General features: G+C 75.0%; 49 protein-coding genes (1 of these 49 cut by a window edge). 16 read left to right on the forward strand and 33 right to left on the reverse strand.

The window, feature by feature from the left end; all coding sequences use genetic code 11:
• Positions 1-90: 90 nt before the first annotated feature.
• The 3 genes from ACFVVX_RS31590 to ACFVVX_RS31600 form a co-directional block, all read right to left on the reverse strand.
• Positions 91-885, reverse strand: a complete 795-nt coding sequence (locus ACFVVX_RS31590; RefSeq protein WP_387950639.1) for a hypothetical protein — start codon at positions 883-885, stop codon at positions 91-93.
• 192 nt (positions 886-1,077) lie between these two features.
• Complete coding sequence (locus ACFVVX_RS31595; RefSeq protein WP_387950640.1) at positions 1,078-1,620, reverse strand: PadR family transcriptional regulator; 543 nt, start codon at positions 1,618-1,620, stop codon at positions 1,078-1,080.
• A gap of 41 nt (positions 1,621-1,661) precedes the next feature.
• Complete coding sequence (locus ACFVVX_RS31600) at positions 1,662-3,764, reverse strand: FAD-dependent oxidoreductase (protein ID WP_387950641.1); 2,103 nt, start codon at positions 3,762-3,764, stop codon at positions 1,662-1,664.
• 197 nt (positions 3,765-3,961) lie between these two features.
• Here ACFVVX_RS31600 and ACFVVX_RS31605 point away from each other — a divergent pair, with 197 nt between their 5' ends.
• Entirely contained in the window at positions 3,962-5,242 is a 1,281-nt protein-coding gene (locus ACFVVX_RS31605) for an FAD-dependent monooxygenase (RefSeq protein ID WP_387950642.1), read from the forward strand.
• A 137-nt stretch (positions 5,243-5,379) separates the two neighbouring features.
• Here ACFVVX_RS31605 and ACFVVX_RS31610 read toward each other — a convergent pair whose 3' ends face one another.
• Together ACFVVX_RS31610 and ACFVVX_RS31615 are read right to left on the reverse strand one after the other, a co-directional pair.
• On the reverse strand, positions 5,380-6,273 hold the full coding sequence (locus ACFVVX_RS31610) for an ABC transporter permease (RefSeq protein WP_387950643.1): 894 nt from the start codon (positions 6,271-6,273) through the stop codon (positions 5,380-5,382).
• Positions 6,270-7,193, reverse strand: coding sequence for an ABC transporter ATP-binding protein (locus ACFVVX_RS31615; protein WP_387950645.1), 924 nt, complete (start codon positions 7,191-7,193; stop codon positions 6,270-6,272). Before ACFVVX_RS31615 ends, ACFVVX_RS31610 begins: the two co-directional genes overlap by 4 nt.
• Before the next feature lie 132 nt (positions 7,194-7,325).
• On the opposite strand from ACFVVX_RS31615, the gene ACFVVX_RS31620 reads away from it, so the two are divergent.
• Both ACFVVX_RS31620 and ACFVVX_RS31625 read left to right on the forward strand, forming a co-directional pair.
• On the forward strand, positions 7,326-8,546 hold the full coding sequence (locus tag ACFVVX_RS31620; RefSeq protein WP_387950647.1) for a sensor histidine kinase: 1,221 nt from the start codon (positions 7,326-7,328) through the stop codon (positions 8,544-8,546).
• Entirely contained in the window at positions 8,543-9,205 is a 663-nt protein-coding gene (locus ACFVVX_RS31625; protein ID WP_387950648.1) for a response regulator, read from the forward strand. The genes ACFVVX_RS31620 and ACFVVX_RS31625 overlap by 4 nt, the downstream gene beginning before the upstream one ends.
• 55 nt (positions 9,206-9,260) lie before the next feature.
• On the opposite strand, the gene ACFVVX_RS31630 is transcribed toward ACFVVX_RS31625, so the two are convergent.
• Together ACFVVX_RS31630 and ACFVVX_RS31635 are read right to left on the reverse strand one after the other, a co-directional pair.
• Positions 9,261-9,836, reverse strand: a complete 576-nt coding sequence (locus tag ACFVVX_RS31630) for a TerD family protein (protein ID WP_387950649.1) — start codon at positions 9,834-9,836, stop codon at positions 9,261-9,263.
• Positions 9,837-10,006: 170 nt separating this feature from the next.
• Positions 10,007-10,912 (reverse strand): LysR substrate-binding domain-containing protein, encoded by a 906-nt coding sequence (locus tag ACFVVX_RS31635; protein WP_387950651.1) that lies wholly within the window; start codon positions 10,910-10,912, stop codon positions 10,007-10,009.
• A gap of 98 nt (positions 10,913-11,010) precedes the next feature.
• On the opposite strand from ACFVVX_RS31635, the gene ACFVVX_RS31640 reads away from it, so the two are divergent.
• Entirely contained in the window at positions 11,011-11,772 is a 762-nt protein-coding gene (locus ACFVVX_RS31640; protein ID WP_387950653.1) for an SDR family oxidoreductase, read from the forward strand.
• Positions 11,773-11,917: 145 nt separating this feature from the next.
• Complete coding sequence (locus ACFVVX_RS31645; RefSeq protein ID WP_387950655.1) at positions 11,918-12,211, forward strand: hypothetical protein; 294 nt, start codon at positions 11,918-11,920, stop codon at positions 12,209-12,211.
• Positions 12,212-12,325: 114 nt separating this feature from the next.
• Here the strand turns inward: ACFVVX_RS31645 and ACFVVX_RS31650 are convergent, their stop codons facing one another.
• Together ACFVVX_RS31650 and ACFVVX_RS31655 are read right to left on the reverse strand one after the other, a co-directional pair.
• Positions 12,326-13,942 carry a glycerol-3-phosphate dehydrogenase/oxidase gene (locus ACFVVX_RS31650; protein WP_387950656.1) on the reverse strand — a complete coding sequence of 539 codons (1,617 nt, stop codon included), beginning with the start codon at positions 13,940-13,942 and terminating at the stop codon, positions 12,326-12,328.
• On the reverse strand, positions 13,939-14,538 hold the full coding sequence (locus tag ACFVVX_RS31655; protein ID WP_387950658.1) for a TetR/AcrR family transcriptional regulator: 600 nt from the start codon (positions 14,536-14,538) through the stop codon (positions 13,939-13,941). Before ACFVVX_RS31655 ends, ACFVVX_RS31650 begins: the two co-directional genes overlap by 4 nt.
• A gap of 20 nt (positions 14,539-14,558) precedes the next feature.
• Between ACFVVX_RS31655 and ACFVVX_RS31660 the strand changes: the two genes are divergently transcribed.
• Together ACFVVX_RS31660 and ACFVVX_RS31665 are read left to right on the forward strand one after the other, a co-directional pair.
• Positions 14,559-16,181, forward strand: coding sequence for an FAD-binding oxidoreductase (locus tag ACFVVX_RS31660; RefSeq protein WP_387950659.1), 1,623 nt, complete (start codon positions 14,559-14,561; stop codon positions 16,179-16,181).
• Positions 16,178-17,146, forward strand: coding sequence for a diacylglycerol kinase (locus ACFVVX_RS31665; RefSeq protein WP_387950661.1), 969 nt, complete (start codon positions 16,178-16,180; stop codon positions 17,144-17,146). Before ACFVVX_RS31660 ends, ACFVVX_RS31665 begins: the two co-directional genes overlap by 4 nt.
• 89 nt (positions 17,147-17,235) lie before the next feature.
• On the opposite strand, the gene ACFVVX_RS31670 is transcribed toward ACFVVX_RS31665, so the two are convergent.
• The 7 genes from ACFVVX_RS31670 to ACFVVX_RS31700 all read right to left on the reverse strand — a co-directional run bounded on the left by ACFVVX_RS31670 (position 17,236) and on the right by ACFVVX_RS31700 (position 26,478).
• Complete coding sequence (locus tag ACFVVX_RS31670; protein WP_387950662.1) at positions 17,236-18,594, reverse strand: DUF2252 domain-containing protein; 1,359 nt, start codon at positions 18,592-18,594, stop codon at positions 17,236-17,238.
• 211 nt (positions 18,595-18,805) lie between these two features.
• Positions 18,806-20,380, reverse strand: a complete 1,575-nt coding sequence (locus tag ACFVVX_RS31675) for a multicopper oxidase family protein (protein ID WP_387950664.1) — start codon at positions 20,378-20,380, stop codon at positions 18,806-18,808.
• Positions 20,377-20,850: a hypothetical protein gene (locus tag ACFVVX_RS31680; protein WP_387950665.1), complete on the reverse strand. Its 474-nt coding sequence runs from the start codon at positions 20,848-20,850 to the stop codon at positions 20,377-20,379. The genes ACFVVX_RS31675 and ACFVVX_RS31680 overlap by 4 nt, the downstream gene beginning before the upstream one ends.
• 398 nt (positions 20,851-21,248) lie before the next feature.
• Entirely contained in the window at positions 21,249-23,777 is a 2,529-nt protein-coding gene (locus ACFVVX_RS31685) for an FtsX-like permease family protein (RefSeq protein ID WP_387950666.1), read from the reverse strand.
• Complete coding sequence (locus tag ACFVVX_RS31690; protein WP_387950668.1) at positions 23,774-24,568, reverse strand: ABC transporter ATP-binding protein; 795 nt, start codon at positions 24,566-24,568, stop codon at positions 23,774-23,776. The genes ACFVVX_RS31685 and ACFVVX_RS31690 overlap by 4 nt, the downstream gene beginning before the upstream one ends.
• 154 nt (positions 24,569-24,722) lie before the next feature.
• Positions 24,723-25,511 (reverse strand): aminotransferase class IV family protein, encoded by a 789-nt coding sequence (locus ACFVVX_RS31695; protein WP_387950670.1) that lies wholly within the window; start codon positions 25,509-25,511, stop codon positions 24,723-24,725.
• Positions 25,504-26,478 carry a GNAT family N-acetyltransferase gene (locus ACFVVX_RS31700; protein ID WP_387950672.1) on the reverse strand — a complete coding sequence of 325 codons (975 nt, stop codon included), beginning with the start codon at positions 26,476-26,478 and terminating at the stop codon, positions 25,504-25,506. The genes ACFVVX_RS31695 and ACFVVX_RS31700 overlap by 8 nt, the downstream gene beginning before the upstream one ends.
• Before the next feature lie 261 nt (positions 26,479-26,739).
• On the opposite strand from ACFVVX_RS31700, the gene ACFVVX_RS31705 reads away from it, so the two are divergent.
• Both ACFVVX_RS31705 and ACFVVX_RS31710 read left to right on the forward strand, forming a co-directional pair.
• Positions 26,740-28,128 carry a hypothetical protein gene (locus ACFVVX_RS31705; protein ID WP_387950674.1) on the forward strand — a complete coding sequence of 463 codons (1,389 nt, stop codon included), beginning with the start codon at positions 26,740-26,742 and terminating at the stop codon, positions 28,126-28,128.
• Entirely contained in the window at positions 28,074-29,219 is a 1,146-nt protein-coding gene (locus ACFVVX_RS31710) for a glycosyltransferase family 4 protein (RefSeq protein ID WP_387950675.1), read from the forward strand. Before ACFVVX_RS31705 ends, ACFVVX_RS31710 begins: the two co-directional genes overlap by 55 nt.
• A gap of 64 nt (positions 29,220-29,283) precedes the next feature.
• On the opposite strand, the gene ACFVVX_RS31715 is transcribed toward ACFVVX_RS31710, so the two are convergent.
• The 8 genes from ACFVVX_RS31715 to ACFVVX_RS31750 form a co-directional block, all read right to left on the reverse strand.
• Positions 29,284-29,940 carry a response regulator gene (locus ACFVVX_RS31715; protein ID WP_387950677.1) on the reverse strand — a complete coding sequence of 219 codons (657 nt, stop codon included), beginning with the start codon at positions 29,938-29,940 and terminating at the stop codon, positions 29,284-29,286.
• A complete protein-coding gene (locus ACFVVX_RS31720; RefSeq protein WP_387950678.1) occupies positions 29,925-31,226 on the reverse strand; it encodes a sensor histidine kinase in 1,302 nt (433 codons plus the stop codon). The genes ACFVVX_RS31715 and ACFVVX_RS31720 overlap by 16 nt, the downstream gene beginning before the upstream one ends.
• An 89-nt stretch (positions 31,227-31,315) precedes the next feature.
• Positions 31,316-31,807 (reverse strand): S26 family signal peptidase, encoded by a 492-nt coding sequence (locus tag ACFVVX_RS31725; RefSeq protein WP_387950680.1) that lies wholly within the window; start codon positions 31,805-31,807, stop codon positions 31,316-31,318.
• A 16-nt stretch (positions 31,808-31,823) separates the two neighbouring features.
• On the reverse strand, positions 31,824-33,854 hold the full coding sequence (locus ACFVVX_RS31730) for an ABC transporter ATP-binding protein (RefSeq protein WP_387950681.1): 2,031 nt from the start codon (positions 33,852-33,854) through the stop codon (positions 31,824-31,826).
• Between the two features lie 8 nt (positions 33,855-33,862).
• Positions 33,863-34,453, reverse strand: a complete 591-nt coding sequence (locus ACFVVX_RS31735) for a TlpA disulfide reductase family protein (RefSeq protein ID WP_387950683.1) — start codon at positions 34,451-34,453, stop codon at positions 33,863-33,865.
• Positions 34,454-34,530: 77 nt separating this feature from the next.
• Positions 34,531-35,055 carry a MauE/DoxX family redox-associated membrane protein gene (locus ACFVVX_RS31740; protein ID WP_387950684.1) on the reverse strand — a complete coding sequence of 175 codons (525 nt, stop codon included), beginning with the start codon at positions 35,053-35,055 and terminating at the stop codon, positions 34,531-34,533.
• A gap of 106 nt (positions 35,056-35,161) precedes the next feature.
• Entirely contained in the window at positions 35,162-35,362 is a 201-nt protein-coding gene (locus tag ACFVVX_RS31745) for a hypothetical protein (protein WP_387950686.1), read from the reverse strand.
• 228 nt (positions 35,363-35,590) lie between these two features.
• Positions 35,591-36,601, reverse strand: coding sequence for an Lrp/AsnC family transcriptional regulator (locus ACFVVX_RS31750; RefSeq protein WP_387950688.1), 1,011 nt, complete (start codon positions 36,599-36,601; stop codon positions 35,591-35,593).
• Between the two features lie 181 nt (positions 36,602-36,782).
• Between ACFVVX_RS31750 and ACFVVX_RS31755 the strand changes: the two genes are divergently transcribed.
• Together ACFVVX_RS31755 and ACFVVX_RS31760 are read left to right on the forward strand one after the other, a co-directional pair.
• Positions 36,783-38,279 (forward strand): MFS transporter, encoded by a 1,497-nt coding sequence (locus ACFVVX_RS31755; protein ID WP_387950690.1) that lies wholly within the window; start codon positions 36,783-36,785, stop codon positions 38,277-38,279.
• 207 nt (positions 38,280-38,486) lie between these two features.
• On the forward strand, positions 38,487-39,767 hold the full coding sequence (locus tag ACFVVX_RS31760; RefSeq protein ID WP_387950692.1) for a carbohydrate-binding protein: 1,281 nt from the start codon (positions 38,487-38,489) through the stop codon (positions 39,765-39,767).
• 65 nt (positions 39,768-39,832) lie between these two features.
• Here the strand turns inward: ACFVVX_RS31760 and ACFVVX_RS31765 are convergent, their stop codons facing one another.
• From ACFVVX_RS31765 to ACFVVX_RS31775, 3 genes are read right to left on the reverse strand one after another with little or no spacing between them, the layout of a single operon-like run.
• Positions 39,833-42,736: a hypothetical protein gene (locus tag ACFVVX_RS31765; RefSeq protein ID WP_387950694.1), complete on the reverse strand. Its 2,904-nt coding sequence runs from the start codon at positions 42,734-42,736 to the stop codon at positions 39,833-39,835.
• A 3-nt stretch (positions 42,737-42,739) separates the two neighbouring features.
• Positions 42,740-44,659, reverse strand: a complete 1,920-nt coding sequence (locus ACFVVX_RS31770; protein WP_387950696.1) for an HSP90 family protein — start codon at positions 44,657-44,659, stop codon at positions 42,740-42,742.
• Between the two features lie 50 nt (positions 44,660-44,709).
• Positions 44,710-45,738: a hypothetical protein gene (locus ACFVVX_RS31775; protein ID WP_387950697.1), complete on the reverse strand. Its 1,029-nt coding sequence runs from the start codon at positions 45,736-45,738 to the stop codon at positions 44,710-44,712.
• A 450-nt stretch (positions 45,739-46,188) separates the two neighbouring features.
• Here ACFVVX_RS31775 and ACFVVX_RS31780 point away from each other — a divergent pair, with 450 nt between their 5' ends.
• Complete coding sequence (locus tag ACFVVX_RS31780) at positions 46,189-46,515, forward strand: hypothetical protein (protein ID WP_387950698.1); 327 nt, start codon at positions 46,189-46,191, stop codon at positions 46,513-46,515.
• A 152-nt stretch (positions 46,516-46,667) separates the two neighbouring features.
• Here ACFVVX_RS31780 and ACFVVX_RS31785 read toward each other — a convergent pair whose 3' ends face one another.
• The 6 genes from ACFVVX_RS31785 to ACFVVX_RS31810 all read right to left on the reverse strand — a co-directional run bounded on the left by ACFVVX_RS31785 (position 46,668) and on the right by ACFVVX_RS31810 (position 52,728).
• On the reverse strand, positions 46,668-47,336 hold the full coding sequence (locus ACFVVX_RS31785; protein ID WP_387950700.1) for an enoyl-CoA hydratase/isomerase family protein: 669 nt from the start codon (positions 47,334-47,336) through the stop codon (positions 46,668-46,670).
• A gap of 163 nt (positions 47,337-47,499) precedes the next feature.
• On the reverse strand, positions 47,500-49,095 hold the full coding sequence (locus ACFVVX_RS31790; protein ID WP_387950702.1) for an AMP-binding protein: 1,596 nt from the start codon (positions 49,093-49,095) through the stop codon (positions 47,500-47,502).
• 10 nt (positions 49,096-49,105) lie between these two features.
• Positions 49,106-49,642, reverse strand: a complete 537-nt coding sequence (locus ACFVVX_RS31795) for an acyl-CoA thioesterase (protein ID WP_387950703.1) — start codon at positions 49,640-49,642, stop codon at positions 49,106-49,108.
• Positions 49,643-49,824: 182 nt separating this feature from the next.
• On the reverse strand, positions 49,825-50,772 hold the full coding sequence (locus ACFVVX_RS31800; RefSeq protein WP_387950704.1) for an acyl-ACP desaturase: 948 nt from the start codon (positions 50,770-50,772) through the stop codon (positions 49,825-49,827).
• Positions 50,769-51,068 (reverse strand): hypothetical protein, encoded by a 300-nt coding sequence (locus ACFVVX_RS31805; protein ID WP_387950706.1) that lies wholly within the window; start codon positions 51,066-51,068, stop codon positions 50,769-50,771. The genes ACFVVX_RS31800 and ACFVVX_RS31805 overlap by 4 nt, the downstream gene beginning before the upstream one ends.
• Positions 51,069-51,234: 166 nt before the next feature.
• Positions 51,235-52,728, reverse strand: coding sequence for an MFS transporter (locus ACFVVX_RS31810; protein ID WP_387950708.1), 1,494 nt, complete (start codon positions 52,726-52,728; stop codon positions 51,235-51,237).
• Between the two features lie 449 nt (positions 52,729-53,177).
• Here ACFVVX_RS31810 and ACFVVX_RS31815 point away from each other — a divergent pair, with 449 nt between their 5' ends.
• The 4 genes in view from ACFVVX_RS31815 to ACFVVX_RS31830 are tightly spaced (at most 25 nt apart) and all read left to right on the forward strand, a layout consistent with a single transcriptional unit that may run on beyond the window.
• On the forward strand, positions 53,178-54,947 hold the full coding sequence (locus ACFVVX_RS31815; RefSeq protein WP_387950710.1) for a fatty acyl-AMP ligase: 1,770 nt from the start codon (positions 53,178-53,180) through the stop codon (positions 54,945-54,947).
• A gap of 25 nt (positions 54,948-54,972) precedes the next feature.
• Positions 54,973-55,239, forward strand: a complete 267-nt coding sequence (locus ACFVVX_RS31820; protein ID WP_387950711.1) for a MoaD/ThiS family protein — start codon at positions 54,973-54,975, stop codon at positions 55,237-55,239.
• A gap of 7 nt (positions 55,240-55,246) precedes the next feature.
• Entirely contained in the window at positions 55,247-56,077 is an 831-nt protein-coding gene (locus ACFVVX_RS31825; protein ID WP_387950712.1) for an acyl-CoA thioesterase, read from the forward strand.
• Positions 56,077-56,488, forward strand: partial view of an acyl-CoA dehydrogenase family protein gene (locus ACFVVX_RS31830; protein ID WP_387950714.1) — the 5' portion only. The gene runs 1,403 nt beyond the window's last position; the window shows 412 of its 1,815 coding nt (coding positions 1-412); its start codon is at positions 56,077-56,079; the stop codon falls past the right edge of the window. The genes ACFVVX_RS31825 and ACFVVX_RS31830 overlap by 1 nt, the downstream gene beginning before the upstream one ends.

A 56,488-nucleotide genomic window follows, 5' to 3' on the forward strand; every position in this document is an offset into this window, starting at 1 on the left:
CCCTCGTACTGGACGTACTTGGGCTTTCGGCCGGTGCGGCGAGAGTGCGTGCCGGGCGTCGCGACGGGGCGAAGGTTGCCTGACGCGGCACTAGTAGAAGGGGCCGGTGGCAGCGGCGGAGGGGAAGGTGACCGTCATGCCGGCCGGGGCTGTGGGGGCGGTGGTGCTGCCGGCGGTGCTGCCGAGGGTGCGTTCGGCTTTGGCGAGGGCCGCGCGGTAGTAGAGGGAGGCGAGTTGGGAGGAGCCGCTGTCGCGTTGGAAGAAGCCGTAGGCGAGGGCGACGTTGCCGAGGCGTTCCAGGGCGAGGTAGCCGTTGAGTTGGACGCCGGCGAGGGTGCCGTCGAGGCGGACGGCGGGGGCGTCGGGGCGGTCGCCGAGGGCGAGGGGGGTGACGGTGAAGCTGACCTCGGCGTCGGTGCCGTTGTTGAACGTCAGGGTGTGGCAGGTGTTGAACGCGTCGGTGGCGGCGGCGAAGTCTGTGGTGAGCTGGGCCTCGTCCCCGGCGGTGAGGGACTCGGTGATCATCGGGTTGGCGTCCTCGCCGTCGAACTCGACCTCCGCGTGGGGCTGTTGGGGAGAGGCCTCGTTGTCGGCCCGATTGAGGAGGGCGCTGAGGGCCTCGCAGCCGCTCACCGGTGACGGGGTGGCGCCGGGCGAGGCGGCCTCGGTGGCGGGCACCTCGGTGAAGTCCGGGCCGAGTTCGGCGGCGGAGAGCAGGGCCGTCCGGAGCTGCTCCGTGGTGGGCAGGTCCGCGGTCGGGGTGGCGGCCCTCAGCTCGATGGCCGCCGCGGTCGGCGGGCTGACGAAGCCGGTCACACCGAGGGTGGCCACGGTGGCGACGGCGGCGGCGGTCAGGGCGAGGAGAGGCCTCGGGTGTGACGACATGCGGGCCCCCGGTCGAGAGTTCGGGCAGGGACGGCAAGGTGGGAAGGCAGATGCAGGGAGGGGAGGGAGGGATGACAGTGCCGGAGCACCGGGAGGTCGTGCGAGTCCGCGGTGCGGGGACAGGCACCCAGTGTCCCACCCGGTCTGCCGACCCGCCCGAGGGGAGGGAAAAGCGCAGGTCAGAACTGGTCCTCAGGGCTGGTCCGACGGCGGCAGTGCGGCCAGCGTTCCGGAGAGCCACTCCACCCAGAAGGTCTCCAGCCCGATCCCGGCGCGCAGCACGGCGTGCTGCAGGCGGTTCTCGTCCGCCTCCTTCTCGGGCGGGAAGTCGCGCTGCTCGATCGCCAGGTAGGCGTCCAACTGCGCGCGGTGATGCGCGAGATGCCGGTTCAGCTCGGCGTCCAGGCCGGCCGCGCCGACCACCGCCGCCGCGCGCAGGCGCAGCAGCAGTGGTTCGCGGATCGTCTTGGGGCCGTCGCCGGCGGCCGTCCAGCGCTCCAGTTCGGCGCGTCCGGCCGGGAGCACCTCGTACTCCTTCTTCTGTCCGCGCACCGGGCCGGTGGCCGCGAGTGCGCGGATCAGGCCGGAGGCCTCCAGCCGGCCCAGCTCGCGGTAGATCTGCTGGTGGGTGGCGGACCAGAAGAAGCCGATCGACTTGTCGAACCGCCGGGTCAGCTCCAGCCCCGAGGACGGCTTCTCCAGGAGGGCGGTGAGGATGGCGTGCGGGAGCGACATGCGTCGATCCTAGGCCCAGGGCGACCTGGGGGAGTCGGGCGTCAGAGGGTGGCCGCCAGCTCGGTGCCCTGCTTGATGGCCTGCTTGGCATCCAGTTCGGCGGCCACGTCGGCGCCGCCGATCAGGTGCGGGGTGAGGCCGAGGCCGCGCAGCGCCGTGTCCAGGTCGCGGCGCGGCTCCTGGCCGGTGCACAGGACGACGGTGTCGACGGGCAGCAGCTGGCGCTCGCCGTCCACGGTGATGTGCAGGCCGGCGTCGTCGATGAGGTCGTAGCTGACGCCCGCCAGCATCACGACGCCGCGGTGCTTGAGCTCGGTGCGGTGGATCCAGCCGGTGGTCTTGCCGAGGCCTGCGCCGACCTTGGTGGTCTTGCGCTGGAGCAGGTGGACGCTGCGCGGGGGCTCGGGCCGCTCGGGGCCGGTGAGGCCGCCGCGCTCGCGGTACTCGGGGTCGATGCCCCACTTGCGGTGGAACACGGGCGGGTTGAGGCTGGCCGCGTCGCCCTGGTCGGTGAGGTACTCGGCGACGTCGAAGCCGATGCCGCCGGCGCCGAGGATGGCGACCCGCTCGCCGACCGGTGCGCCGCCGCGCAGCACGTCCAGGTAGCCGACCACGCTGGGGTGGTCGATCCCGGGGAGGTCGGCGGGGGTGCGCGGGGTGACGCCGGTGGCGAGGACGAGTTCGTCGAAGGCCTCGGCGGCGAGCTGTTCGGCGTCCACCGTCGCGCCGAGGCGCAGCTCGACGCCCAACTCGGCCAGCCGGGTGCGGTAGTAGCGCAGCGTCTCGTTGAACTCCTCCTTGCCGGGGATCCGCCGGGCGATGTCCAGCTGTCCGCCGATCGCGCCGGCGGCGTCGAACAGGGTGACGGCGTGGCCGCGTTCGGCGGCCGAGACGGCGAAGGCGAGGCCGGCCGGTCCGGCGCCGACCACGCCGATCCGCTTGCGCAGCCGGGTCGGGGTGAGCACCAGCTCGGTCTCGTGGCAGGCGCGCGGGTTGACCAGGCAGGAGGTGATCTTGCCGCTGAAGGTGTGGTCCAGGCAGGCCTGGTTGCAGCCGATGCAGGTGTTGATGGAGTCGGCGCGGCCGTCCCGGGCCTTGGCGACGAAGTCGGCGTCGGCGAGCAGCGGGCGGGCCAGCGAGACCAGGTCGGCGCTGCCCTCGGCGAGCAGCTGCTCGGCGATCTCGGGGGTGTTGATGCGGTTGACGGCGACGAGGGGGACGGCGACCGAGCCCATCACCTTCCTGGTCACCCAGGCGTAGGCGCCGCGCGGGACCGAGGTGGCGATGGTGGGGATGCGGGCCTCGTGCCAGCCGATGCCGGTGTTGATGATGGTCGCACCGGCCGCCTCGACGGCCTTCGCGAGCCGGACGACCTCGTCGAGGGTGGAGCCGCCGGGGATGAGGTCGAGCATGGAGAGGCGGTAGATCAGGATGAAGTCGGGGCCGACCCGCTCGCGGACCCGGCGGACGATCTCGACCGGGAAGCGCATCCGCTGCTCGTACGCGCCGCCCCACTCGTCCTCGCGCCGGTTGGTGGCGGCGGCGATGAACTCGTTGATCAGGTAGCCCTCGGAGCCCATGATCTCGACCCCGTCGTACCCGGCGAGGCGGGCGAGGTCGGCGCAGCGGACGAAGTCCTCGATGGTCTGCTCGACCTGCTCGGGGGTGAGCGCGTGCGGCACGAACGGGCTGATCGGGGCCTGGAGGGCGCTGGGGGCGACCAGGTCCTGGTGGTAGGCGTAGCGGCCGAAGTGCAGGATCTGCATCGCGATCCGGCCGCCGGCGGCGTGGACGGCGTCGGTGACCACGCGGTGGCGGTCCGCCTCCGTCTCGGTGGTGAGCATGGCGCCGCCGGACCAGGGGCGGCCGGCCTCGTTGGGGGCGATGCCGCCGGTCACGATGAGGCCGACGCCGCCGCGGGCGCGCTCGGCGTAGAACGCGGCCATGCGGTCGAAGCCGCCGGGGGCCTCCTCCAGGCCGACGTGCATGGAGCCCATGATCACGCGGTTGGGGAGGGTGGTAAACCCGAGGTCCAACGGGCTCAGCAGCCGGGGATAGGGGCCCTCGACCTGCTGGGCCTGCGGGGTCTGCTGGGCCGACCGGAGCCCCTGGGTGTGCTGGAGCTCCTGGGGGTCGTTGCTCATCGGGACTCCTGGTGCGGCGGGCGGCTCGTTGCTACCAAACGGTAGGGGACGCCCCCACGGTTATGCAACTAGTTGCACAAGGGCTCCGGCGGGGCGCCGGAGGGGACGGGTGGACGGATTTCGCTGACCGGCCGTCAGCACGCCATCTATTACGCGTATGGTCATACCGCAGAAGTCGCTCTGGGGAGGGGACGGTCATGCGGGGTGGCACGGACGGCATACGCGGCGGGTCGATCGCCGTGGTCGGCGGCAGCATCGCCGGCTGCGCCTTCGCGCGGGCGGCCGCCCGCAACGGCGCGGAGCAGGTGGTGGTGCTCGAACGCACCCCCGGTCGATTGGAGGACCGCGGCGTCGGGCTCTGCGTCCACGACGACCGCTTCGCCGAACTGGCCCGGGCCGGGCACCTCGACGACGGGATCCGCCGCCACCGGCTCACCGAGCGCCACTGGGTGGCCCGCGACGGCGCGTCCGGCCCGCGCGGCCGACTGCTCTGGGTGCAGCCGATGCCCTTCCACTCCTACCACTGGGGCGTGCTCTGGCAGGCCCTGCGCGAGCGCGCCCCCGACACCGTCGACTTCCGGCTCGCCGAGACGGTCGCCGGCGCGGGCGGCGACCAGGACGGCGCCTGGGTGCAGGGCGCCGACGGCCGCCGGGAGTCCTACGACCTCGTCATCGGCGCCGACGGCTACCGCTCGATGGTCCGCGAGGCCGTCTGCCCGGAGGCGCGGCCCGAGTACGCCGGGTACATCTGCTGGCGCGGGAGCTTCCCCTCCGAGCACCTGGAGGAGCTGCCCGGCGGCGCGGGCGCCTGGCCGGAGACCGAGGCCATCACCGCCTGCTTCCCCGGCGGCCAGTGCGTGATCTACCGCATCCCGGGGCTGACCCCGGGCTCCACCCAGGTCAACTGGGTCCTCTACGGCGCTCCGCCGGCCGAGCTCGGGCGGCGCCTGGACAACCCCACCAGCATCCCGCCCGGTGAGCTCACCGACGAGCTGCTCACCCACGGCAGGCGGCTCGCCGAGGAGCAGTTGCCGCCCTACTGGGCCGGGGTGCTCCGGCTGACGCCCGCCGAGCGGACCTTCGTCCAGCCGATCTACGACCTGGAGACCCCGCGCCGCACCGCGGGCCGGCTGCTGCTCGCCGGGGACGCGGCCACCGTCGTCCGCCCGCACAACACCAGCGGCGCGGTCAAGGCCGTCCAGGACGCCTGGGCGTTCGAGAACGCCTGGCGCTCGGGCGGCTCCTGGGCGGAGCTGCTCGACTCCTACGACCGCGAACGCGGACAGGTCGGGCGGGAGCTGGTGGCCCTCGGCCGCCGGCTCGGCGCCGCCCAGGTCGGGCAGGCGCCGGACTGGTCGACCATCGACGAGGCCGGCATGGTCGCCTGGTGGCAGCACCAGGTCACCGGCACCGGTGGGTTCGGCGGCCACGCGCTCAGCACTCCCCCGGCACCCCGCCGGGCCTCCTCGGCGGCCTAAGGCTGAGCCCGGCCCGGCCCGGCCCGGCCGATCCTGCCGGGCGCGCGCCGCCGGGCAGGATGCGGCGCACATACGGACCCGGGATCACGGCCCGCTCGCGTGCGGCAGCTCGCGCGCACCTCCTCACGAGCGCCCGCTCACACGTCGCGGCGGCGCACGGCGACGAGCCCGAGGAGGACCGCGGCCAGCGGCCAGAGCGCGAGGACGGTCCAGGAACCGGCGACGGTGGGGTCTTGGAAGCCGCTGCCGCTCCCGGGCGGCGGCGACCAGCCCTGGATCAGGCGCTTCCAGGCCGAGGCCACCATCGCGTGGTTGATGTCGGCGGACCAGTGCCGAGAGGTGGAGAAGAACGGCGGCAACAGCAGCAGGACGAACATGGTGGTGGCCGTGGCGCCGGCGCCGTGGCGGACCAGGGCGCCCAGGCCCAGGCCGATCAGTGCGCAGACCGGGGCCAGCAGCGCGGACGCCAGCACGGCCCGCGGCACCCCGGGGTGGCCGATCGCCACGTCGGCGTGACATCCGCTCAGGGCGGCCTGGGAGACGGCGAACGAGCCGATCGAGATGACCGCGCCGACCACCGTCCAGACCGCGGCGACCACCGCCGCCTTGGCGAGCAGCACCGACCCGCGGGCGGGCACCGCCACCGTCGTGGTGCGGATCAGCCCGCTGCCGTACTCGCTGACCACGGCGAGCCCGCCGACGCAGCCGGCGACGAGCATCAGCGTCAGCCAGCCGGCCATCGGGTAGGCGTCGAAGAACAGGAAGCCGCCGTCGCGCAGTTCACCGGGATCGAGGCCCGCCAGGCGGGAGCGGTCCGCCATCGAGACCACCCAGGAGGACCCGACGGTGAAGAGCGTGACGAGGGCGAGCGCCCAGGGGGTGGAGCGCAGCGACCACATCTTGATCCACTCGGCGGCGACCAGGTCCCCGAAGCGGGCGGGCGGCTCCGCGCGGGGGCCGGGGCCGGGCGGCTCGGTGGAGGACCCGGCCGGCCGGGTGGGGGAAGGGGAAGGGGCGGCGAGCGGGCTCATCGGGTCCGTCCTGACTGGTACTCGACGCTGTCGGCGGTCAGTTCCATGAAGGCCTCCTCCAGGGAGGCGCTGCGGGTGGACAGTTCGTGCAGGACGATCCGGTGGTCCAGGGCGAGCGCACCGATCCGGTCGGCGGCCATCCCCGTCACGGCCAGCCGCTCGGCCCCGGCCGAGCCCTCCGGTTCGACCGCCGCGCCGGCCGCGGTCAGCAGCACCGTCAGCTCGGCGGCCTGCGGGGTGCCGACCAGCACGCTCGACCGGTGGTCGCCGCGTGCCGCGAAGGTCCGCACCGACTCGGCGGCGATCAGCCGGCCCCGGCCGATCACCACCAGCTGGTCGGCGGTCTGCTCCATCTCCGACATCAGGTGGCTGGAGAGGAAGACGGTCCGGCCCTCGGCGGCCAGCCGGCGGAAGAGCCGGCGGGCCCAGAGCACCCCCTCCGGGTCCATGCCGTTGATCGGCTCGTCGAACATCAGCACCGGCGGATCGCCGAGCAGTGCGGCGGCGATGCCGAGCCGCTGCTTCATCCCCAGCGAGAACCCGCCGATCCGGCGGCGCGCCGCCTCCGCCAGGCCCACCTCCTCCAGCACCTGCGCCACCCGGCGGCGCCCGATGCCGTTGCTGCGGGCCAGCGCGGCGAGGTGCGCACCGGCGCTCCGGCCGCCGTGGACGTGCCCGGCGTCGAGCAGCGCCCCGGCGTGCCGCAGTCCGCGCGGGTGGCTGCGGAACGGGACGCCGCTGACGGTGGCGGTGCCACCGGTCGGCGTCTCAAGCCCGAGGACCATCCGCATCGTGGTGGTCTTGCCGGCGCCGTTCGGCCCGAGGAACCCGGTGACCTGCCCGGGTCGGACGGTGAAGGACAGCTGGTCGACGGCGGTCTTGTCGCCGTACGTCCTGGAGAGTTCGTTGACTTCGATCACGGACCCCACACTTCCGCCCGGACCCGGTCCGGCGCATCTGCCCGGGGGCGTATACCGGGCGGCCGAACCAGCCCGGGGATGTACGCCCGTGGGCCAATGCCCTACCGGGCGGCGGGCCGATACGCTCCCGGAATGACGAGAAACAGGCTGATGACCTGGGGCGGGGGCCTGCTGTACGCCTTCCTGGTACTGCTGCTGCTCACCGGAGCGCCCCGCGCGCCCGGCGGGCTGCACGCCGCCGGGACGGTGCTCGCGTTCAGCCTGCTGATCGGTGTGCTGCGGCGCAGCCCGTCGGCGGCGCTGGCACTGGCCCAGCTCGCGGCCCTCTTCGAGCTGGCGCTCAGCCCGGGTAACGCGCCGACCCGGTTCGTCCCCTTCCTGGTGGTGGACTTCGTCCTCGGCATCATCGTCGCCACCCGGTCCCGGTCGGAGCGGGCCGCCGCCGTCGCGGTGGCGGCGCTGCTGCAGGCCGTGGCCGTCGGCCTGTACACCGCGCCGGACGCCATGCTCGGCGTGGGAGTGGTCGCCCTGCTGGCGATGGCGACCTCCGGCATGATCGGCCTGCTGGTCCGCGAGCGCCGCGAGCACGCGACGGCCCTGCGCTCGCAGGAGGTGGCCGAGGCGGTGACGGCCGAACGGCTGCGGATCGCCCGGGAGTTGCACGACATGGTGGCGCACAGCATCGGCATCATCGCGATCCAGGCCGGGGTCGGCGGCCGGGTCATCGAGACCCAGCCCGCGGAGGCCCGCGAGGCGCTGCGGGCCATCGAGGCCACCAGCCGGGAGACCCTGTCGGGCCTTCGGCGCACCCTGGTGGCCCTGCGTCAGGCCGATCCCCACCCCGGCTCGGAGCAGGCGCCGCTCGGCCCGACGCCGGGCCTCGCGGACCTCGAACGACTGGTGGCGGCGACCGCGGACGCGGGGGTCCGGGTCGAGCTGCACCGGGCCGGTGAGCAGCGCCGACTGCCCGCCGACATCGACCTGTCGGCCTACCGTATCGTGCAGGAGGCGGTGACCAACGTGGTCCGCCACGCGGGCACCGGGCACTGCCGGGTGGCCGTCGACTACGGGGCGGAGGAGTTGTCCGTGGAGGTCCTCGACGACGGGCGCGGCATACCGGCCACCGGCGGATCGGCCGGCGGCGGATCGGGCTTCGGCATCACCGGCATGCGGGAGCGCGTCAGCCTGCTGCACGGCCGGTTCAGCGCCGGACCGCGGCCCGAGGGCGGCTTCCGGGTGGCGGCCCGGCTGCCACTGCCCGAACCCGTCGGAGCCGGAGCCGTCGCCGGAGCCGGAGTCGGAGCGGGATTCGGAACCGCGACCGGAGCCGGGACGGGGGCGGGCAGCCGATGAGTATCCGTGTCCTGCTCGCCGACGACCAGCCGCTGGTCCGCTCCGGCCTGCGCGTGATCATGACCGACCACCCCGACCTGGAGGTCGTCGGCGAGGCGGCCTCGGGCGCCGAGGCGGTCCGGCTGGCCCGGGAGACGGACCCGGACGTGGTGCTGATGGACATCCGGATGCCCGGCATGGACGGCATCGAGGCCACCCGTCTGATCGCCGCGTCCTGCGCCACCACCCGCGTCCTGGTCCTGACCACCTTCGACGAGGACGAGTACGTCTACGGTGCGCTGCGGGCCGGCGCGAGCGGATTCGTCGTCAAGGACATGGCGGTGGACGACATCCTCGCGGCGGTCCGTGTGGTCGCCGCCGGGGACGCCCTGATCGCGCCGGGCATCACCCGCCGGCTGATCGCCGACCTGCTCGACCGCCCGGCGCCCACCACGGTGCGCCCGCCCCAGCCGGTCGAGGGCATCACCGAGCGCGAGCGGGAGGTGCTCACCCTGGTCGGCCGGGGCCGGTCGAACGCCGAGATCGCCGACGAGCTCTTCATCTCGGTGGCCACCGCCAAATCCCACGTGGCCCGGCTGTTCGCCAAGCTGAACGCCCGCGACCGGGTCCAACTCGTCATCACCGCCTACGAGATGGGCCTGGTCGCGGCGCCGCGGTGAGGCCCCGCGGCCAGGCGCACCGGACGCGCCGGGCGCACCGGCCGCCCTGGGCCTCCTAGACGTTCACGCCGTAGTCGGTCGCGATGCCGCGCAGGCCGGAGGCGTAACCCTGGCCGATGGCACGGAACTTCCACTCGGTGCCGTTGCGGTAGAGCTCACCGAAGACCATGGCCGTCTCGGTCGAGGCGTCCTCGGTGAGGTCGTAGCGGGCGATCTCCCGGCCGTTGGCCTGGTCGACCACCCGGATGAAGGCGTTGCGGACCTGGCCGAAGCTCTGCAGCCGGGCGTCGGCGTCGTAGATCGACACCGGGAACACCACCTTGGCCACGTCGGTCGGCACGGTGGCCAGGTCGACCCTGATCTGCTCGTCGTCCCCGTCGCCGCCGCCGGTCAGGTTGTCGCCGCTGTGCTCGACCGAACCGTCGGGGCTGCGCAGGTTGTTGAAGAAGACGAAGTGCTGGTCCGAGACCACCTTGCCGAGCGCGGTACAGAGCAGCGCGCTCGCGTCCAGGTCGTAGTCGGCCCCGGTCGTGGTGCGCACGTCCCAGCCGAGTCCGACGATGACGGCGGTCAGCCCCGGCGCCTCCTTGGTCAGCGAGACATTGCCGCCCTTGGCCAGCGAAACTCCCACGATGCCCTCCTCGGTTGCTCTCCCTGGAAATGAATCTACAACACTGTAGAGATCACGAGAATGCACCCGCCCACAACTGGCGCCACCCCGCCACCCCGCCACACCGGCCCCGCACGCCGCCGGGTCGCGTCCCGCACCGCCGGGGCGCGCCTCAGGCCCCCGGGCGCGCCTCAGGCCCCCAACAGGGCCGAGACGTGCGGCGGCAGCAGGCAGGCCTGTCGGGCCAGCAGGTCGACGAAGGCCGCCGTGAGCGGGTCGGGCCGGGTGCGGGTGTAGGCGACCAGCGGGCGCCGCACCGGCGGCTCGGGGCGGCGGACCAGGCCGTCGAAGCCCGGGGGGACGATGTTCGCGGGCACCAGTGCGGGCCCCAGCCCGGCGGCGGCGAGCAGCGGCGCGGCCGCGGTCTGCTCGGTCCGCACGGCGGCCCGCGGTCGGAAACCGACCTCCGCGCAGACCCCGTCGACCAGTTCGGCGAGGCCGTTGCCCGGCGCGTAGTGCACCCAGGAGCGCTGCGCCAGCTCGGCGAGCGGCACGGTCCGGCGGTCCGTCATCTCGTCCTCGGCGGGCAGCGCCAGGACGAACTCCTCGACGCCCAGTTCGCGGATCGGCCCCTCCCAGTCCGGCGGCGGGGTGCCGACCGCCACGTCCGCCTGCCCGGCGGCCATCGCCGCGCGCAGCTCGTCGTTGTGCCTGTACTCGCGCAGCCGGATCCGCACCTGCGGGTGCTGCCGGCGCCAGGCGCGCAGAACGGGTGGCAGGATGCCGAGACTGACCGAGTAGACCGTGGCGAGCTCCAGTTCACCGCAGTCCAGGCCGGCCGCGAGTCGGGCGGCGGTCTGCAGCCGTTCGGCGTCGGCGAGGGCGGCGCGGGCGTGCGGGAGGACCGCCCGGCCCATCGGCGTCAGCCGAACGGCGCGCGGCAGGCGCTCCAGCAGGGTGCCGCCGACGGACCGCTCCAGCGCCCGGACCTGGTGGGACAGCGCGGGCTGGGTGACGTGCAGCAGTTCGGCGGCCCGGGTGAAGGAGCCGGTGTCGACGACGGTCACCAGGTATTCGAGCTGTCGCAGCGTGGTCATGCAGGGATTTTATGGCCGGGCGAGAAAACAAGCCTTGGACGCATCACCGCTGGTGGGCGCAGGGTCGGAGCAACACCACTCGATCTCTGGAGCTCCTGATGACCACCGTCTCCCCCTCCTCGCCCGCCGTGCCCGCCGCGCTCGGAGGCCGCCGGATCGTCGTGGTCGGCGCCGGTTCGAACACCGGCCGCGCACTCGCCCGCGCCGCCTCCGCGGCCGGGGCCGAGCTGGTCCTGGCCGGCCCCGACCCGCGCAAGCTGGAGTGGACGGCCGGCGAGCTGGCCGGCCCGGCCGAGGTGGTGCCGGTGGACCTCGCGGACGAGGCCTCGATCGCCGCGCTGGCCGCCGCCACCGGCCGCTTCGACCACCTGGTGTCCACCGCCGCGATGCCTGCCAACGGCCCGCTCGCCGAGCTCGAACTCGCCGATGTGCAGCGGGCGTTCGCGGCCAAGGTGATCGGCCCGATGCTGCTCGCCAAGCACCTCGCCGGGCAGGTAGCGACCGGCGGCGCGGAGGGCGGCTCGTTCACCTTCTTCTCCGGCGTCGCCGCCTGGCGCCCGGCCCCGGCCCGCACGGTGATGGCCACCACCAACGGCGCGCTGGCCTTCCTGGTGCAGGCGCTCGCGGTGGAGATCGCGCCGGTGCGGGTGAACGCCGTCTCCCCGGGCATCGTGGACAGCGGCTCGTGGGACCGGATGGGCACGGACAAGGAGCCGTTCCTGCGCGCGGTCGCCGAGCGTAACCCCGCCCGCCGGGTCGGCAGCACGGAGGACCTCGTCCGGGCGGTGCTGTTCGCGATCGGCAGCCCGTTCGTGACCGGCACGGTGCTGCACGTGGACGGCGGCGGGCGGCTGGTCTGACCGACGGCCCCGGCCCGCCGCACCGGACGGCGGGCCGGAGCGCGGCGGGCCGGGGCGCGCACCGCGACCTAGACTGGCGGGGCGGGCGGCCCCTCGCCGCGCCCGCCCCTGCGGGAGATCCGATCCCGCCCTGCGGGAGGTCCCGATGCGCCAGCGGCACAGCTTCCACCTCGACCAGGCCGGTCACTCCGTCACCGTGAACGTCCGCTCCGGATGGATCACCGAGACGGAGCTGCTGGTGGACGGCAAGGAGTGCGCCTTCCACCGGGTCCGCGGGCACGGCGGCTACCCGCTCACCCTGTCCGCCGAGGTGGCGCAGGAACCACCGCTGCCGCTCTCGGTGCGGCTGGAGCGGACCGGCGCGCCGGAGCGCCCGCTGGCCTGCGTACTGGACCTGGCCGGCACGGTCCGCCCGATGCCGGAGCACACCGGGCGCTGATCCCCGTCCGGCGGAAAGGCCCAACCCGCCCTGGACACACCCACCCTGGACACACCCACCCTGCGCGGACCCGCCCCGCAAACCCCGCCCTACGCAGCCCCGCCCGGCCCCGCCCTACGCAGCCCCACCCTGCGCCTTCCGGCACTCCGCCACGATCTCCTCCACGGCCGCTCGGGTGCGCTCCGCGTCCTCGGCCACCAGCCCGATCCTGGTCCGGCGGTCGAGCACGTCCGAGGCGTCCAGCGCGCCCTCGCGCGTGACGGCGTAGGCGATCTCGGCACGGGTGACGTCGATCCCCTCGGCGATCCGGTCGGCGGCGGCCGGCACCAGCGCCTCCCCCACCGCGAGCACCTCCCGGGACTCGCCGCCGTACCGGGCGGCCAGCGAGGCGGGCGTCGCCGCCGGCACCGGCCGGCTGTCCCGGTGCGCGGGTGCGCCAACCAGCGGCAGCCGCGCCGTCCAGCAGGTCCTGGCCGGCAGGCCGCGCAGCCGGACGGCGGTGTCCACCGCGTCCTCGGCCATCCGCCGGTAGGTGGTGAGCTTGCCGCCGACCACGGTGATCACGCCGGACGGGGACTCCAGCACCGCGTGCCGGCGCGAGATGTCGGCCGTGCTGCCGCCGCCGGTGTCGATCAGCGGCCGCAGCCCGGCGAAGGCGCCGCGGACGTCCGCCCTGGTCAGCGCGGTCTGCAGGGCGCCGTTGACGGTGTCCAGGAGGAAGTCGATCTCGGCGTCGGTCGGCACCGGCTCGTCCGGGATCGGACCGGGCGCGTCCTCGTCCGTCAGTCCGACGGCGACCCGGCCGAGCTGCTGCGGCAGCGCGAAGACGAACCGGCTGGTGGAGCCGGGCACGGGCACGGTGAGCGCGGCCACGGGGTGGCCGAGGGCGGCCGCGTCGAGGATCAGGTGGGTGCCCCGGCTGGGCCGCAGCCGGATCGACGGGTCCACCTCGCCCGCCCACACGCCGGTGGCGTTGACGACGGCGTGCGCGGCGAGGGTGAGCGACTGCCCGGTGAGGGTGTCGGTGAGCCGGGCCGAGCCGCCGGTGACCTCCTCCGCGCGCACCCGGGTGAGCACGGTGGCGCCGTACTGCGCGGCCGTCCGGGCGAGCGCCACCACCAGCCGTGCGTCGTCGACGAGTTGGCCGTCGTGCGCGACCAGGGCGCCGCGCAGGCCCTGCGCCTTGAGCGCGGGCGCGAGCCGGCGGGCCCGGGCGGCGTCCACCCGGCGCATCCGGGGCAGCACCGCGCCCGGGGTGCGGGCGCCGAACCGCAGCGCGTCCCCCGCGTGGAAGCCGACCCGCACCAGCGCGGCCTGCGCCGGGCTCAGCAACTCCGGCAGCAGCGGGACGAGTTGCGGCAGCGCGCGGACCAGGTGCGGGGCGGTGGCGGTCATCAGCACGCCGCGTTCGACCGCGCTCTCCCGGGCGACGCCGATCCGGCCGGAGGCGAGGTAGCGCAGGCCGCCGTGGACCAGTTTGGAGCTCCACCGGCTGGTGCCGAAGGCGAGGTCCCGGGATTCGACCAGGACGGTGCGCAGCCCGCGCGAGGCCGCGTCCAGGGCGACGCCGGCGCCGGTCACGCCGCCGCCGATCACCAGCAGGTCGACGGCGCCCCCGCCGCTCAGCGCGTCCAGCTCCAGGCTTCTGCGCCGGGCGTCGAGTCGGGCCGTCCCGGCGTACGGGCCGAGCGGGGCGCCCGCGGCGGGCGTGCTTCCGGCGGTCGTGGTCATGGCGCGAGGTATCCGTTCAGTGCTCTGGCCAGTTCGCGCCGCCAGGCCTCCTCGGACAGCAGGGAGGCCACCATGCGGTGCGACTGGACGGTGGACTGGGCGATCAGCAGCACCATCGCCGCCAGTTCGGTGGGCTCGCCGGCCCGGATCGAGCCGTGCCGCTGCCCCTGGACGATGCCGGTGCGCAGCGCTTCGAGCAGGCCGCGCTGGCTGGTGCCGAGCCGCTCCACGACGTACTCGAAGAGCGCGTCGGAGTCGGCCGAGCGCAGCAGCGCGCCGAGCACCGGGTGGTCGCGCAGCCGGACGGCGACCTCGACCACCCCGTCGACGAAGGCCCCGCGGTCCTGCCCGGCCAGTTCGACCTGCTCCTGGGTGGCGCGGATCTCGCGGGTGAGCAGCGCGCCGATGACCGCCCGGACGTCCGGCCAGCGCCGGTAGACGGTGGGCCGGCTGACCCCGGCGCGGCGCGCGATCTCGGCCAACTGCGTTCGGCGCACGCCGAGATGGACGATCAGCTCGGCGGCGGCGTCGAGGATGGTGTCGTCGGTGCTGCGCGGTTCCTGGGGCGCCGGCTGCTCGGCGTTACTACTTGACATGATGTGTGAAACTGTAACGCATGGCACCTGAGACGCAAGCGGGACCGGCCGGCGCCGCGCTTCCGCTCCCCCCGATGAAGTGGGACGCCTGGGGCGACCCGGCCCTCGCCAAGGAGCTGTCCGTCGAGGTCAAGGCGCTGCTGGCCGCCGCCCTCGGCGTGACCGGCGCCCCCGCCCCCGGCCCGAGCGCCGCCGAGGCGGTGCTGCAGCCCTCGCTGCTCGCGGACGCGGACCTGAAGGCGCTGGCCGCCGTCGTCGGCGACGCGCACGTCAGCGCGGCCGACGCCGACCGCCTCCCCCGGGCCGGCGGCAAGTCCACGCCCGACCTGCTGCGCCGCCGCAGCCACCGGCCCCAGGACGCCCCGGACGCGGTCGTGCTGCCCGGCACCGAGGAGGAGGTCGCCGCGCTGCTCGCGCTCTGCGCCGAACGCCGCATCGCCGTGGTCCCGTTCGGCGGCGGCACGAGCGTGGTCGGCGGGCTGGAGCCGCTGCGCGAGGGCTTCGCGGCCGTCGTCTCGCTCGACCTGCGCCGCTTCGACGCGCTGCTCGACCTGGACGAGACCTCCGGCGAGGCCGTCCTCGGCGCCGGCCTCACCGGCCCGGCCGCGGAGGCGCTGCTCGCCGAGCGCGGCTTCGAACTCGGCCACTACCCGCAGAGCTTCCGCTTCGCCACGATCGGCGGCTTCGCGGCCACCCGCTCCTCCGGCCAGGACTCCGCGGGGTACGGGCGCTTCGACGAGATGGTGCGCGGTCTGCGGGTCGTCACCCCGTCCGGCGTGCTGGACCTCGGCCGCGCCCCCGCCTCCGCCGCCGGGCCGGACCTGCGCGAGCTGTTCCTCGGCTCGGAGGGCACCCTGGGCGTGATCACCGCCGTCCGGGTGCGGGTGCACGCCGTCCCTGCCGTGAAGGCCTACGAGGCCTGGAGCTTCCCGGACTTCACCGCCGGCGCGCAGGCGCTGCGGGCGGTCGAGCAGCAGGGCACCGGGCCGACCGTGATCCGGCTGTCCGACGAGGCCGAGACGGCGATCAACCTGGCGCTGACCGAGCGGATCGGCGGTGAGCCCGCGGTGACCGGGTGCCTCGCGGTCACCGTGTTCGAGGGCGGCGCCGAGCAGGTCGCCGCCAGGCAGCAGCTCACCCGGGCGGCCCTGCTGGCGGCCGGGGGCAGCTCGCTCGGCGAGGCGCCGGCCCGCGCCTGGGAGCACGGCCGGTTCAACGCGCCGTACCTGCGCGACTCGCTGCTCAACGCGGGCGCGCTCTGCGAGACCCTGGAGACGGCCACCGACTGGCGGCAGCTGCCGTTCCTCCGGTTCGCCGTCACCGCGGCGCTGACCACCGCCCTGCCCGGCGCGCTCGTGCTGTGCCACATCTCGCACGTCTACCCGACCGGCGCCTCGCTCTACTTCACCGTGGTGGCGGCGATGGGCGAGGACCCGCTGGCCCAGTGGGCCGCCGCCAAGCGCGCGGCCGGGGACGCGATCATGGCGAACGGCGGCACCATCACCCACCACCACGCCGTCGGCGCCGACCACAAGCCGTGGATGGCCGACGAGGTGGGCGAGTTGGGCGTCCGGATCCTGCGCGCGGTCAAGGCCGCGGTCGACCCGGCGGGCATCCTCAACCCCGGCAAGCTGATCCCGTGAGCGGGCCGAGACCGATCGCCCGGGTGGTCGTGCTGACCAACCCGGCGGCGGGCGGCGGCCAGGCCGGGGCCGCCGCCGGCCGGGCCACCGCCCGGCTGCAGGCACTCGGCGTCGAGGTCCGGCCGCTGTCCGGGGCCTCGGCGCAGGACACCCTGCGGCTGGCCCGCGAGGCCGTGACCGGCGCCGACGCCGAGGTGGACGCCGGTGAGCGGGGCGACCGCGGCGACGGCGCGGGCATCGACGCGCTGGTGGTGGTCGGCGGCGACGGCATGATCAACCTCGCCCTCCAGGCGGTGGCCGGCACCGGCACCCCGCTCGGCGTCATCCCGGCCGGCACCGGGAACGACCACGCCCGCGAGTACGGCCTGCCGCGCCGCTCCCCCGAGGAGGCGGCCGAGGTGGTCGCGGCCGGGCACACCACCACCGTGGACCTCGGCCGGGTCACCGCCGCCGACGGCTCCACCCGCTGGTTCGGCTCGGTCCTCGCCACGGGCTTCGACTCCCTGGTGAGCGACCGCACCAACCGGCTGCGCTGGCCGCGCGGCCGGATGCGCTACAACCTCGCCATCCTCGCCGAGTTCGCCAACCTGCGGCCGCTCCCGTTCCGCCTGGTGCTGGACGACGGCACGGTGATCGAGCGCGACCTCACCCTCGCCGCCGTCGGCAACACCCGCAGCTACGGCGGCGGCATGCTGATCTGCCCCGGCGCCGACCCCGCCGACGGCCTGTTCGACGTCACCCTCGTCGCCGCCATGCCCCGGCTGCGGGTCGCCCGCTTCTTCCCCACCGTCTTCAAGGGCACCCACATCCACCACCCCGAGGTCACCACCCACCGCACGGCCTCGCTGCGCATCGAGTCGCCGGGCATCACCGCCTACGCGGACGGCGAGTTCATCGCGCCGCTCCCGGTCGACGTCACCGTCGCCCGGGCCGCCCTGCACCTGATCGTCCCGGGCCCCGCCTGACCGGCGGCCCACCCCGTCGACCCCGTCGACCCCCGCGGGGAGAGCCGGCCGATGCCACGGCCGGCCCTCCCCGCGCCCATTCCGCCCGCTCAGACGCCGCGCCGCGCCTTGACGGGCCCGTCGTCGATGGCCGCCACCAGCGCGGCGTGGTCGACGAGCGTCTGGTCGGCGTACAGCACGGCGAAGTCGGCGATCGCCTCGGCGAAGGTGTCCGCGCCGCCGAGGTAGCCGGCGATCGCAAGGCGGTCCCCGGAGCGGGCGTGCGCGCGAGCGAGGGTGCGGCCGCAGAGGTCGGCGTAGGCGCGCAGGCCCGACGGGGTCATCTCGGAGACCTCCGCGGAGCCCTTCATGTCGCGCAGCTGGCGGCCGTAGAAGTGCCGCCCCGCCGGGCCGCTGGTCCAGCCGAGGAAGATGTCGCTGGCGGCCTGCATCAGGTGCTGGCCGGTGACGACCCGGCGGCCGCCGTGGACGACCGGGGCCTCGGCCTCGGGGAGGCCGGCGGGGAGGTGGTCCTCCAGGACGGACCGGCCGGCCTCCTTGATCTGGAGGAAGAGCGGGTCCTCCTCGTCGCGGCCCTCCAGCAGGAGGATGAAGCAGCGGGTGCCGACGCTGCCGACGCCCACCACCTTCCGGGCGGCGTCGACGAACTGGTAGCGGTCGAGCAGGACGCGGCGGTCCTCGGCCAGCGTGCTGCGGTAGTCGCTGAAGATCTTGCCGATGCTGCGCAGTTCGGTCTTGGCGAGCGGTTCGATCAGCGGCGGGTCGCTGATGATGCGGCGGCGGCCGTCCCGGATCTCGGTGAGCTTGCCGAAGGCCTGCATGCTGGTGCGGCGCCGGGCGTGGGCGAGGCCGGCCTCCAGCCGCTTGCGCTGCTTGGCCTTGCGGACCAGCGGCAGGATGTCGGCGCTGTCGATCCGGGCGTACCAGACGTCGAGTTCGCCGGCCTCGGCCAGCGTGCGCATCGCGGTCGCGTACCCCGTCGCCGCGGCGAGCGCGGCCCGGCGGACCCGCTCCTCGTCCTGGCCGTTGTCCCGGGCGGCGACGGCGACGCTGGCCGCGAGCCGCTTGACGTCCCACTCGAACGGGCCCGGGTAGGTCTCGTCGAAGTCGTTGACGTCGAACAGCAGGGCGCGCTCCGGCGAGGCGTACACGCCGAAGTTCACCAGGTGGGCGTCGCCGCAGAGTTGGACGGTAAGCCCGGTGTCCGGGCCGCCCCCCAGGTCGGCGGCCATCACGGCGGCTGAGCCGCGCAGGAAGGCGAAGGGCGAGTCGGCCATCCGGCCGTAGCGGATCGGCAGCAGCTCGGTGACCCGGTCGGTGCCCTGCTGTTCCAGCACGGCGATCGGGTCGGGGCGGTCGGCGGCCGGGATCCAGCGGCCGTGGGCGGAACGCGGGACCCGTTCGCGGGCGGCCCGGCCGCGCCGGCGGCGCTCTACAGGACTGGTCATGCTCGGCTCCCGGGTCGGCGTCGGCGGGGCGGGGCCTGGATGCGGCCTGTGGGAGACGCTAGGCCACCCGCGGCGGCCCGGCATGTCGAGGCGCCGGCGGGCGCGCGGGGCGCCCGCCGGCGCTCGGCCGAACGGGTGAGCGGGTGAGCGGGTGAGCGGGTGAGCGGGTCTGTCGGAAGACCGGAGGAACCGGAAGAGCCGGGCGGCGGACTCACTCCACGACGAAGTCCGCCATCATCGCCATGTCCTCGTGCTCCAGGTTGTGGCAGTGCAGCATGTACGTCCCCCGGTAGTCGGTGAACCGCACCAGCACCTCCACCGCCTCGGCCGGCCGCAGGTCCACGGTGTCCTTCCACCCGGCGTCGTACGGGCCCGGGTCCTTGCCGTTGCGCGACAGCACCTGGAAGTGGTCCAGGTGCAGGTGGACGGGGTGGTGCAGGTCGGTGAAGAACCGCCAGATCTCGGTGCTGCCGAGGGCCGGCCGGGCCAGCGCCCGACCGGGCTGGTAGGGCTGGCCGTTGATCGTCCAGCCGTCGCTGCGGCTGCGCTTGAAGGAGAAGGTGCGGGTGGTGACGGCGGCCCCGGGGTCGAGCCGCTCGATGGTGGAGAGCCGGTCCGGCACCGCCGAGTCGTCGGAGACGGTCCGGGTGGAGACGTCGAAGCGCATCACCTCGGCGGTCCGCTCGCTGCCGAAGCGGTTCATCAGCCGCACCGAGGTCCCCGGCTGGTAGCGGGCGAAGTCGACCACCACGTCGAAGCGTTCGGCCGGAGCCACCTCCAGCGCGTCGTGCCCGACCGGGCTCTCCAGCAGGCCGCCGTCACCGCCGATCTGCACCAGGGCGTCGCCGCCCGGGGGCTGCGGGTCCAGTTCGAGCCGGTACAGCCGGGCGTTGGAGGCGTTGAGGAACCGCAGCCGGTACCGGGCCCGGTCGACGGTCAGTCTCGGCCAGGGCGCGCCGTTGACCAGGATGACGTCGCCGAGCACGCCGTTCATGTAGTCGGTGGTGACGCCCGGCCCGTCCGGGTCGGCGGCCGGGTAGCGGAAGGAGCCGTCCTCCTCGAAGGAGCGGTCGGCGAGCATCAGCGGGAGGTCGCGCCCGCCGCGCGGCAGCGGCAGCGCCGCCTCCTCGTCGTCGTGCAGGAGGTGGAACCCGGCCAGGCCGCGCCAGATGCCGGGGCCGGTGTACCCCATCCGGTGGTCGTGGTACCAGAGGGTGGCCGCCCGCTGCGTGCCGGGATAGGTGTACGTCCGGTCGCCGACGACGGAGTGGCCGGGGGACGCCTCGGCGTGGTGCTCCATCCCCGGCATGGCACCTGCGGCCGCCGCGGCCGAGGGGTCGGAGCCGACCGGCAGCACCAGGTCGGTCGGGTAGCCGTCGCTGTCCGCCGGGGTGTGCCCGCCGTGCAGGTGGACCACGGAGGGCACCGGCAGCTCGTTGCGGTGGCGCACCGCCACCTGCCGCCCCGACCGGGCGACCACCGTCGGGCCGGGGAAGGTGCCGCCGTACGTCCAGGCCTCGGTGCGCAGGCCGGGCAGGATCTCCAGCCGGGCGAGCTGCTGGGTGATCTCGTAGTGGTCCGTCGTCGCGTCGGTGCGGACGGGCTTCAGTACGGCGGGTACCGGCAGCTCGACCTGGAACGGCGCGGGGAGGTCCAGCCGGCTGGGCAGCAGCCGGCCCGGTCGGCCCTCGGCGAGCAGCCGCGCCGCCGAGGGGACGGTGATCGCGCCGACCGCGCCCGCGCCGACCACGGCCGCACCGATGCCCAGGAACCGGCGGCGGTTCACTTGACCACCTCGACGGGCCCGCCCGGCCTGGGCAGCCGGCCGCCGCCGTCGGCCGCCGAGGTGGCGCCGCCCTTCACGGGCAGCGGCAGCCGCCAGGCGCCGACCAGTCCGAACAGGATGCCGCTGACCAGCAGCACGCCGAGCGTCACGTGCACGCCCAGGGCCCGCTCGTACCCGAAGGAGATCTGCAGGGTCACCGCCACGGCCAGCAGCGTCGACCCCCAGAGCGGCCAGAGCGGGCCGCGGCCGACCCAGCGGACCGGCACCGCCACCGCCAGCTGCACCAGCACCACGGTGGCCAGCATCATCGCCGTGCCCTCGTGGGCCTGGAGCGACTCGTAGTTCCCGTTGAGGAAGCTGCCGGCCAGCATGGCCTGGAGGACGCCCAGAAGGGCCAGCGAGGTCGCGGTGGTCCGCAGCAGGATCAGCGGCCAGCGGGGCGCGTGGGCGCCCGCGGGGGGACTGCTCATGTCGGTCTTCTCTCTGCTCGCGGGGCGGGAGGGCACGGCAAACCGGACGACTCGGCACCGGAGGGGTGCCTCACCGGAAAGGTCCAACAGCGGGGATTGCGCGGCCGAGAGCGTAGCTGATCCGACATCACGATCAGTGCCAATAAACGGTTTTGGCTCCCTCGGCCACCCCATTGCCGCTGCTCAGCACGGCCGGATAGCCCGAACGGGCGATACGCCTCGGCGTATCGCCCGTTCGGGCCTGACTGGTCCCGCTTGGTCCCGGCTGGTCCGGGCCGCTTCCGGCCGCTTCCGGCCGCTCCGGCCGGTTCCGACCGGTCCCGGACCGCCCCGGCCCGTCCCGGCTCGCTCCGCCCGGGCCCGACCGGTCCCGGCCGCTACCGCCGGGGCGCGCTTCCCTACTGCCGGCCGCCGCCCGCCTCCACCGGGCGGACCCGCAGCAGCGCGCGGGCCGGCAGGCCGGTCGCGGCGACGCAGAGCAGCACGGCGCCGGCGACCAGCGGCAGGGCGGTGCCGGCCGGGATGTGCGGCGCGGTCCTGGCGATCCCCCGGGTGATCGGCACCAGGGTGATCCAGGCGATCGCGCCACCGACCAGCAGGCCGGTCGCGGCGACCAGCAGCGCCTCCCAGCGCATCATGCCGCGCACCTGGCGCCGGGTGGTGCCGGCCAGGCGCAGCAGCGCCACCTCGCGGCGCCGGTCCAGCACCGTCATCACCAGGGTGTTGGCGGCGGTGACGGCCGCGAAGCCGCCCAGCACGCCGGCCATCACCGTGTTGGCCCAGGCACCGATCTCCTGCTGGCGGTCGGACTGGGCGGCGAAGCCGGCCCGGTCGGTGACGGCGGTGCCGGCCAGGCCGGCCAGCCTGCCCGCGACCGCGGCCCGGTCGGCGCCGGGCGCGTCGGCGACCAGCACCTGGCTGTCGTACGCGGCCGTGACGTGCGCCGCGACGGCGGCCCGGGGCAGCAGCACCTGGCCGAAGCCGAGGCCGCGCTCGTAGGTGGCGACCAGGGTCGGACGGACCTTGGTGCCGTCGCCGAGCCAGAGCGGGACGCCCTCACCGATCTTCACACCGAGGGTGTCGGCGAGGCCCACGTCGAGGGCCACGGTGTCGGCCGAGCGGCCGAGGTCGCCGAGCGAGCCGTCCTTCACCCCGAGGTCGAGCACCTGGGGCAGCTTGGCCGGGTCGCCGGCCACGCCCAGCGCGGTGGCCTGGGAGAGCATCGAGCCGTCCTGGTAGACCGCGCCGGTGCGCAGCACGCCGACGGCGGCGTCCACGCCGGGCACCCGGCCGGCCTGGTCGGCGGTGGCGGCGGCCAGGCCGGGCCCGGTCGAGGAGATGACGTGGTCGGCGGTGATGCCGCTGCGCACCTGCTCGCCGGTGGCGTGGCTGATGGTGCTCTGCATGAACAGCAGGGTGCCGCAGAAGGCGGTGACCATGATGATCGGGGTGATCGCGGAGGCCAGGCGGCGGGCGTTGGCCCGGGTGTTGTCGGCGGCCAGCGAGCCGGACGCGCCGGCCCCGGCCCGCAGCGGGGCGCCGAGCACCCGGGAGGCGATCCCGGCCACCCAGGGGCCGAGCAGGCCGACGGCCAGCAGGAAGCACATCACCACGCCGAGTGCGGTGTTGGCGGCGTTGGCGCCGTTCAGGCCGGTCGCGAGGACGGCCAGCGAGACGGCGCCGGCGATCGCGACCAGGCCGAGCACGGTACGGACCCTGCCGGGGCGGCCGACCTCGACGGCGGCCTCGCCGAGCGCCTGGCTGGGCCGCATCCGGGACGGGCGGCGGGCCGCCAGGAAGCCTGCGCCGAGCGCGGCGAGGGTGCAGCCGCCGACGGCGGCGAGCATCGGGACCGGTCCCACGGACAGCGCGACCGACGAGGGGACGGCACCGCGCGAGGACAGCTCGCCGAACCACCAGCGGGCCAGGGCGAGGCCGGGCAGGATGCCGAGGGCGCCGGCCACGGGTGCGACCAGCACCGCCTCGGTGGCGATGGTGCGGCGGATCTGGCGGGGGGTGGCGCCGATGGCGCGCAGCAGGGCGAACTCGCGGGCCCGCTGGCCGGTGGCCAGGGCGACGGTGCTCATCACGACGAAGACGGCGGTCATGGTGGCGACGCCGCCGAAGGAGCCGCCGAGCCCGGTGAGCATGGCACGGCTCTCGGTGAGCGCCGGCTGCTCGACGGTGCCGCGGGCGCCGCCGGTCAGCACCTCGGCCTCGCCGCCGACGGCCCGGCGGACCTGGTCGGCGAGCGCCTTGCGGTCGACGCCCTCGCGGGGCTGGACGGCGATGGCGTCCACCCGGCCGGGGTGGCCGGAGAGCTGTCCGGCGACGGTGTCGGCGAACCAGGCGGTGGGGCCGGCCTGCTGCGCGGCGGCGAGGCCGGAGATCCGGTAGGCGCCGGTGCCGCCGGGCGCGGTCAGCGTGACGCTCGCGCCCGGGGCGAGGTGCGCGGCCCGGGCGGTGGCGGCGTCCAGGACGACCTCGCCGGCGCCGGGGGCCCGGCCCTCGGTCAGCCGGTCGGAGCCGCCTGCGATGCCGAGGGAGGCGATGGCGCGCCCGGTGAGGCCGGGGGTGGCCTGGCCGGGGGCGAGCGGGAAGGCGGTGTCCGGCCGGGCGGCCGCGACGCCGGGCTCGGCGGCGATCCGCCCGACCAGTGCCGCGTCCACCCGGGCCCGCTCGGGAAGGCCCTGCTCGACGGTCTCGGTGTCCTCGCCGACCTTGTGGGTGATGCTGACGGTCGGGTCGGCGGCGACCACCACCGGGGTGTCCGCGTACCGCACGGGCGGGACGCTCGCGGTGATGCCGGTCTGCAGCAGGGTGCCGCAGGCCATGATGACGGCCGCGCCGAAGAACAGCGCGAGGAAGGTGCCCGCGAAGGAGGCGGGCCGGAACCGCACCGAGGCCCGGGCGAGTCCGTTGCTCACGCTGCCGCTCCGACCGGGCGCGTGGCCAGCGAGACCATGCGGTCGGCGACCGTCTTCGGGTCCGGCCGGTGCAGCTCGCCCGCGAGGGCGCCGTCGGCGAGGAAGACCACCCGGTCGGCGACCGAGGCGGCCACCGGGTCGTGGGTGACCATGACGACGGTCGCGCCCATGGCGTCCACCGCGTGCCGGAGCAGACCGAGCACCTCGTGCGCGGTACGGGTGTCCAGGGCGCCGGTCGGCTCGTCCGCGAACACCACGTCCGGGCGGGTGATCAGCGCACGGGCGATCGCGACGCGCTGCTGCTGGCCGCCGGAGAGCTGCCCGGGGCGCCGGCCGCCGTGCTCGCCGAGACCGACCTGGCCGAGCAGTTCCTTGGCGCGGGAGCGGTCCTGGCGCTCGCCGGCGAGGCGCTGCGGGAGCAGCACGTTCTGCAGCACCGTCAGCGAGGGCAGCAGGTTGAAGGACTGGAAGATGAAGCCGATCCGGCTGCGGCGCAGCTTGGTGAGCCGGTTCTCGCTCAGCCGGGTGATCTCCTCGCCGCCGAGGTACACCTCGCCGGAGCTCGGGCGGTCCAGGCCGGCCGCGCACTGCAGGAAGGTGCTCTTGCCGGAGCCGGACGGGCCCATCACGGCGGTGAAGCTTCCGTGGCCGAGCGCCAGGTCGACACCGCGCAGGGCGTGCACGGTCTCGCCGCCGCGCCCGTAGCTGCGCTGCACCGCCCGCAGCTCGATGGCGGCGTGGGCGGGGCGCCCGTACTGCTCGGTCTGGGGGCGGTCGTGGCGGGGTGCCATGGTGGGCCTTCCTTCGTGGATCGTCGCTGGTCGTCGACGTGTTCCAGCCTAGGAAGGCCCCGCGGCCCCAACCATGGAGGCCGCTGGCGGACCTGGGGTGGGGTTATCCCCACCAGCGTCCGGGGGTCGGCCGCCCGGCCCCTCCCCGGGCGGATCAGACCTCGTCCGCCGCGATCCGCTCGTACTCCTGCCGAAGGACCGCCAGCACGGGGTGGTCCGGGTCGAAGGCGGTGCCGTCGATGGCGGCGATCGGGCGGACGCCGACGCCCGCGTTGAGGGCGAAGGCCACCGCGAACCGGCCAAGGTCGGCGGCCCGGACGGGCTCGCGGCGCTGCGGGCCGCTGTGGGCGGCCGCGAGCAGGGCGGCGGTGACGCCGGGCAGTTGGTCGCCCTCCGGCCAGACCAGCTGCCGGCCGTCGTGGAAGCCGATGTTCCAGGTGGCGCCCTCGGTCACCCGGCCGACCGAGTCGACCAGCAACGCGTCGTCGTAGCCGTCCTGTTGGGCCAGTCTCCGGTGGCGGACCAGGCCGAAGAGGCCGGTGTGCTTCACCTCGGGCAGCTCGCGGGTGTACGAGGTGGTGCGCACCCGCAGCGGACCGGGGGCGGCCGCCGCGGCCGCCCGGGTGGTGACCAGCAGGCTCGGGGCGGCCGCCGCGCCGGGGCGTTCCACGCCGAGCGCCGGGTCGTACGCCGTCACCCGGACGACCACCGGGCCGCCGTCGGCCGGCAGGACGGCCCGGACCCGCTCGCGCACCACGGCCGGGTCGGGCTCGACCCCGAACAGCAGCCGACCGTCCCGGGCCAGGCGGTCCAGGTGCAGGCCCAGCCCGCGGACCCGGCCGTCCTCGACCCGCAGGGTGGTGAAGTGCCCGTAGTTCAGCAGCCCCAGCGCGGCGAGCTGCCCGGCCCCGGGCGGCGCGCCGTCGATCTCGATCTCAGCCATGCCCCGAGTCTCCCAGCCGGGCGAGGGCCGCTGCGGCCGGACGGTCGGGCTCCACCTGGCGGTCGGGGCCGGCCGGGCCGCCGGGGTGCGCCGTCCGGCGGTCGCCGTGGCGGGCGAGGCGCTCGAACTGCTCGATCCGGTAGGCGAGGCCCTCCGGTTCGCCGGTGTCCGACCAGCGCCACGCCTCGGCCCACCACTGCGGGCCGCGGACCAGCGGGCGGCCGGTGAGCGCCAGGTGCAGCGCGAGGGTGGTCCGGGCGTAGTCGCGCACCCAGCCGTCCGCCTGCCGGTAGGCGGCCGTCTCGTCCAGCCGCAGCCAGGGGCCGTCGTGTCCGGCGGCGAGCAGCGGCACCGGGCCGCGCGGGCCGTCGGCGACCCGCAGGACGAGTCGGCCGTACTCCTCGCGGACCTGGTAGGGCGGCAGTTGGGGCATCCGGGTCAGCGCGATCGCATGCTTCCAGGAGACCGCCCAGAGGCCGCGGCACAGGTGGTAGCGGACGGCGCGCTGCCAGGCCCAGTGCGCCTCCAGGCGGTAGCCGGGCAGGCCCTCGGCGGTCGCCGCCCGGTACACCTCCTCCAGGGCCGCCGCCGCCCGGCCCCGCCCGCGTGCGCCCGGCCGCAGGTAGAGCGAGGAGACGGCCAACTGCCCTGGCCCGCCGGGCCGGTCGTCGACGGCGACGGTGCCGGCCGGGTCGCCGTCCGGGCCGAGCACCCAGTACCGGCGGCGGTGGCGCTCCTCGCCCGTCCGCCTGCCGTTCACCCCGCCGAGGCGCTCCGCCAGGGCCCGTTCGTCGGCGGGGGTCAGCGCCTCCGGGTCGACGAGTTCACCCAACTCCCCCTCGGCCAGGGACGCGAGATCCCAGCGGCCGAACCGCCGCCCCTCACCGGGCGGCACCGCCCGCAGCCCGGGCGCCTCGCCCAGCCGCGCCTGCGCCCGCTCCACCGCCGCATCCCAGGAGGTCACCACGCGGCCCACGATAGCGACCATCGGGCACCGGGCGTAATCCGCCGGACACCGAACGTGAGATCGAGGGTGGATCCCGCCGGGGGTAGGGAAAACCCGACCACGAGGTCTCGACCTGACCCTCATGACCGCGCCGGGCCGCACGACTGGAATGGTCGTGTGCTGATCACCCTTCACCGAGACCGACCCAGCCCGGAACACCACAGCCCGGAACAGCCCGGACCCGAACGCCCGAGCCCCGAACGCCCACCTCCGGAAGGCCCGTTGGCGCGCCGCCGCGGCCCGGACCGCCGGGCCCCGTGGTGCGGCGGCTGGCTGCTCGCGGCCGGGTGGGCGGGCGCGTTCCCGCTGGTCTCCGGACTGGGACCGCACCGGCTCTGGGGCCTGTGCGCCACCGCCGGCTACCTGGCGGCGGCCACCGCCGTGCTCGCGCTGCCGGGGCGGCGCGGACGGACGGCCTCCGTCGCCCTCGCGCTCGCCGGGGCGCTCGTGCTGCCGCTGCTCGCCCTGGTCCTGACCGGGCAGGGGCAGAGCGAGGTCGGCGTGATCGAGCGCTCGGGCGCGCAGCTGCTCCACCACGGCACGCCCTACCTGGCCGAGCCGCGCACGGTGCAGGAGTACACGCCGTACCTGCCCGGCATGGCCCTGTTCGGACTGCCCCGGGCCCTGCTCGGGGCGGACGGGTGGGTGGTGCGGCTGCTCGGCGACGCCCGGCTCTGGTGCGCGGCGGCGTTCCTCGGCTGCCTGCTGCCGACGGCCCGGCGCACGCCCGGGCTCGCCGCGCTGATCGCCTCGCCGCTGGTCGCGCTGCCGCTCTGCGTCAGCGGGGTGGACCTGCCGCTGACCGGTCTCTGCTGCCTGGCACTCGCCCTCGCCGCACCGGCCGGGGGCCGCCTGCACCCCGGTGGCCGACGGGCGGCCCGAGGCCGGCTGCGGGACGCCGCGGCGGGTGCCCGGCCGGGCGCCGCCGGCCTGGCGCTGGCCGCCGCCTGCGCGCTCAAGTGGACGGCCTGGCCGGCCGTCGCCGTGGTCGCCGCCCTGCTCGCGGCGACCGCGGGCCGACGCGCGGCGGTGCGCTGCGCCTCGGTGGCACTGGCGGGTACGGCCGCGCTGGTCCTGCCGGGTGCGCTGCGCTCACCCGGGCCGCTGCTGGAGCAGGTGTTCGCCTTTCCCACCGGGCGCGGCGGGCTGCCGACCCCGGCCGGCAGCCCGCTGCCCGGACGGCTGCTCGCCCAGCTCGGCCCGGGCGGCTGGTACCTCGCCGTCGCCCTGCTCCTGCTCGCCGGGCTCGCCGTCGCCGCGTCCCTGCTGCTGCGTCCGCCGCGGGACGCCGTCGCCGCCGCCGACCGGCTCGCGCTCGGGCTCTGCCTGGCCTTCCTGCTGGCGCCCGCCGGGCGGTTCGGCTACCTGGCGCTGCCGCTCGTGCTGGTCCTGCACGCCCGGTCCCGGGCCCACCGTCCGGACCCCGCCACCCACCTCCACCCCGCCGGCCCCGCCACCCACCTCCACCCCGCCGGCCCCGCCGACCAAGTCCACCCCGCCGACCCTGCCGACCAAGTCCACCCCGCCGACCCGCGAACCGAGGCTGAACCGACCCCATGGGTACCACGCTCGTCATCACCAACGACTTCCCGCCCCGCCAGGGCGGCATAGAGACCTTCGTCCACGCCATGGCCACCCGCCTCCCCGCGGACGAGGTCGTCGTCTACACCTCGGCCGAGCCCGGCGCGGCCCGCCACGACGCGGGGCTGCCGTTCCCGGTGGTCCGCGACCCGGCCCGGATGCTGCTGCCCACCGGCCGGGTCACCCGGCGGGCCGCCGAGATCGCCCGCGCGCACGGCTGCGACCGGGTCTGGTTCGGCGCTGCCGCGCCGCTCGCCGCGATGGCGCCCGGGCTGCGCCGGCAGAGCGGCGGCGGGATCCGGCGGATGGTCGCCACCACCCACGGCCACGAGATCTGGTGGGCCCGCACACCCGGGGCCCGCCGGCTGCTGCGGCGGATCGGCGACGGCGTCGACGTGGTCACCTACCTCGGCGGGTACACCCGCGACCGGATCGCCCCGGCGCTCGGGCCCCACGCCCGGCTGGAGCGACTGGTCCCGGGCGTGGACACCGACCGCTTCCACCCCCTGGCGGAGCCGGCGCCGCCGGAGACGGCCGGGCACGGGGGGCCGGTGGTCCTGTGCGTCGCCCGGCTCGTCCCCCGCAAGGGCCAGGACACCCTGATCCGCGCCCTGCCGCTGATCCGGCGGGCCGTCCCGCGGGCCGTCCTGGTGCTGGTCGGCCAGGGGCCGGACGAGCGGCGGCTGCGCGCCCTGGCCCGGCGTCACACCGAGCCCGGCTCGGTGGTGTTCGCCGGCGGCCGGGAGCACGCCGGGACCCCCGCGTACTACGCGGCCGCGGACGTCTTCGCGATGCCCTGCCGGACCAGGCGCGCGGGTCTGGAGGCGGAGGGCCTGGGCATCGTCTTCCTGGAGGCCGCGGCCGCCGGCCTGCCGGTCGTCGCGGGCGACTCCGGCGGCGCGCCCGACACCGTCCTCGACGGTGTGACGGGGTCGGTCGTCGACGGCCGCGACCCCGCGGCCGTCGCGGCGGCGCTCACCCGGATCCTGCGCGACCCCGGGCGGGCCGCGATGGGTGCGGCCGGGCGGCGCCGGGTGGCGCGGGAGTGGTCCTGGGAGGCCTCCGCCCGCCGTCTGGCCGACCTGCTCGACCCGGCGCAGGCGCCCGCCCCGCGCCGCTGAACCCCGGTCACCGGCACGGTCACGGCCCCGACCCGACCCGACGCGACCCGGTCCGGGCCCGGCGCTACTCGCTCCGCAGATGGGCCAGGACGGCCAGCACCCGGCGGTTGCCCTCGGTCGGGTCGAGGTCCAGCTTCATGAAGATGTTGCCGCAGTGCTTGACCACCGAGGCCTCGGTGATGGTCAGCCGCTGGGCGAGGGCCTGGTTGTTCAGCCCCTCCGCCATCAGCGCGAGCACCTCCCGCTCGCGCGGGGTGAGCCTGGTCAGCGGCCGGTCGCCGGACTGCCGGCGCAGCAGCACCCGGACCACCTCGGGGTCGATCACCGTCTCCCCCGCCGCCACCCTGCGCAGCGCGTCCAGGAAGTCCGCCACGTCACCGACCCGGTCCTTGAGCAGGTAGCCGAGCCCGGCGGGCTGGACCTCGTCCGCACCGAGCAGCCGGGTGGCGTACGGGGTGGCCACGTACTGGGAGAGCACCAGCACCGGCAGGCCCCGGTGCCGCTCGCGCAGGTCGAGGGCGGCCCGCAGGCCCTCGTCGTGGAAGTCGGGCGGCATCCGGACGTCGGTGACGACGACGTCCGGGCGGTCGGCGTCCACCGCGGCGGCCAGCCCGGCCGCGTCGCCGACCGCGGCGATCACCTGGTGCCCGCCGCGGGTGAGCAGTTCGACCAGCCCGGCGCGGAGCAGCACGGCGTCCTCGGCGATCACGATCCGGAGCACGGCACCTCCACCCGGAGCCTGGTCGGCCCGCCGATCGGACTGGTCACCATCAGCCTGCCTCTCAGGATCGCCACCCGGTCGGCCAGTCCCTGCAGTCCGGCCCCGGCGGCCGGGTCGGCCCCGCCGCGGCCGTCGTCCGTCACCTGGACCACCAGTCGGCCGTGCTCGACCCGGCCCAGCACGGAGATCGCGCTCGCGCCGCTGTGCTTGGCCGCGTTGGTGAGCGCCTCGGTGACGGTGAAGTACGCCGTCGTCTCGACCAGGCCGGGCAACCGGGCCGGCAGGTCGATGTCGACCTCCACCGGGACGGGGTGGCGCAGCGCGACCTCGGCCACCGCGGCGGCCAGCCCGTGGTCGGTGAGCACCTGCGGATGGATGCCCCGGACCAGGCTGCGCAGCTGCTCCAGCGCCTGCCGGGCCTCGCCGCGGGCCCGGGCGACCAGGTCGGCCGCCGGGCCTGCTGCTGTCTCGGCGCGCAGCTCGTACTCCGCCAGGCCCAGGGTCATGCTGAGCGCGACGAGCTGCTGTTGGGCGCCGTCGTGCAGGTCGCGCTCGATCCGGCGCCGCTCGGCCTCGAAGGCGTCGGCCAGGCGGGCCCGGGAGCGGGTGAGTTCGACGACCTGACGGCCGAGGTCCTCGTCCCGGGGGCCGAGCAGGAACCGGGCGAGCCGGACGTGGGCGGTGGTGAGCAGGGCGCCCGCGTAGGCGCAGAGCAGCAGGCCGGCCAGGCCCACGGCGGTCGCGGGCAGCGCCTCGACCGGGCCGGGGATGGCCCGGCCGGGGATCACCATCACCGTCTCGGGGGCCAGGGCCCAGACCACGACCGGGGTGGTGACCAGGGTGGCCGAGCCCGCCAGCAGGACGGTGAAGCCGAGGTCGGCGGCGCCGAGCACCGGTCCGAGCAGGGCGGTGTAGCCGAGTGCGCGCCAGGTCGCGCGCTCCCGCAGCCGGGTGCGCAGCCAGGCCCCGCGGCCGGCGCCGGGCAGCGGGCGGTGCGGGTCGGCCACCGGCGCCGGCTCGACCAGCCGCAGCCGGCGGCGTTCCAGCGCGCCGACCGGGAGGCCGGCCAGGGCGACGGCCAGGAGCACCAGCAGGCCGATGCCGAACACCGACAGGCCGAGGCCCGCCACCAGCAGGACGGCCAGCAGGGCGCCCAGCACCGGGCCGAGCACCGCGCCGCCGACCAGGTAGCCCCAGCAGCGCAGGGCGCGGAGGGTGAACGGGAAGCGCCGGGGGTGGGCGCACAGCTGCGCCCAGACGGTCACCGGCTGCTGTTCCTCACTCACCCCGTCACTCTAACCGCCCTGCTGACGGGCCCTCCGGCCGCCGGCACCGCGGCCGGCCCGGGCCCCGGGGAACCGGGCGGCGGGTGGTCTCAGCCCCGCCGGGGCGCGGGCCTGGCCGGCAGCCTGACGCCCTCCAGCACCACGCCCACCACGCTGTGCGCGGGGACGGCGCCCCAGAGCCGGGAGTCGGTGCTGAACGCCGGGTTGTCGCCGATCAGGACCACCTGGCCGCCGGGGACGGCGGTGGCGGGGACGGCGGCACGGACCGGCTCCGGCACCGGATCCCCCGGCAGCGCGGCGAGGCGCTTCACCAGCAGGCGGTGCCGGCGGGGGCCGGGGCGGTCGGCGGGGGCGGAGGGATCGGCGGGGAGGCCGAGGGCCTCGCGCGAGACCACCACGATCCGGCCCGGCCGCAACCGGGCGAACCGCCGGCTCAGGACCAGCACCCGCTGGCCGGGCCGGAGCGTGGGGGCCATGCTCCACCCCGCGACCACGATCACCGACAGGGCGGCTCGGGCCAGCGCGGCGGCCAGTACCAGCAGTACGGCCACGGCGCCGGCGGCGGTGAGGAGCAGCTGCATGACGGGACTCCCTCCGTTACCGCTGGTGGACCGGATGTCCCGGCACCGGGACGGGACCGGGCACGGGACCGGGCATGGCACCGGGCACGGCACCGGGCATGGCACCGGGCATGGGCGCGGAGCCGGGCGCCGCGTCCTGGTAGCCCGAGGCCTGGAGCGTGAACAGCTCGGCGTAGCGCCCGCCGAGCGCCATCAGCCGCTCGTGGTCGCCCTCCTCGATGACCTGTCCGTCGCCGAGGACGACGATCCGGTCGGCGTCGCGGACGGCGGCCAGCCGGTGCGAGATGACCACACTGGTCGCGCCCCGGCGCAGTTCGCGCAGGCTGTCGTGGACCTCCTGCTCGGCGGCCGCGTCCAGGCCGGCACTGGGCTCGTCGAGGATCATCAGGTCCGCGTCCGCCCGCATGAACGCCCTTGCCACGGCGAGCCGTTGCCATTCACCGCCGGAGAGCGAGTGGCCCCAGCCGGTGCCCGCGCCCTCCGGCATGAAGATCCGGCTGAGCAGCGCGTCGTAGCCGCCGTCCAGTCGGCCGATCCGCTCGTGCACGCCGGCCGCGCGGGCGGCCGCGGTGAGCCGCTCGGCGTCCTGGAGGTGGGCGAGCCGGCCGAGGCCGATGTTCTCGCCCGCGGTGAGGTCGTAGCGGCAGTAGTCCTGGAAGACCACGCCGATCCGCTCCCGGTAGGCCTCGGGCGTGAACTCCCGGATGTCGACGCCGTCCCAGAGGATACGGCCGCGCCCGGGGTCGTAGAGCCGGCAGAGCAGCTTGACCAGCGTGCTCTTGCCGGCGCCGTTGAGGCCGACCAGGGCGGTGACCGAGCCGGCCGGGATGGTCAGGTCGACGCCGCGCAGGGTCCACGGCGCGTCCTCGTGGTAGCGGAACCAGACGTCCTGGAACTCGATCGTCCCGCCGAGCGGCCCCGGGGTCAGCGGCACCGCGGGCAGGACGAGGTCCGGTTCGGCACTGCTCAGCGCGCGGTAGTGGGCGAAGGTGATGGCCGCCTGGTAGGCGGACGAGCCGGTGCTCGCGAGCTGGCCCACCCCGGCCTGGATGCCGGCCACCGCCGCCAGGCAGATCGAGACCTGGCCGATCGACAGTTCGCCGTGCCGGGCGGCCCGGACGGCCCAGACCAGGCCGAGCCCGTACACGGCGACGCCGAGCAGCGAGGCGGGCAGCCGCCAGGCGAGGTTCCGCCGGTCGGTCAGGTTCTCGGCCGCGGCGACCGCGACGAGTTCGGTGCGGGCCCGCTGCTTGATGAAGTCCTGGAGGCCGAAGAGCCGGATCTCCTTCACCGCGTCCACGTCCGCGACCAGGCTGCCGTAGAACATCTGCCGGCGGTTGCGCGGCATGGTCTCGCGCAGGACGGCCGCGCGCCGCCGCCCGGCGGCCAGCTGCACCCGGACCAGGGGCAGCGTCAGCAGCAGGGTGAGCCCGCCGAGCAGCGGGTTGACGACGAACAGGGTGGCGAGGAAGCCGCTGACCGTCAGCAGCGCCTGCAGGCTGCTGAACGCCGAACCGACCAGCAGGTCGGGGGCGATGCCGCCGGCCTGCTGGGCGAGCCGCAGCTCGTCCTGGAAGCGCGGGTCCTCGAAGTTGCGCAGGCCGGGCAGGCGGTTGACCGCGTCGAACAGCTCCTCCTGCACCCGCAGCCGGATGGCCCGGCTGCTGCGGGCCCGGGCGTACTCGCCGAGCGAGGGGGTGAGCGCCAGGCCGAGGCTCGCCGCGATCAGCAGCACGCAGGTGCCGACCGGCGCACCGGCCGGGGTGCCCCCGGCCGGTGCCAGGCCGTCGAACAGATCGCTGACCAGCAGCGCGGTACCGGCCGGCAGCAGGCCGACGAACAGGCTGCAGAGCAGCGACAGCAGCAGGGCGGACGGGCCCGCGCGCCAGGCCAGCGCGCAGGCCGCGAGGCCGGAGCTCAGCGCGAGGCGGCCCTCGGCCGGGGTGGCGGGCCGGTGGCGGGCCGCCCCACCGACCGGGCCGGGACCCGGGCCGGTCGGGGAGCCGGGCGCCGGGCCGGCCGGAGGGCTGGTCGGGGGGCTGGTCACCGGGCCGGTCACAGCGTGGCGGGCGCGATGGTGAGGTCGCCGGACGTGAGCCGGTTGGTGATCCGGCTCTCGGCGTCGATGTCCACGTAGCTGGGCCAGCGGACGATGCCGAACGCCTCCGCGACGGACCCCTCGCCGGTGCCGGCGGGCTCGACCACCACCCGGGCGACCGGTTCGAGCATCTCGACGAGCTTGTCGCCCACCGCGCCGGTGCCCTTCACCACGGCCAGCACCTGGTCCCGCCCGCCGGGGTACCCGGCGACGGCCTTGACGAAGTCCGGAGCCTGCTCCAGGCACGGCCCGCAGCTCGTCGAGAAGAATCCGACTACTGCCCGGTCACCGGTCAGGTCATTTCCGGATACCGGACCGTCCGATATCGAGACGGCCTGGAACCGGGGCATCAGGGCGCCGTCCGGCAGCTTGTTTTCCGGAATCGAGACGCCCGTGAGAATTCCACCGGAGGAGCCGTGGGAATTGCCGTGTGAGTTTCCGTGTGAATTCCCGTGGGAGATCTGGGTGATTTTCTTCGCAAGAGCCAGGGTGAGTACCAGATTGACTACCGAGAGACAGCCTACGAGAATGACGGAGATCGTGGTCATGGGAATCTTTGCCTCGTTCCAGCACGCGGCCGCGCAAAACGGCAGGAGGGTGGTCGGGAGGATCCGGCGGGAATGGGTCAGCGGGCGGTCGAGAAGAGTTCGACCAGCGTGTCGGTGGCGATGATCAGGATGCTGGCGAAGGCCGCGACGAGCAGGGCGAGCGCCACTCCGGCGACCGCGAGGCCCTCCGAACCGGAGGCGGTGCTCGCCGCCAGGCCGGTCCCGGCGATGGCGAGCAGCACCAGGTTGCGCACCACGTGGGCGCGGTTCACGGGCACGCCGGACGCCCCGAAGCAGGAGCAGGAGACGTCCAGTCCGCGCCGGAGCACCGAGACCAGCACCGCCGCGAACAGCGCGAGCAATCCGCCGGCAAGGGCGAAAGCCCAGGTGGCAAGGGGTGCGGGTGCCCACACCAGGAGGCCGAGGGCGATCTCGGCGACCGGTACCGCGACGACCGTCGCGCCGGTCAGCCGCTCGGGGACGACCGCCATCGCGCGCAGCGCGGAGGCGAAGTCGCGCGGCGCGCGGAACTTGGCCAGGGCGGAGACGGCGAACACCGCCGCGAGCACGCAGCGGCCGCCGAGCAAGAGGTATGCAGTCATGGCTCCCCCGTCACCGGCGCCCCCGCCCGAGTCGGGCGGGGGCGCCGGCGGTCTTGTTTCTCAGTCTGCCGGATTCGTCAGGACGAAGGTTTCGTCAGGACGGGATTCAGCAGGCGTTGGTGATCGCGTAGACGTCACACGACGGGGCGACCGCGCAGTTCCAGGAGCAGCACGTGCGAACGAAGAGCGTGCTGCCCGAGCACCACGAGCTGGTGCCGGCCGGGCAGGCGCACTGCGCGTCGGCGGCCTCTTCCTTGAGCCCACGCGAGAAGGTGAGATCGACCAGGTTGAGAATTGCCTTAACCATTTGTTCCTCCACACTGCGGCAGGGGGGTACGAGCGGCTGTTCACTTACTGACGAGATCTCGCGTTCGGAAACGTATACGACACATGAACAGCTTGTCTAGACCAACTTCGACCGCCATCGACATCGGGACCTCGGACCTCGAATTCGGAATGGGAGAATCCGATTCCGGATCGGCGGCGGCAGGCGGCAGGAAGCCGGCGGCAGGTGCCGGGCAGCAGCGGCGGGCGGTCAGCCGCGCAGGGTCGCGGCGGCCTTGTAGGTGCGCAGGACCGGGGCGGTCTCGATGCGGGTGATGGCGTCCAGGGCGACGCGTCGGGTCAGGTAGTGGTGCAGGGCCTCGGCATCGCGGCACAGCGCGTGGGCGACGAGGTTGGTGGGCCCGGTGGTGGCGGCGACCACGGCGAGCTCCTCGTGGCCGGCCAGCGCGGTGGCGACCTCGTCGAGACGGCTGGGGGCGACCTGCATCCACAGCAGCGCGGAGACGGTGGCGCCGAGGACGGCCGGTTCGATGTCGATGTCGAAGAACAGCGCGCCGCGCGAGCGCAGTTCGGTCAGCCGCCGGGTGACCGTGGCGGGCGTGGAGCCGGTCGCGGCGGCCAGCTCCGCGTAGCTGGTCCGGGCGTCCTCGCGCAGCACGGCCAGCAGGCGGAGATCGGCGTCGGTGAGCGTGTACGGGTCCTCACCCGCGACCCCGGACCCGGCACCGGACCCGGCTCCGGCTCCGGCTCCGGCCGGGACGTCGTGGGCGCGCAGCCGGGCCTCCTGTTCGGGGGTGAGCGCGCCGATCCGGCCGCGCCAGGCGGTCGGCCCGCCGAGGTAGGTGTGCAGCAGGTAGTGCGCGGAGACCGCGGTGATGCCGGCGGTGCGCGGGATGTCGCGCAGCAGGAGGGAGTGGGCGTCCGGGCCGCTGGGCGCGGTGTGGATGATCGCGACGATCTCGGTGCCGCCGGAGGTCAGCCGGACCCACGAGGTGTCGGGCCGGCGGGCCAGGGCGACCGCGATGTCGTGGGCGGTACGGGTGGCGGCGGTCAGCCGGACGAACCACTGGTGCGTGCGGGCGCTGCGCGGGGTCGGCAGGGCGACCACCCGCAGACCGCCCTCGGCGTGCAGGCGGCGGTAGCGGCGCACCACGGTCTGGGTCGAGGAGCCGAGGACCTCGGCGATGAGGGTGAACGGAGCGCGCGCATCCAGGTGGAGGGCGTGGATCAGGCCGCGGTCGAGGTCGTCCAGTTCGATCATATTCCCCAAAATAGCCGCCCCGGATGGATGGAATCGTCGATCCTGCGGCCGGAAGTGGAACCGGATCGACGGGCGGGGCCAGGGTGGTGGTCAGCCGGGACCGGCCGCGGCGGCCGCCCGGCAGTCCGCGGCTCCGAGGATCCGCACACCACGCCGAACCACCCACCCACCGGGGGACTTCATGGCCGAGCACTCCACCGCGCCCGCCGGCACCGCCGACGGCGCCACCCGCACCGCCCACGACGCCCCGCCCGCCTACCGCTGGCGGTGGACCGCCCTGATCGCGCTGCTCACCGCCGAGGCGATGAACCTGCTCGACGCCACCATCGTCCAGGTCGCCGGCCCCGTCATCCACGCCGACCTCGGCGGCGCCACCGCCACGATCCCCTGGTACAGCGCCGCCTACACCCTCGCCTTCGCCCTGGGCCTGCTCACCGCCGCCCGCCTCGGCGACATCGCCGGCCGCCGCCGCGTCTTCCGGATCGGCGTCAGCGCGTTCGCCCTCACCTCGCTGGCCTGCGCACTCGCCCCCGGCGCCGCCGTCCTCATCGGCATGCGCACGGTGCAGGGCGCCGCCGCGGCCCTGATCATCCCCCAGACCTTCGGGCTGATCCGCGCCATGTTCGACGGCGACGAGCTCCCCAAGGCGCTGGGCACCATCGGCCCGGTCATGGGCCTGTCCGCGGTCCTCGGCCCCGCCCTGGGCGGCGTGCTGACCCACGCCGACCTGTTCGGCACCTCCTGGCGGGCGGTGTTCCTGGTCAACCTGCCGCTCGCGGCCGCCGTCCTGGCCATCACCCCGCGCCTGCGCGAGGACCGCGCGCCCGTCCGCCCCCGCCTCGATCCGGTCGGCACCGCGCTGGCGATGGCCGGCACCGCGCTGCTGGTGTGCCCGCTCGCCGCCGGCACCGGCGCGCCGGACGACAGCGCGTGGGCCGCCGCCGGGCTGGGCGCGCTCGTCCTGGCCGTCTTCGCCGCCCACCAGCGGCGTGCGGCCGCCGCCGGCCGCACGCCGCTGGTCGAGCCGTCCCTGCTGCGCGGCCGCGCCTTCCCCGCCGCGCTGGCCACCTCCACCCTGTTCTTCGCCGTCATGAACGGCGTCATGATCACCGTGGTGCTGCAGCTGGAACTTGGCCTGCACACCGGCCCGCTGACCGCCGGCCTCACCCTGCTGCCGTGGTCCGCCGGCCTGGCCGTCGCCTCCTGGGCGGCCGGCAGCCACCTCGTCCCCCGCTACGGCGCCCGGGTCCTGCACGCCGGTGTCGCCGCCCTCGCCGCCGGCCTGGCAGCCGCGGCCCTCGCCTACCGGGCCGCGCCCGCCGGGGACTACCCGACCGGCCTGCCGTTCGCCCTCGCCCTGGCCGGCCTCGGCGTGGGCCTGTTCACCCCGCCGTTCTTCACCACCGCGCTGAGCCGCGTCTCCCCGCAGGAGACCGGCTCGGCGGCGGGGCTCCTCAACGCCGTCCAGCAACTCGGCGGCACGCTCGGCGTCGCCGTCGTCGGCGGCGTCTACCTGGCGGGCGACGGCTCCGGGCGGGCCGCCGGGCTCAGCGCCCAGCACGCGCTGGGGACGGCCGGGGCGCTGCTCGCGGCGGCCGCGGTGGCGGCCTGGGCGATGACCGCGCGCCGCGCGGCCCGCGGCGGCACGGAAGCCCACGGGGCCGGTGCGGCGCACTGAGCGCGCACCGGAAACGCGGGCCGCACCGACCGCCCGGACCGCGGTGACGAAGGCTTGACCGCCACAGGGTTGACGGACTTTCCAGACAGGTCTATACCAGTGGAGGCCGCCCGCAAGTTCGCCCTGCCGTGCGGCTGTTGAGCCCGCTGCGCCGCCCCCACCTTGGCGCGGACGGGCCTTCCCCTGCCGTTTCCTGGAGAGGTTCCGATGGAACGCGCCCTTCCCCCACAGCACTCCACCGTCCACCCGCACCGCAGACGCCACCGGACCGCCGCCGCCGTGGCCGGGGTGCTCGGCCTGCTGGCCGGCGGCCTCGCGGCCCTGGCCGGAACCGGCTCCGCGAGCGCCGCCGCCGAGACCGCCAACACCGGTCTGGGCAGCAACTGGTACGCCTCGGCGCCGTACCTGATGCCCGAGGACAACAGCCCGCCGGACGCGGCCGCGGTGATGGACGCCACCGGGCAGAAGGCCTTCCAGCTCGCCTTCATCCTGGACAAGGGCGGCTGTACGCCGGCCTGGGGCGGCACCTCCTCGATCGACACCGACACCACCATGCCGGCCGTCATCCAGACCATCCGCGCCAAGGGCGGCGACGTCTCGGTCTCGGTCGGCGGCTACGGCGGCAACAAGCTCGGCCAGGGCTGCGGCACCCCGGAGGCCACCGCCGCCGGGTACCAGAAGGTGGTCACCAAGTACCAGTTGAAGGCGATCGACTTCGACCTGGAGGAGCCGGAGTACGAGAACGCGGCCGCCATCCACAACGAGATCGGCGCCGCCCGCATCCTGCAGCAGAACAACCCCGGCCTGTACGTCTCGATCACCACCGCCGGAACCGGCGCGGGCACCGGCTGGTTCGGCCAGCAGATGCTCAACGAGGCCAAGTCGCAGGGCTTCACGCCCGACAACTACTCGATCATGCCCTTCGACGGCGGCTTCAACGGCGCCACCGCGCAGACCGACGCACTGGTCGCGTTCAACCGCATCCTGCAGACCACCTTCGGCTGGAGCGAGGCCAACGCCTACGCCCACGAGGGCGTCTCGCTGATGAACGGGCGCACCGACGCGGCCGAGTACTTCCGCCAGGCGGACTTCCAGACCGTGCTGGACTTCGCCACCGCGCACAAGCTGGCCCGGTACACCTACTGGTCGGTCAACCGCGACCGGCAGTGCCCGGGGACGGTCGACCCCGGCCTGTCCGGCTCGTGCTCCAGCGTGGCCCAGAACGACTGGGACTTCACCCGGTTCACCGTGAAGTTCGCGGGCGCCACCCCGCCCACCACACCGCCCACGACCCCGCCCACCACACCGCCGACCAGCCCGCCGCCGGGCGTCTGCAGCGACCCGGCGTGGAGCGCCGGCACCACCTACACGAGCGGCAACAAGGTCTCCTACAGCGGCCACAAGTACCACGCCAAGTGGTGGACGCTGAACGAGAACCCGTCCGCGAGCGGCCAGTGGGGCGTCTGGTCCGACGACGGCCCCTGCTGATCCCCCGCACGGCCCGGGTGGGCCCGCCGCACCGGCGGGCCCACCCGGGCTGCGCTCCCGCCGGGCTACTGCGCCAGCCGGCCCCACAGGTCGGCCAGGATCCCCGCCGCCTCGGACAGGCCCGCCGCGCGGCAGCGCTCGATCGCCGGGGTGAGCCTGGCCCGGGCGGCGGCAGGGCGGCCGAGGTCGGTGCCCTCGATCAGCGCGGCCAGCCGGACCGACTCGGCCCGGCGCGTCTCCGCCGGCCCGCCGCCCGCCTCGTAGGCGGTGACCGCCCGCTCCGCCGAGGCCAGCGCCTCCTCGTGGCGGCCGGCCACCGCGTAGACCCGGGCCCGCTCGTAGTGGGCGGCGCCGCGCAGGTACCAGTCGGTGTACTCCTGGCCGTGCTCCTCGGCACGCTGCCGGACGGCGTCCGCCTCGGCCAGCCGCGCCAGGGCGGACTCCAGCCCGTCCGCGCCCTCGGCCCGCATCGTCAGCCGGGCGAGCTCCCGCAGCATCGCCGCGATCTGGTCCGCCCGGTCGGACTCGGCGTGCGCGGCGAGGGCCCGCTCGCGGGCCGTGTGGGCGGCCTCCCAGAGCTCCGCGTTGGCCAGGGCGATGGTCGCCTCGGCGGCGACCAGGGTGTGGGTGTTCCGGTCGTCCTCCCAGCCGGCGACCACATCGGCGAGCCGGAGGTACTCCTCCGCCGAGTCCCGGTACTCCTCCAGCTCGAACAGCCCGCGGGCGAGGTCCAGCCGGGCCTGCGCCAGCATCCGCTCGTCCGGCTCCGGGCCCGCCTCCAGCAGCACCGACTCCAGGACGGCCACCGCGTCGGCCGGCCGGTCGGCGTCCCGCAGCACGTCGGCCAGCTGAAGCCGGACCCGGGCGGCCTCCTCGGCGCACGCCGCGCCCTCGCGGTCGAACCGGGCCGCGGCCTCGGAGAGCGCCCGGACGGCCGCGGCGGTGTCCCCGAGGTGCGCGCAGGCGTGGCCGAGCATCGTGTACGTCGGGCCGAACGGGTAGGAGTCGTCGGCCCACCGGACGGCCTCGGCGAGCGCCCGGTGGAACACCGTGACCGCCTCGGCCGTCTCGCCCGACTGGAGCAGCACCTGCCCGAGCAGGCCCAGCACCCGCGGGGTGTGCCAGGGCAGCCCGGCGCCCTCCAGCAGCTCCAGGGTCTGCCTCATACCCGCGGCCGCCTCCGCGAGGCGGCCCTGGCGGGCGGCCACGTCGGCGGTGTACTGGCGGGCGGTCGCAGTGCGCCGGACGGCGCCCTGCTCGGCGGCCGCCTCGCCGTAGCGCGCCACGGCGGCCTCGAACCGCTCGACCACCTCGGCCGACGGCTCCGGCAGGGCGTGCACCAGGTCGAAGTGCGCGGAGAAGGCCCGGGAGTGGAGGACGACCAGGTGGTCGTCCGGGTCGATGGTCCCCGCGGCCGCCAGCTCGGCGCAGCGGAGCAGCGCGTCGTCCAGGGCGGGCCAGTCCGTCGTCACGCCCTCGACGTCGCCGAGCTCCACGACGAGCGCGCGGGTGCGCAGCGCCAGCGCCCGGCCGGGCATCCCCTCCTGCTCGAACAGGTCGGCGGCGCGGAGGAGTTCGGCCTTGCCGCGGGTCCAGTCGTCCCGGTCGAGGGCGTCCGCGGCCCGCTGCTCGGCGATCTCGGCGCGCAGCCGCCCGGCGGTGCCGGCCGCGGTCCCCTCCCGGTGGACGTAGCCGTCCGCCTCGAAGCGCTCGGTGACGGTCCGCCAGAGCCGGTCGGAGTCGGGGTGGGCGACGGTGTCCAGCTCGCGGGCGCGGGCGACCAGGTCGGCGAAGTCCTCCGGCACCGGTTCGGCCGCGCGGCGCGGCGCCGGCGGCGCGCTCTCCACCAGCTGCGACGCGGCGGCGCGGACGCCGAGGGCGAGCGGCTCGGCGAGCAGCGGGCGGCGGGCGAGGCGCTCGCGCCGGCTCTCGCCGATCCGGCCGGTGCCGTTGCGGGCGTCGAAGCGGGCGGCCAGTTCGTCCGCCTCGGTGCGGACGCGGGCCAGCAGCGTGTCCACCGTCCAGGTGCCCCCGGGCGGGCCGCTGACGGTCAGCCCGCCGTGGCCGCGCTCGGCGAGCAGGGCGACCAGGACCTCGACGCCGGTGAGGAAGCCGAGCCGGCCCAGCGGGTCGCCGGTGGCGGCGAACAGGTCGCGGTTCTCGGAGAGGATCTCCAGGCCGCGCGGCTCGTTGCCGGAGAGCGCGCAGAACTCCAGGTGCAGGCCGATCACCCGGGCCATCCCGGCCTTGCCGCGGGCGAACCGGTAGCCGACCAGGTGGCTGGAGCGGGCCTCGTCCAGCCGGCCCAGGCGCAGCATCGGCAGCAGTGCGTTGGCGTGGCTGAGGTAGGGCTCCTCGGCGCAGGTGCTCTCGCCGTCCAGTACCGGCTGCCAGACCTCCAGTGCGCGCCGGTCGTCGCCGGCCCGCACGTGGTGGACGGCCTGCGAGCGGATCTCGCAGGCGGCGCAGTCGCTCAGTCCGGTCCGCGGCCGGGCGGCCCACAGGTCGAAGGCGTCCGCCTCGCCGGTGCCGGTGTGCGCGGCCAGGTGGTAGCGCTGGGCGTAGTAGGGCTGGAGCCCGTGCCCGGCGGCGCGGTAGCGGTCGCGCATCTCGGTGTGCCAGCGGCGGATCCCGTCGAGCGGGACGTCGGGCGTGCCGATCAGCGAGGAGGCCACCCACTTGAAGCGCCAGAAGACCTGCTGGCCGGCCCACTCGCCGAAGGCCTCCGGTTCGCGCTCCCACAGCTTGAGCACCCGGGCGAAGACCACCGGGGACTTGGTCCGCTCGCCGTCGTACTGGTAGGCCTCCATCAGCTCCAGCAGCGCCATCGCCCGGGTCGCGGTGTCGTCGAACTGCTCGGCCGCGTCGACGAGTTCCTCGGCGGTGACGGTCCGCTGGCGGCCGTAGGGGCGGGCGTCGTTCTCCCGCAGGGCCGCCATCACGGCCTCGGTGGTGTCCAGTCGGTCCATCGGTCAGGACTCCTTCTGCGGGCCGGCCGACTCGTGGCCGAGCATGGCGTGGTCGAGCAGGCTGATGAACGACCGGTTGAGCAGGGCGCTCTCGCTGGAGCGCAGCGGGCGGCGGGTCAGCAGCACCGCCTGGCCGTAGAGGGCCTCGACGGCGGTGACCGCGAGCTCGCGGCCGGTGATGGAGGCGGCCCGGCGCACCAGCGGGTTGAGGTGGTTGAGCACCAGCTGGGCGCGGGGCACCTCGGCGCGCAGCGAGCCGAGGATGTCCGCCCACAGGCCGTCGGCCTCGTCGGCGAGTTGGGCGCGGGTGCGCTCGTGCCGGGCCTCCCGGTTGTCCAGCAGCAGGGCGGGCGCGCTGGTGGGGTGGAAGCTGCGCAGGGCGACGTCGCAGTCGAAGCGGCCGACCACCTCGCGGGCGATGGTGAGGAAGGCCGCGGCGGCGAGCTCGGCGGCCGGGTCGACGGTGTCCAGGTGGGCGGTGACGGTGGTCGGGTCGAGGTCGGCCACCGAGGTGCCCGGGCGGATCTCGGGCAGCCGGTGCACCAGGTCGCGGTCGTAGGTGTAGCCGCCGTTGACGACGCCGAGGCCGGCGGCGCCGGCGATCGGGGCGACCTGGCGGAACTCCTCGACGGTCCGGGTGACCAGGACGACCGGGTGGGTCCGGGCGAACTCGTCCAGGGTGACGTTGCCGTCGGTGGTCTCGAACGGCAGCCAGGGCAGCAGCATCCGAAGCAACTCGTCGTCGTAGCGCGCGAGTTCCTTGACCGCCAGGTGGTGCACGGAGATGAAGCGGTGCAGCAGCGCCGGGTCGCTGGCGGACAGGCCGGTGAGCCAGTCGCGGATCCGGGCGCCGAGCGCGTCCCGGACGGCGGCGAGGGTCTCGTCGGCGTACAGGCCCTCGCGGGAGGCGGTGGGGCGCAGACCGTCGGTGTCGACCACGCAGCGGACGAAGAACGCCCAGTCGGGCAGGAGTTCGGCGGCCTGATCGGAGAGCAGCATGCCCTTGAGGTGGACCCGGTGGCCGGCCCGGCGGGAGGGCGCGGCGGCGTCCGGCAGGACGTAGGCGACGCCGCGCAGGCCGACCAGCGGCAGGTCCAGCTCGATGGTGTCCAGCGGGGTGAAGTCGAAGGTGGCGCGGCAGTACTCGGCGAGCGCGTCGCGGCGGGCCAGCGGGGAGCCCTGCCGGTCGGCCCACGGCGGGGTGTGGTTGACCCGGTGGGCGGTGCCCCGGCCGTCGACCACGGTGACCTCGTGGCGCAGCAGGCTGCCGAAGTCCCGGGCCAGCGACAGGACGCGGTCCGCCCTGGTCCACTCGGCGGCGTCGGCGCGCGGCGCCAGCCGGACGGTGGTGCCGGGCTCCGGCTTGGCCTCCGGCGGCAGCGTGCGGATGGTGTACCGGCCGTCGGAGGCGCCGCGCCACTCGATGACGGGCGCGTCCGGGGTGGCGGCGGAGCGGGTGACGACGGTGATCTCGTCGGCGACCACGAAGCAGGCGAGCAGGCCGATGCCGAACTGGCCGATGAAGTCGCCGCGGGCGCCGGCCAGTCCGGCGCCGTCCAGCCGGCCCTCGGCGTCGCGCTTGGAGCTGCGGCCGATGGTGGCGAGGAAGGTGTGGACGTCGGCCTCGGTGAGGCCGATGCCGGTGTCGGTCACCGTGAGGTCGTCGGCGGCGTGGACGGTGATCCGGGCGGGCGCCGCCGGGTCGAGGGCCTGCCGGGCGGAGATCGCGTCCACCGCGTTCTGCAGGAGTTCGCGCAGGTAGACCCGGGGGCTGGAGTAGAGGTGGTGGGAGAGCAGGTCCACCAGGCCGCGCAGGTCCACCTGGAAGGTGTGGGCGCTCGCGGGGTCACCGCCGTCCGTCTGGTGCGCGGGCGGCTTCGGGGCGGACGGGTCGGCGTGGGACGGGTTCTCGTGACGGGACACCGGAAAGGCTCTTTCGGTCGCGTGGGTGACGGTGGGGCGGCGGCGCGCGGTCAGCGGGCCTGGCGGGCGCACCGGTCCCGGTGGGCGCGGAAGTTCTCGACCGGGTCGCCGGAGAGGTAGTGCCAGGGGGCTTCGGTGACGGTGCCGTCGAGCGCCTCGAACAGTGCGTGCGCGGTCTGCGCGTCACCGGCCAGCGCGAAGGTCATCGCGAAGGTGTTGTGGGCCTTCTGCCAGCCGAGCGAGCGCCGGTACGCCGGGTGCAGGACGGACCGCTCGGCCGCCTCGCGCAGTTCGGCCCGGACCGCCGGGCTCGCCAGGTGGGCGCGGTCCTCGCCGTCCGGCAGGTCGAGCCAGCGCTCCAGGTGCGCGAGGGCGACCAGCTCGCCCAGCGGGCTGCCCTCGGGGGCGTCGAGCATCGAGGCGCGGGCGAACGCGTGCATCGCCTCGTGCGAGCCGCCCCACTTGGCGCAGAGCTGCTGCAGCCGCTGCTTGTGCGAGCCGAGGTGCCCCGGCCCCCGGCGCACCGCCGCCTCGAAGCGGTAGCGGCCGATCTCCCGGCCGAGCGAGGCGCCGCGGGCGCTGATCTGCAGGAAGTACCAGGGGGCGAGCCACTGCGGCTCGCGCTCGGCCACCTCGAACAGCTGCTCCTCGGCGGTCTCCAGCCGCTCGTGGAAGGTCTTCCACTGCTCCTCGGAGACGTACTCGGCCCGCTGGCGGGTGCGCGCCTCCCAGGCCCAGGCGACCTGCCGGGCGCCGGAGAGCAGCAGCGGCAGGGCGGACTCCGGCTCGTCGGCGACGGCCCGGCCGATCCACTCCTCGACCCCGCGGACGTCGGCCAGCTCGGCCAGGATCCAGGTCAGCTCGGTCTGGTCGCCGACGGCCGCCAGCCCCGGCCGCAGCGCGGCCCAGTCCCCCGCGTCCGCCTGCGCGCGCAGCAGCGCCAGCCCCTCGTCCCGGTACGCCGGATCCAGCACGGGCGACCCGGCACCCTGCCCGGCGGAGCCGCGCCGCCCGAACCCCCAGCGCCCGGACCGGCCCTCGGCCGTGTCCGTGCCGGAGCCGCGTCGGAAAAGCGCCATCGGTAAGGCCCCCTCAAAGCATCATTGGCATGTTTCGCATGGCCGCTCGTCAGCCACTCCAGACGCACTGCATATCACGCACGCCTGACAGCTCCGCCGCCCAGCCCCAGGTCACGGGGCGTCCGCGGGCCGTCGCCCGGCGGTGTCCGACGGACCGTCGGGCCGGGGGCCGAGGGGGGGCGGGTCGTGCGCCGGCGCGGTCGCCGAGGGGGCACGAGGGTGGTCACGAGGGGGCACGAGGGTGGTCACGAGGGGGCACGAGGGTGGTCACGAGGGGGCGGGTGGGCCTGCTTCCAGGCCTGCTCGAACGGGGCCCGCAGGGCGGCGACCACGCCGGGGCCGCGGCCGGAGGAGAACCCCCGCGGACACCGGCGGCATGTTGCTGCCAGACAGAACCGTGACAGCGGTACGGATCCGCACAGCGGCCGGCGATCCGTCACCCTGTCGTAGGTGTACGTGATTCGCGTCCACCTGGAGACGCCCAGTGGTCGCCCGCCCCGCGAGCCGGTGGCGGCGCCCGCCGTGCGGCACGGACTGGAGCACGGGCTCCGCGGTCCGGCCCGGCTCAGCCACGCCCGGATCCGGTCGACCGCGGGCGCGTTGGACGCGGTGGTGTTCGTGGCGGCCGGCACCTTGTTAGAGGCCGAGGACGGCCTGCGCGCCGCCTGCGGCGAACTCACCGGCGCCGACGGCCCGCTGAGCGGCTGGCGGCTGCTGCACTGCGAGGCCGACTCCTGGCTGGCCCTGGGTCTGCACGAGCTGCCGACCCCCAACTGACCTGCCGAGCAAGCCTGCTGCCGGCAGCTCTCGCAGAACGACCGGACAGGTCAGGCTGGTTGCCGGGCGGGTCGGGCCCCGGACCGTGGCGACCGCCACCGGCCCGGGGCCCGACCCGCGGCAGTCCCGCACCGCGCCGGCGCACCGCCTGGTCAGACGACCGTCGGGGTGCGCAGCGCGGCCAGCGTCCCGGAGTACAGCATCTCCTTGATCTGCCCCCGGGCCGGACGCGACTTCCCGGCCAGCGGCCGGGCGAACTCGACAGCTGCACCGAGCAGTTGTCCGGCGTCCGCGACCGCGTCGACGATCCCGGCGGCGAGCGCCTGCTCGCCGCCGTAGCGGCGGCCGGTGGTCATCGCCTCGTGGGCGACCTGCGGGGCGAGCCGGGCCCGGAGCAGGTCGGACATCCCCTGCTGGAAGGACAGGTCGAGGTCCACCTCGGGCAGGCAGACGTACCCGCGGTCGGCGCGCATCACCCGGAAGTCGTGGGCCAGCGCCCACATCGCCCCGGCGGCGAAGGTGTGCCCGTTGAGCGCGGCCACCGTGACCACCGGCGAGGCCAGCGTCCGGGCCAGCAGCGCGTGCACCCGGTCCAGGTACGCGGCGTACTGGTCGCCGTTGTTCAGCAGCCAGTCCAGGTCCAGGCCGTTCGACCAGAACTTCCCGCTGCCCGCGGTGACCAGCGCGCGCGGGCCGTCCGCGGCCTCCACCTCGTCGAGCGCCGCCTCCAGTGCGGCGAGCCGATCGGGGTGGAAGCGGTTCTCGTCATCGGCGTCGAGGTGCAGGACGAAGACCTCGCCGTCCCGTTCCAGCTTCGGCATGCAGCATCGCTCCTATCGCGTAGTGGCGCCCTTGCCCGCGCAGGCCCCTGCCCGCACGGACCCCTGCCTGCACGGACCCTGCCCGCGTACGGAACCCTTCCCGCGCACGGACGGGCGGAAAGCAGTCGCCAGGAGGCGGGATCGCGCGGATCCGCCCCCGGCCTCAGCCCTCCAGGCCGAACGTCAGCCCTTCCAGCCGCCCCTGCTCGTACGCCGCCACGATCGCCCGCCGCTGCAGCTTGCCGCTGCTGGTGCGCGGGAGCTGCCCGGGCTTCAGGTAGTGGACGTCCCCGGCGTGGACCGTCACACCGATCGCCTGCACCAGGTGCTCGACGATCCGCGCCCGGCTGCCCGGCACGTCCACCCGCGCCTCGCGCTCGACCTCGGTCAGCACGACGATGTCGGCGCCGATCTGCGCGACCGCCGTCCGGCCGTCGCGGACGAACGGCAGCTGCTCCACCGCCTGTTCGAAGTCGGCGGCGAACAGGCTGCGGCCGTTGACCTTGATCCGGTCGCTGATCCGGCCGGTGATGAACAGCTCGCCGTCGGCGAGGAAGCCGATGTCACCGGTGGCGTAGTAGCCGTCCTCGCCCAGGATCGGCAGGTCGGTGCCGTAGTAGGCGGCGGCCAGGCTGCCCCCGGCGAGCTCGATCTCGCCGAGTTCGCCCTCCCCGCAGATCCGCCCGTCCTCGTCGCGCAGCCGCACGGCGAACTCCGCGAGCGGCGGGCCCACCGAGATCGCCGGCAGGCCGGACGGCGAGGCGGCCACCCGGACGGGGCTGCCGACCGGGCGGCTCGCCACCAGCAGGACGGCCTCGGCCATCCCGTAGCAGGGCATGAAGACGTCGCGCCGCAGGCCGGCGGGCGCCATCAGGTCCAGGAAGGACTCCAGGTTCGGCAGGTTGATCGGCTCGCTGCCGAGGTAGACCGACCGCATCCCGGAGAGGTCGATCTCGGCGATCTCCTCGGGGTCGAGGTCCTGCATCAGCTTGAGCGAGTAGTCGACCGCGAAGTTCGGGATGACGGTGCCGATGGCCCGCTCCCGGCCCATGTGCTCCCACCAGCCGCGCGCGTCGAACAGGAAGGTCACCGGCTCGGCGAGCAGCAGGTCGCAGCCGGCCGCGAAGCAGGAGAGCATCCCGCCGACCAGACCCATGTCGTGGTAGAGCGGCAGCCAACTGCTCACCCGCTCCTCGGGCTTGCGGCCGTCGGTGCGGGTGATCATGGCCAGGTTGGCGCGCAGGGCGCCCTGCCGGACGGGTATCCCCTTGGGGAAGGAGGTCGAGCCGGACGAGAACTGCACGAAGGCCAGCTCGTCCTCCCCCGGCGTCCGCAGCCGGGCCCCGGCCTTGCGCAGGCCGGCCGGCGGCAGCGGGAGGGTCTCGACCGGCAGGTCGACGGTGGCCAGGGTCGGCACGTCCAGGACGCGGACCGCGCCGTGGTCCCGCGCCACCCGGGCCAGGAACTCCTGGTAGCCGTCCTTCGGTGTGTTCAGCACGAACGGCTTCACGGACAGCGGTACCGCGCCGAGCTCCAGCAGTCCGAGGAACGAGAGGATCACCGGCAGGGAGGTCTCGAACGGGAAGAGCACCCGGGATCCGGGGGCGATGCCCTGCTCGCGGAAGAAGTCCGCGTAGGCGGCGATCCGCTCGGGGAACTCCCGGTAGGCGGTGAACTCCGGCGGATCGGAGAACTTGTCGTAGAGGTAGAGCCCCCGCTCGGGCGGGCACTCCTGGTTGCGCTGGATGAGTTCGAGCACCGGGCCCCTCCTACTGGTTGATGGTCGCCGCCGAGGCGGCCTCGGACACGGACGCGGGCACGGACACCAGCGCGGGCACGACGGCCGACGCGTGCACCGAAGCGGCTTCCGCGGCCTCCGGCGTGGACGCGGCGAGGAAGTCCTGCAGGGACACCAGGCACCGCTGCCCCGCGTCCAGGAAGGCCACCGTCACCAGCGCGTCCACCGCGGGCCGGTCGGCCCCCTCCGGACCGTCCCCCGCCAGGTGGATCCGCTGCCGGAACCGCGCCCGGAAGGTCATCCCCTCCTCGTCCCACTCCTCCTCGGAGGGCGTCACCAGGGAGGTCCGGACCTCGACCCGTCCGCGCGGGATCTCGGCCAGGTAGTCGATCTCGGTGCGGGCGACCACCGCGATCATCCGGTCGCCGTGGACGAGCCCCAGCCTGCCGAGCCAGTCCCACCGCCCGGCCTCCAGGTACTCGAGGGCGACCGCGTTGTTGACGTGCCCCAGCACGTCGAGGTCGTTGGGGCGCACCGGGAGCATGAGGCGTGATTCGCCGAAGAACACGTCGGAACCGTCCGATTGATCGTGCGGGAGTCTGCCGGGCGAGGCGCCGGCCGGGGGCGGAGGGCGCCGACCGCCCTCCGCCTGCTGCACATACCGCTGCCCGCGGTGCCGTACGGCACCGCGCGGCGCCACCGGGCGGACGCGGCGCTCACACCGTGCCGCGCGGCGCCCAGCGGGCCGCGTCAGCTGTCGAGCAGGTCCATCCAGGCGTCCTCGACCTCGTCCCGGGAGTGGACCTCGATCCCGGTGATCTTCTTGAGCGCGCCGCAGACCAGCTGCTCCTTCTTCTCCAGCGCCTCGGGCCGGTAGCCGGTGTCGGCGGTGTCGAGGTGGTCCCACCAGTTGACGTGGGTGCCGCGGTCCACACGCTGGTCCCGGGCGCTGCCCTGGAGTTCGCCGTCCTCGCGCAGGAACAGGTGGGCCACCGCGAAGGCGTCCTTGGCGGGGTACTCGCCGCTGTCCACCAGCGCCTTCGCGAAGGACACGAAGTAGTTGCGGTGCTGGATCTCGTCCGCCGCGACCTGCTTGAAGATCCGGCGCAGGCCCTCGTCCTGGATCACGTGCTGGCACTGGCCGTAGTTGACCGCGGCCGTGATCTCGGAGATCGCGAGCAGCACCAGGGTCCGGAGCATGTCGTCGTCCGGGAACACCTTGCGGAAGGCGAGGAAGGTCTCGTCGTCGATCGGCTCCATCCCGCTGACGTCGGCCAGCCGGTTGAAGACCGTCTCGTGGTGGGCCTCCTCCTCGTTCCAGTACCGGCTCCAGGTGCCGCAGGCCTCCATGACCGCCGCGAGCGCCGGGTTGGTCTTCTCCCAGCGGCGCACCTCGGCCTCGGCCTGGCGCTCCAGCCGGTCCGCGCCCGGCTTGGTGGTCAGCTCGGCGCGGCCGGCGTTCCAGACCAGGTTGCGGTCGAGCGGGGTGAGGCTGTCCAGGTCGACCGCCGAGAGCATCTCGACGACGCTCCACCGGCGGGACTCGTGCAGCCGCTGCTGCTCCCAGGTCACGTCGATCAGGGACATCTTCCGCACCGTCAGCGCGTCCCAGAGGTCGGTGATGATGGCCGGCGGCTCACTGGGGATGACCGACTTCCGGATGACCGGAACGGCGGTGTCCGACTCGATGATGCTCATGCGACCTCCTCCTTGGCCTTCTGGCGCTCGAACTCCTCGAGGAAGACCTTCAGCACCGTCGGGGTCGGGGTGTCGAGGGGCAGCGAGGGCAGCCGAACGCGCACGCCGTAGTCCTTGCGGAGACCGTTCGCGGTCCGGGCGAACGCCTCCATCAGATCAATGCTGTTGGTCATTTTCGGGCTGCGGCTGATCACCGCGGCCAGCGTCACGTCGTCGGCGAAAACCTCGTCGTCCGCGAGGCCGGCGTGCTCGCCGAATTTCTGCCGGATGTAGGACTCAACTTCGGGCGTCACCATAGTCCGGAATCATACAAGTTGGCCGCTGACCTGGCCAAGTGATCATAGTTACATTGCAGTTAACGTTGCGTCAGATACATTTCGGAGCAAGGTCCAATAACCTCCGTGATCCACTGGAGGGTTGAGATCGAATCAAGTGGCGCGACCGCGCCGTATTCCGCCGGAATTACTCCAGGACGGCCGTCTGGCCGGTGTCCGCCGACGGCTGCGGCCGCGTCGTGGAGCCCCGCCGGACGGTCACCGCCGCGAGCACCGCGACGGCCAGCGCGAAGCCGATCGCCAGGTACCAGGTGGCCCGGGCCCCGCCGAGCGCGTCGGCCCCGGACGAGGTCACGACGGACACCGCGAGGGCCGTGCCGAGCACCGCGCCGAGTTGGCGGAACGCCGCGTTGGCGGCGCTCGCGGTCGCCAGCCGGGCCGGTTCGACCCCGGCCAGCGCCACCGCGCCCAGCACCGGCCAGACCAGGCCGGCGCCGACGCCCATGACGGCGGCCCCGGGCAGCCAGTGCGTGAGGAAGTCCGGGCTGCGGCCGCCGCCCCAGAGCAGCAGCAGCGTGCCGGTGACGTAGGTCAGACAGCCCGCGATCACCACCGGCCGGTCCCCGAACCGCTCGGCGAGCCGGCTCGCGGGCCGGGCGACCAGCGCGGTGGCGATCGGCGGCGGTGTGGTGGCCAGTCCGGCCGTGATCAGCGACCAGTGCCAGTGCCCGGTCAGGAAGAGGATGTTGTTCAGGATGACGGCGTAGAAGGTCACCGAGAACAGCATCGAGCCGATGTTGCCGCCGACGGCGTTGCGCGAGCGCAGCAGGTCCAGCGAGATGACCGGCGCCGGGTGGCGCGCGCTGCGGAGCACCGCCAGCAGCGCCAGCGCGGCCCCGGCCGCCAGGCAGCCGAGAGTGCCGGGGGTCGTCCACTCCCAGTCCGGACCCTTGACCAGGCCCAACGCGAGCAGGCCGAGCGCCGCGCCGAGCAGGGCCGCGCCGAGGACGTCCGGGGTGGGACCGCCGCGTTCGCGCTGCTCGGTGAGGCGCCGGGAGGCCCAGACGGCGACCGCCCCGATCGGCACGTTCACCAGGAAGACCGCCCGCCAGGACCAGTGCTCGGCCAGCAGTCCGCCGAGTCCGGGGCCGATGCCGGCGGCCAGGGCCGCGGCCGCACCCCAGATGGTGACCGCGATCAGCCGTCTGGCCATCGGGAACATCGGCATCAGCAGCGCGAGCGAGGTCGGCACCAGGATCGCCGCACCCACCGCCTGCACCAGCCGGGCGGCGATCAGCACGGCGGCCGAGCCGGCCATCCCGCAGACCACCGAGGCGAGCGTGAAGACGGTGAGGCCGACGGCGAAGGAGCGGCGGCAGCCGAGCCGGTCGGCGGCGCGTCCGGCGGGCATCAGGAAGGCCGCGATCACCACGTTGTAGCCGTTGAGCACCCAGGAGAGCGTCGGCAGGTCCGTGGCGGAGAAGGTCGCGGCGATGTTCGGGAACGCCACGTTCACGATGGTGCTGTCCAGGAAGGCCACGAAGGCACCGAGGCAGCACAGCAGCACCAGGGCGACGGGCGGTCCGGCGGACGGCTCGGCAGGAGGTGCGGCGGGCGGATCGGCGGATGCGCCGCCCACGGCGCCCCGGCTCGCGCCGGACGTCACGGGTAGGTCGGCCATGCGGGCGTCCTTCCTCGGCGGACGGGTGGTCTGGTGCACCTCCGGGGGTGATCCGGCCACCGGAGCCGATCCGGTCCACCTGCGCGACCCCGCCACAGGACCGCCGTCAGGGCCGCCGTCAAGGCTGCCGCCGGCCCGCTCTCCCCCGATGGGCCGCACGCCCGGGCACGTGTGCAGGCACGCGCAAGGAGGCGTCTCCCCGCGCGTCAGCCGAGTGCACTGCGCCACAACTCCCCACGCCGCCAACAGGGTTGGCAGCGATTCCGGCCGCACTCGACCCCCCGCACACGCTGGTGGGCCTGATCACCATGCGCTTTGTTACCCGCCAGTGTCAATCCCCGCCCGCATGCCGGATGCACATGCCAAGAAGATCATTGACCCCGTGTCAATACTGCTGTAACACTTCACGGACCGGTCAAGTACGGGGGAGGGCACCGGGGTTGCTTGCCATGGATGCACACGGGCCGGAAGGCTTCGCACAACTGCTGCACAGACGGGCGGTCCAGTCGCCCGACGCCGTCGCGTACCGCTTCGTCGCGGAGGACGAGTCGGCCGTCGAGATCGGCTACGCCGAGCTCGACGCACGGGCCCGTACGGTCGCGGCCGCGATCCTGGCCGCCACCGACGGCCGGCCCGAGCCAGCCCTGCTGCTCTTCGCACCCGGGCCGGACTACCTGGCCGGCCTGTTCGGCTGCTTCTACGCGGGCGCGCCCGCCGTCCCCGCCTTCCCGCCCGACCCGACCAGGCTGGCCCGCACGCTGCCCCGGCTCGCCGCGATCATCGAGGACGCCGGCACCGACGTGGTGCTGACCACCTCGGACCTCGCCCCGCTGATGGCCGACTGGCTCTCCGTCGCCCTGGCCGGCCGCACCCCGCGGGTGATCGCGATCGACCTCGCCGAGCCCGGCCCGGCCGACGGCGGCCACCCGGCCCCGCCGCCCTCCCGACCAGAGCAGCCCGCCCTGCTCCAGTACACCTCCGGCTCGACCTCGCTGCCCCGCGGCGTCCTGCTCAGCCACGCCCGGCTGCTGCACAACTGTGCCGAGATCGCCCGCGGCTTCGGCATGCATCCGGCCAGCTCGGGCGCCCTCTGGCTCCCCCCGTACCACGACATGGGCCTGATCGGCGGCATCCTCACCCCGCTGTCCCACGGCATCCCGGTGAGCCTGATGTCCCCGGTGTCCTTCCTGCGCCGACCGCTCTCCTGGCTGCGGATGGTCTCCCGCTACGGCGCGACGATCACCGGCGCGCCCAACTTCGCCTACGACCTCTGCGTCCGCCGGGCGACCGACGCCGACGTCGCCGGGCTCGACCTGTCCGGCGTCGAGCTCACCTTCACCGGAGCCGAACCGGTCCGGCCCGAGACCCTCAGCCGCTTCGCCGAGCGCTTCGCCCCGACCGGCTTCCGGGCCGAGTCCTTCTACCCCTGCTACGGCCTCGCCGAGGCGACCCTGTTCGTCACCGGCGGCAAGCCGCTCGGCGGCTGGCGCTCCGTCGACCTCGCCCGCGACGCACTCGAACTCACCGGCACCGCTCGCCCCGCCGAGCCCGGCGAGGCCGTCCGGTCGCTGGTCGGCTGCGGGGTCCCCGGCCCGGACACCCGGCTGCTGATCGTCGACCCCGAGACCGGCGAGCCCCGGCCCGAGGGCGCCGTCGGCGAGATCTGGGTCGGCTCGCCCAGCGTCGCCGACGGCTACTGGCGGCGCCCCGAGGAGAGCGCCGACACCTTCGGCGCGACCACCGCCGACGGGGCGGGCCCGTTCCTGCGCAGCGGCGACCTCGGCGTCCAGCTGGAGGGCGAGCTCTTCGTCGCCGGGCGGATGAAGGACCTCATCGTGCTCAACGGCCGCAACCACCACCCGGTCGACATCGAGCGGGTCTGCGAGGCGGCGGTCCCCGGCATCCGCCGCAACTGCGGCGCCGCCTTCGCGGTCGAGGACGACGAGGGCGCCGTCGAGCGGCTGGTCGTCGTCTACGAGGCCGACCCCGCCGGGGAGGCCCGCTACAAGGCCACCGCCGATGCCGTCCGACGGGCCGTGTCGCTCGAACTGAGCGTCCCGCCGCACACCGTCGTCCTCATCCCGCCGCGCACCCTCCCCAAGACATCGAGCGGCAAGGTACAGCGCTGGCTGACCCGACGGCAGTTCCTCGCCGGGGAGCTGGAGGAGCTGGTCCGCTGGCAGGCCCCCCTCGCGGCGCCCCGCACCACCACCACATGACCGTTCCATCGAAGGGATCCGGGCGATGATCGTCAAGGTCAGGGGCATCCTGCTCCGCTTCACCGACTACCAGAACGAGATCGAGGTCGACGGCGGCACGGTCCGCGAGGGCCTGACCGCGCTCACCGAGCGCTACCCCAACCTGGGCGAGGTGCTGCTCGACCGCGAGGGCAGCGTCCGGGCCACCCATCTGATCGCCCTCAACGGCGAGAAGCTCACCCTGGACGAGCTGGACCGCGAGGCCACCGAGGACGACCGGGTGGACATCGTGACCGCGATCTCCGGGGGCTGAGGCGCCGATGGCACGCAGCTCCCGCTACGAGGTCGTCCTCGACGCGAGCCTGTTCTCCCCCACCCAGCTGCACCCCACCGCCGTCGGCCGGCTCGGGTTCCAGGCCGGCACCCGCTGGCTGCGCGACCACCTCGCCAGCCACCGCACCCTGGTCGCCGAGCACCGGGTCGGCCTGGTGCTCTGGGCCTGGCAGCTGGAGTACGAGCGCCCGCTGCGGTTCCACGACGCCGACGAGGTGCGGGTCGAGGTCGGCGCCCGGGTCCGCGGGCCGCACGCCTCCCAGCTGGAGGTCGAGATGACGCTCTCCGGCCCGGACGGCGTCGCGGTGCGCACCCGCGCCGCCTCCGTGCCGCTGCGGCTCAGCGGCGACGAGGCGCTGTCCGGCTCGCCCGCGGGCCTGCCGGCCGAGCTGCTCGCCCGCTTCGAGCCGGACGAGGTCGAGCGCTCCCCGTACCGCTCGGCGGTGCCCGCGCTGCGGGCCGAACTCGCCCGCGAGGGCGAACAACTCGCCTCCGGCACCGCGGAGTTCCGGGTCCACCGGCACCACTGCGAGGTGGCCGACCAGTGGTACTGGGCCGAGTCGCTGGGCTTCGCCGCCGGCGCCCGCGAGGAGCTGCTGCGGACGCACGGCGGCCGGGCCCCCGAGCTGCGCCGCGCGCTGAGCGAGGGCATCCGGCGGCTGGACGTGACCTGGCTGCGGGCGGGCCAGCTCTGGGACCTCCTCCAGGTCCGCACCACCGCCCACCGGCACGGCACCGGCCTCACCTTCGTCCATGAGCTGGTGTCCGCCGAGGAGGACGGCGGCGGCCCGTACGCGATCGTGGTGGAGCGCACCTGATGCCGACCGACCTGCCCGCCACCGCGGCCTCCGGCATGCCCGCCACCGCGGCCCCCGCACTGTCGGCCCCCGCACTGCCGGCCTTCGCGGCCGCCGAGGAGCTGGAACGCGCCCTGGGCTGCCCCTTCGACCCCGACACCGGCATGTCGCTGGCCCGCGGCCTGCACGCCGACGAGACGGAGACCGAGCCCGTCGACGCGTACCGGGCCGCCTGGGCCGCCGGTCTGCACGAGCACCTGGTGCCGGTCTCCGAGGGCGGCCGGCTGGCGTCCTTCGAGACCCTCACCGCCGTGGTCCGCGCGGCCTCGCGCCGCGACCTGGCCGTCCCGGTCGGCCTCGGATCGACCTTCCTGGCCGCCACCCCGGTCTGGATCTGGGGCGACGACGAGCAGCGCCGCCGGGTCGCCGAGC

The sequence above is a fragment of the Kitasatospora sp. NPDC058170 genome (assembly GCF_042883905.1).
Lineage (GTDB): Bacteria > Actinomycetota > Actinomycetes > Streptomycetales > Streptomycetaceae > Kitasatospora.

Coding starts and splice junctions, on each gene's coding strand:
- ACFVVX_RS31640 (WP_387950653.1), top strand. CDS start 11,011: ATGACCACCGTCTCCCCCTCCTCGCCCGCCGTGCCCGCCGCGCTCGGA.
- ACFVVX_RS31625 (WP_387950648.1), top strand. CDS start 8,543: ATGAGTATCCGTGTCCTGCTCGCCGACGACCAGCCGCTGGTCCGCTCC.
- ACFVVX_RS31820 (WP_387950711.1), top strand. CDS start 54,973: ATGATCGTCAAGGTCAGGGGCATCCTGCTCCGCTTCACCGACTACCAG.
- ACFVVX_RS31655 (WP_387950658.1), bottom strand. CDS start 14,538: ATGTCAAGTAGTAACGCCGAGCAGCCGGCGCCCCAGGAACCGCGCAGC.
- ACFVVX_RS31760 (WP_387950692.1), top strand. CDS start 38,487: ATGGAACGCGCCCTTCCCCCACAGCACTCCACCGTCCACCCGCACCGC.
- ACFVVX_RS31595 (WP_387950640.1), bottom strand. CDS start 1,620: ATGTCGCTCCCGCACGCCATCCTCACCGCCCTCCTGGAGAAGCCGTCC.
- ACFVVX_RS31745 (WP_387950686.1), bottom strand. CDS start 35,362: ATGGTTAAGGCAATTCTCAACCTGGTCGATCTCACCTTCTCGCGTGGG.
- ACFVVX_RS31635 (WP_387950651.1), bottom strand. CDS start 10,912: ATGACCACGCTGCGACAGCTCGAATACCTGGTGACCGTCGTCGACACC.
- ACFVVX_RS31750 (WP_387950688.1), bottom strand. CDS start 36,601: ATGATCGAACTGGACGACCTCGACCGCGGCCTGATCCACGCCCTCCAC.
- ACFVVX_RS31785 (WP_387950700.1), bottom strand. CDS start 47,336: ATGCCGAAGCTGGAACGGGACGGCGAGGTCTTCGTCCTGCACCTCGAC.
- ACFVVX_RS31755 (WP_387950690.1), top strand. CDS start 36,783: ATGGCCGAGCACTCCACCGCGCCCGCCGGCACCGCCGACGGCGCCACC.
- ACFVVX_RS31590 (WP_387950639.1), bottom strand. CDS start 885: ATGTCGTCACACCCGAGGCCTCTCCTCGCCCTGACCGCCGCCGCCGTC.
- ACFVVX_RS31775 (WP_387950697.1), bottom strand. CDS start 45,738: ATGGCGCTTTTCCGACGCGGCTCCGGCACGGACACGGCCGAGGGCCGG.
- ACFVVX_RS31710 (WP_387950675.1), top strand. CDS start 28,074: ATGGGTACCACGCTCGTCATCACCAACGACTTCCCGCCCCGCCAGGGC.
- ACFVVX_RS31680 (WP_387950665.1), bottom strand. CDS start 20,850: ATGAGCAGTCCCCCCGCGGGCGCCCACGCGCCCCGCTGGCCGCTGATC.
- ACFVVX_RS31725 (WP_387950680.1), bottom strand. CDS start 31,807: ATGCAGCTGCTCCTCACCGCCGCCGGCGCCGTGGCCGTACTGCTGGTA.
- ACFVVX_RS31620 (WP_387950647.1), top strand. CDS start 7,326: ATGACGAGAAACAGGCTGATGACCTGGGGCGGGGGCCTGCTGTACGCC.
- ACFVVX_RS31765 (WP_387950694.1), bottom strand. CDS start 42,736: ATGGACCGACTGGACACCACCGAGGCCGTGATGGCGGCCCTGCGGGAG.
- ACFVVX_RS31650 (WP_387950656.1), bottom strand. CDS start 13,942: ATGACCACGACCGCCGGAAGCACGCCCGCCGCGGGCGCCCCGCTCGGC.
- ACFVVX_RS31815 (WP_387950710.1), top strand. CDS start 53,178: ATGGATGCACACGGGCCGGAAGGCTTCGCACAACTGCTGCACAGACGG.
- ACFVVX_RS31800 (WP_387950704.1), bottom strand. CDS start 50,772: ATGAGCATCATCGAGTCGGACACCGCCGTTCCGGTCATCCGGAAGTCG.
- ACFVVX_RS31660 (WP_387950659.1), top strand. CDS start 14,559: ATGGCACCTGAGACGCAAGCGGGACCGGCCGGCGCCGCGCTTCCGCTC.
- ACFVVX_RS31735 (WP_387950683.1), bottom strand. CDS start 34,453: ATGACCACGATCTCCGTCATTCTCGTAGGCTGTCTCTCGGTAGTCAAT.
- ACFVVX_RS31605 (WP_387950642.1), top strand. CDS start 3,962: ATGCGGGGTGGCACGGACGGCATACGCGGCGGGTCGATCGCCGTGGTC.
- ACFVVX_RS31690 (WP_387950668.1), bottom strand. CDS start 24,568: ATGGCACCCCGCCACGACCGCCCCCAGACCGAGCAGTACGGGCGCCCC.
- ACFVVX_RS31645 (WP_387950655.1), top strand. CDS start 11,918: ATGCGCCAGCGGCACAGCTTCCACCTCGACCAGGCCGGTCACTCCGTC.
- ACFVVX_RS31610 (WP_387950643.1), bottom strand. CDS start 6,273: ATGAGCCCGCTCGCCGCCCCTTCCCCTTCCCCCACCCGGCCGGCCGGG.
- ACFVVX_RS31670 (WP_387950662.1), bottom strand. CDS start 18,594: ATGACCAGTCCTGTAGAGCGCCGCCGGCGCGGCCGGGCCGCCCGCGAA.
- ACFVVX_RS31810 (WP_387950708.1), bottom strand. CDS start 52,728: ATGGCCGACCTACCCGTGACGTCCGGCGCGAGCCGGGGCGCCGTGGGC.
- ACFVVX_RS31805 (WP_387950706.1), bottom strand. CDS start 51,068: ATGGTGACGCCCGAAGTTGAGTCCTACATCCGGCAGAAATTCGGCGAG.
- ACFVVX_RS31740 (WP_387950684.1), bottom strand. CDS start 35,055: ATGACTGCATACCTCTTGCTCGGCGGCCGCTGCGTGCTCGCGGCGGTG.
- ACFVVX_RS31825 (WP_387950712.1), top strand. CDS start 55,247: ATGGCACGCAGCTCCCGCTACGAGGTCGTCCTCGACGCGAGCCTGTTC.
- ACFVVX_RS31695 (WP_387950670.1), bottom strand. CDS start 25,511: ATGGCTGAGATCGAGATCGACGGCGCGCCGCCCGGGGCCGGGCAGCTC.
- ACFVVX_RS31600 (WP_387950641.1), bottom strand. CDS start 3,764: ATGAGCAACGACCCCCAGGAGCTCCAGCACACCCAGGGGCTCCGGTCG.